Origin of the sequence: Sphingobacterium sp. UBA7625 (assembly GCF_002484085.1) — a bacterium.
Classification (GTDB): domain Bacteria; phylum Bacteroidota; class Bacteroidia; order Sphingobacteriales; family Sphingobacteriaceae; genus Sphingobacterium; species Sphingobacterium athyrii.
This window is the reverse complement of the sequence record NZ_DLJD01000028.1, coordinates 166,363-224,033: the sequence shown is the minus strand read 5'-3', so window position 1 is coordinate 224,033 and position 57,671 is coordinate 166,363. Positions and strand designations below refer to the sequence as shown.

General features: G+C 43.6%; 32 protein-coding genes (1 of these 32 running past the window's edge). 27 read left to right on the top strand and 5 right to left on the bottom strand.

The features are described from left to right. The 4 genes from B4G94_RS12630 to B4G94_RS12615 form a co-directional block, all read left to right on the top strand. Nucleotides 1–967, top strand: the 3' portion of a protein-coding gene (locus tag B4G94_RS12630; protein ID WP_286859248.1) for a sensor histidine kinase. 452 nt of this gene lie to the left of the window's left edge; the window shows 967 of its 1,419 coding nt (coding positions 453–1,419); the start codon falls outside the window, past its left edge; its stop codon occupies nucleotides 965–967. Further along, nucleotides 936–1,652 carry a response regulator transcription factor gene (locus tag B4G94_RS12625; protein WP_108635652.1) on the top strand — a complete coding sequence of 239 codons (717 nt, stop codon included), beginning with the start codon at nucleotides 936–938 and terminating at the stop codon, nucleotides 1,650–1,652. Before B4G94_RS12630 ends, B4G94_RS12625 begins: the two co-directional genes overlap by 32 nt. Next, nucleotides 1,639–2,253, top strand: a complete 615-nt coding sequence (locus B4G94_RS12620; RefSeq protein WP_286859246.1) for a Crp/Fnr family transcriptional regulator — start codon at nucleotides 1,639–1,641, stop codon at nucleotides 2,251–2,253. Before B4G94_RS12625 ends, B4G94_RS12620 begins: the two co-directional genes overlap by 14 nt. A gap of 304 nt (nucleotides 2,254–2,557) precedes the next feature. Next, nucleotides 2,558–3,367 (top strand): helix-turn-helix domain-containing protein, encoded by an 810-nt coding sequence (locus tag B4G94_RS12615; RefSeq protein WP_108635824.1) that lies wholly within the window; start codon nucleotides 2,558–2,560, stop codon nucleotides 3,365–3,367. On the opposite strand, the gene B4G94_RS12610 is transcribed toward B4G94_RS12615, so the two are convergent. From B4G94_RS12610 to B4G94_RS12600, 3 genes are all read right to left on the bottom strand, one after another. Continuing rightward, nucleotides 3,368–4,492 carry an MBL fold metallo-hydrolase gene (locus B4G94_RS12610; RefSeq protein WP_286859244.1) on the bottom strand — a complete coding sequence of 375 codons (1,125 nt, stop codon included), beginning with the start codon at nucleotides 4,490–4,492 and terminating at the stop codon, nucleotides 3,368–3,370. It lies immediately after the preceding gene. Nucleotides 4,493–4,815: 323 nt separating this feature from the next. Beyond that, nucleotides 4,816–6,402, bottom strand: coding sequence for a sulfatase (locus tag B4G94_RS12605; RefSeq protein ID WP_286859241.1), 1,587 nt, complete (start codon nucleotides 6,400–6,402; stop codon nucleotides 4,816–4,818). After that, nucleotides 6,399–8,231, bottom strand: a complete 1,833-nt coding sequence (locus tag B4G94_RS12600; protein WP_286859238.1) for an alpha-1,3-galactosidase-related protein — start codon at nucleotides 8,229–8,231, stop codon at nucleotides 6,399–6,401. The genes B4G94_RS12605 and B4G94_RS12600 overlap by 4 nt, the downstream gene beginning before the upstream one ends. A gap of 510 nt (nucleotides 8,232–8,741) precedes the next feature. Between B4G94_RS12600 and B4G94_RS12595 the strand changes: the two genes are divergently transcribed. From B4G94_RS12595 to B4G94_RS12540, 12 genes are all read left to right on the top strand, one after another. Beyond that, the gene (locus B4G94_RS12595) at nucleotides 8,742–10,997 is read left to right on the top strand and encodes a GH92 family glycosyl hydrolase (RefSeq protein ID WP_286859236.1); all 2,256 of its coding nucleotides are present in this window, start codon (nucleotides 8,742–8,744) and stop codon (nucleotides 10,995–10,997) included. A 366-nt stretch (nucleotides 10,998–11,363) separates the two neighbouring features. Beyond that, nucleotides 11,364–11,945, top strand: a complete 582-nt coding sequence (locus B4G94_RS12590) for a sigma-70 family RNA polymerase sigma factor (RefSeq protein ID WP_165308498.1) — start codon at nucleotides 11,364–11,366, stop codon at nucleotides 11,943–11,945. A gap of 96 nt (nucleotides 11,946–12,041) precedes the next feature. Continuing rightward, nucleotides 12,042–13,280 (top strand): FecR family protein, encoded by a 1,239-nt coding sequence (locus B4G94_RS12585; protein WP_286859232.1) that lies wholly within the window; start codon nucleotides 12,042–12,044, stop codon nucleotides 13,278–13,280. 131 nt (nucleotides 13,281–13,411) lie between these two features. Continuing rightward, nucleotides 13,412–16,924 (top strand): TonB-dependent receptor, encoded by a 3,513-nt coding sequence (locus B4G94_RS12580; protein ID WP_286859229.1) that lies wholly within the window; start codon nucleotides 13,412–13,414, stop codon nucleotides 16,922–16,924. A gap of 2 nt (nucleotides 16,925–16,926) precedes the next feature. Further along, a complete protein-coding gene (locus B4G94_RS12575; RefSeq protein WP_286859228.1) occupies nucleotides 16,927–18,717 on the top strand; it encodes a hypothetical protein in 1,791 nt (596 codons plus the stop codon). 8 nt (nucleotides 18,718–18,725) lie between these two features. Next, complete coding sequence (locus tag B4G94_RS12570) at nucleotides 18,726–19,967, top strand: hypothetical protein (RefSeq protein WP_286859226.1); 1,242 nt, start codon at nucleotides 18,726–18,728, stop codon at nucleotides 19,965–19,967. Between the two features lie 2 nt (nucleotides 19,968–19,969). Continuing rightward, nucleotides 19,970–21,127: a fasciclin domain-containing protein gene (locus tag B4G94_RS12565; protein WP_286859223.1), complete on the top strand. Its 1,158-nt coding sequence runs from the start codon at nucleotides 19,970–19,972 to the stop codon at nucleotides 21,125–21,127. Continuing rightward, nucleotides 21,124–22,404, top strand: a complete 1,281-nt coding sequence (locus B4G94_RS12560) for a fasciclin domain-containing protein (protein WP_286859222.1) — start codon at nucleotides 21,124–21,126, stop codon at nucleotides 22,402–22,404. Before B4G94_RS12565 ends, B4G94_RS12560 begins: the two co-directional genes overlap by 4 nt. Before the next feature lie 32 nt (nucleotides 22,405–22,436). Further along, on the top strand, nucleotides 22,437–23,423 hold the full coding sequence (locus B4G94_RS12555; RefSeq protein ID WP_286859220.1) for a fasciclin domain-containing protein: 987 nt from the start codon (nucleotides 22,437–22,439) through the stop codon (nucleotides 23,421–23,423). 47 nt (nucleotides 23,424–23,470) lie between these two features. Then, nucleotides 23,471–26,746: a TonB-dependent receptor gene (locus tag B4G94_RS12550; protein ID WP_286859218.1), complete on the top strand. Its 3,276-nt coding sequence runs from the start codon at nucleotides 23,471–23,473 to the stop codon at nucleotides 26,744–26,746. Nucleotides 26,747–27,267: 521 nt separating this feature from the next. Beyond that, nucleotides 27,268–30,396, top strand: a complete 3,129-nt coding sequence (locus B4G94_RS12545) for a SusC/RagA family TonB-linked outer membrane protein (RefSeq protein WP_286859216.1) — start codon at nucleotides 27,268–27,270, stop codon at nucleotides 30,394–30,396. Between the two features lie 9 nt (nucleotides 30,397–30,405). Further along, nucleotides 30,406–32,022 carry a RagB/SusD family nutrient uptake outer membrane protein gene (locus tag B4G94_RS12540; RefSeq protein WP_286859214.1) on the top strand — a complete coding sequence of 539 codons (1,617 nt, stop codon included), beginning with the start codon at nucleotides 30,406–30,408 and terminating at the stop codon, nucleotides 32,020–32,022. Nucleotides 32,023–32,131: 109 nt separating this feature from the next. Here B4G94_RS12540 and B4G94_RS12535 read toward each other — a convergent pair whose 3' ends face one another. After that, nucleotides 32,132–34,882, bottom strand: coding sequence for a substrate-binding domain-containing protein (locus tag B4G94_RS12535; RefSeq protein WP_286859213.1), 2,751 nt, complete (start codon nucleotides 34,880–34,882; stop codon nucleotides 32,132–32,134). A gap of 292 nt (nucleotides 34,883–35,174) precedes the next feature. Between B4G94_RS12535 and B4G94_RS12530 the strand changes: the two genes are divergently transcribed. From B4G94_RS12530 to B4G94_RS12505, 6 genes are all read left to right on the top strand, one after another. Next, nucleotides 35,175–36,497 (top strand): sugar porter family MFS transporter, encoded by a 1,323-nt coding sequence (locus B4G94_RS12530; protein WP_286859212.1) that lies wholly within the window; start codon nucleotides 35,175–35,177, stop codon nucleotides 36,495–36,497. Nucleotides 36,498–36,583: 86 nt separating this feature from the next. Then, nucleotides 36,584–37,540 carry a carbohydrate kinase family protein gene (locus B4G94_RS12525; protein ID WP_286859211.1) on the top strand — a complete coding sequence of 319 codons (957 nt, stop codon included), beginning with the start codon at nucleotides 36,584–36,586 and terminating at the stop codon, nucleotides 37,538–37,540. Between the two features lie 72 nt (nucleotides 37,541–37,612). Next, nucleotides 37,613–40,738 (top strand): SusC/RagA family TonB-linked outer membrane protein, encoded by a 3,126-nt coding sequence (locus B4G94_RS12520; protein ID WP_286859210.1) that lies wholly within the window; start codon nucleotides 37,613–37,615, stop codon nucleotides 40,736–40,738. Nucleotides 40,739–40,827: 89 nt separating this feature from the next. Then, nucleotides 40,828–42,513, top strand: coding sequence for a RagB/SusD family nutrient uptake outer membrane protein (locus B4G94_RS12515; protein ID WP_286859209.1), 1,686 nt, complete (start codon nucleotides 40,828–40,830; stop codon nucleotides 42,511–42,513). A 292-nt stretch (nucleotides 42,514–42,805) separates the two neighbouring features. After that, on the top strand, nucleotides 42,806–44,410 hold the full coding sequence (locus B4G94_RS12510; protein WP_286859208.1) for a glycoside hydrolase family 32 protein: 1,605 nt from the start codon (nucleotides 42,806–42,808) through the stop codon (nucleotides 44,408–44,410). Nucleotides 44,411–44,471: 61 nt separating this feature from the next. Further along, nucleotides 44,472–45,977, top strand: a complete 1,506-nt coding sequence (locus B4G94_RS12505; RefSeq protein WP_286859207.1) for a glycoside hydrolase family 32 protein — start codon at nucleotides 44,472–44,474, stop codon at nucleotides 45,975–45,977. A gap of 60 nt (nucleotides 45,978–46,037) precedes the next feature. Here the strand turns inward: B4G94_RS12505 and B4G94_RS12500 are convergent, their stop codons facing one another. Further along, entirely contained in the window at nucleotides 46,038–47,186 is a 1,149-nt protein-coding gene (locus tag B4G94_RS12500) for an alginate lyase family protein (protein ID WP_286859205.1), read from the bottom strand. A gap of 157 nt (nucleotides 47,187–47,343) precedes the next feature. Between B4G94_RS12500 and B4G94_RS12495 the strand changes: the two genes are divergently transcribed. From B4G94_RS12495 to B4G94_RS12475, 5 genes are all read left to right on the top strand, one after another. After that, nucleotides 47,344–47,943 (top strand): RNA polymerase sigma-70 factor, encoded by a 600-nt coding sequence (locus tag B4G94_RS12495; RefSeq protein ID WP_108635666.1) that lies wholly within the window; start codon nucleotides 47,344–47,346, stop codon nucleotides 47,941–47,943. Between the two features lie 67 nt (nucleotides 47,944–48,010). After that, the gene (locus B4G94_RS12490; RefSeq protein ID WP_286859204.1) at nucleotides 48,011–49,285 is read left to right on the top strand and encodes a FecR family protein; all 1,275 of its coding nucleotides are present in this window, start codon (nucleotides 48,011–48,013) and stop codon (nucleotides 49,283–49,285) included. A gap of 249 nt (nucleotides 49,286–49,534) precedes the next feature. Further along, nucleotides 49,535–53,071 (top strand): SusC/RagA family TonB-linked outer membrane protein, encoded by a 3,537-nt coding sequence (locus tag B4G94_RS12485; protein ID WP_286859203.1) that lies wholly within the window; start codon nucleotides 49,535–49,537, stop codon nucleotides 53,069–53,071. Between the two features lie 14 nt (nucleotides 53,072–53,085). Then, nucleotides 53,086–54,852 (top strand): RagB/SusD family nutrient uptake outer membrane protein, encoded by a 1,767-nt coding sequence (locus tag B4G94_RS12480; RefSeq protein WP_286859202.1) that lies wholly within the window; start codon nucleotides 53,086–53,088, stop codon nucleotides 54,850–54,852. Nucleotides 54,853–54,924: 72 nt separating this feature from the next. Further along, entirely contained in the window at nucleotides 54,925–57,567 is a 2,643-nt protein-coding gene (locus B4G94_RS12475; RefSeq protein WP_286859201.1) for an alpha-L-fucosidase, read from the top strand. Nucleotides 57,568–57,671 lie beyond the last annotated feature (104 nt).

Sequence of the window (57,671 nt, the reverse complement as noted above, 5' to 3'; positions counted from 1 at the left end):
TAAAAGTAAGAATGCTAATTATATGTCGGCCATCAGTGGCTCACTCAAACAGGGATCGCTCAACAATCGAGTATTCCAGTTGGCCGTCAGCGACAGAGCTCCGATTCCTTACCGTTTTACTTATAGTCTCTATGTGGATTATGAAAACCGGAACTGGCGGATCATACAACAAATGGCGCCCGTATTTTTACTTTCCTTGGCTTGTATAGCTCTTATTGTGCTGCTGAGCTACAGAACCTACAGAAATTGGGTCAATCAACGTAAACTTGTCGATCTGAAAACAAGTTTCCTGAATCATATGCGGCATGAATTCAATACACCATTGACAACAATCTTGGTCAGCGCGCATAGCCTGATCGATCGGGAGACTGATCCGGACAATAAAGAGGTAGCTCAGTTGGGGCGTGTGGTCGAAAGGCAGGCAAAGCGGCTTAAAGACTATTTTGAACAAGTGATGGGATCTGTTGCTTTGCAGGAGCAGCAGGCCAAAATTGTACAGGTTCCCCTTGACTTATTTACGATGGAGATCTTACACGAACTACGACTGCGTTACCAAGGAGAGATTGAAATTGACTATACGCCACTAGGGGAGGAGCTGTTATTGCAACTGGATGAAGGGTATTATTTTTCAATACTTGACAATCTGATCTCAAACGCCATCAAATTTAATGACCATTCCACCAAGACCATTCGATTGAGCTGGGAGAGGAAAGTTGAACAATATTGCCTGAAGATTGAAGACAATGGGCGGGGAATTGCTCCATCGGATAGGAATGCGCTATTTACGGCCTTCTATCGCGGACAGTCTTCGGGGGGTAAACCCGGACTTGGATTAGGATTATACTATGTAAAATCTTGTTTGGATCGCCTAGGTTGGAAAATCTGTTTGGAAAACAGGCCCGGGGGCGGTACTATTTTTTATATTTACATTGACAATGGGGATTTCAATAGCAAAAAAAAGGATTGATATCCTGCTAATCGAGGACGAACCTGATCTGGGCGAGGTTTTCTCACGCTATCTCCGCTACAAGGGATTTAGTGTGGTGTGGGCTTGCACAATGAAAACCGGACTGGAAGCCTTTGAGGAGCACGTGGCTAAATTGCTGATTATAGATGTGCAGCTACCGGACGGAAATGGTTTTGATCTCGCTCAGGATATTGTGCAACTGAAGAAGGGACAGCCGATTTTCTTTTTGACAGCCTTGCACGAACGAACTTCACGCCTCCAAGGACTGTCCCTGGGGGCGGTGGATTACATCGCTAAACCCTTTGATATGGATGAAATATTGCTTAAAATTCGCAATTTATTGGCCGTAGCTGCGGCTCCTGTACCGGATGATGTTTCTGAGACCGGACTGCGGATAGGTCAGCTGTGGCTCGATATGGAGCGTTATAGCTTGTCGGATAGCGAAGGAAAAGCACAAAAGCTGACCATCCGCGAAGCTGAACTGCTTCGCCATCTGATCTTACATAAAAATCTGTTGGTCAACAAAAAGGATCTTCTTTTGTTATTCTGGGGGAATACAGATTTTTTTAATGGCAAAAGCCTGGAGGTTTTTATTTCGCGTATTCGTAAATTGCTGCAGGTCGATAAGATGCTACATATCGAGAGTATCTATGGTGCCGGTTATATTTTACATGAAAATAAGTAGGTTTGACAATAATGATATGATGTACGCAAATATCCTCAACAATGTTTCCAAGTGTATAATACTTACAGAAGAAGAGATAACACAATTTACTGATTTGTTGACTACACGCAAAGTCCCCAAGAAAACCATGCTGCTGCAGGAGGGGGAGATCTGCCAGTTTGAAGGATATCTCCAGAAAGGCTGCGTTCGGATCTATTATCTTGATGAAAACGGTTTTGAGGTAACCTTGGCCTTTGCAGTCGAAGATTGGTGGATCAGTGATATCGCCTCCTTTCATTACCAAATACCGTCGAGTTTGTATATGGAAACATTGGAAGAATGTGAACTCCTTATGTTGACTCCGGAGACTAAAGAAAAACTGCTAGATACTATTCCAAAGTTTGAACGCGTCTTTCGTATGCTGGTACAGCGTAGGCTTGCTGTGCTACAAAATAGGCTGATCCACACCATGGCCAAACCGGCCACTGAACGCTATCTTGAATTTATCGACTTATATCCGACGATATCACAACGGGTGCCACAATATTATATCGCATCTTATCTCGGTGTTTCACCCGAGTTTGTCAGTATCATAAGGAAAAGACTTGCCACAGGTAAGTAAGATGTGCATGGTGTCTTTTTTGATGATTAAAAGTATGGGAAGCACCACTTCGGCCTGTATTGGAAAGAGGAGGTCCATACAACAATCCGAAATAATGGTGGGCTGAAAATCTTTGTCGGCAGCTTGGCGCAAGGTCGAGAGCACAATATTTTTTAAATGAGCTTTTGGGAACATATCATCTGAGCCGTATGGAAAATGAAAATTCAAAAAAGCAAACAATATTTGTTATCTTGGGAATAGGTTCCGCTTTTAGTACGAGGACGGCTTATTGCTATATGAATTGATAAAATTGAATATGATCAATATGGAGGAAAAAGATTTTGGAAAGGCTTTTTTATATTCCTGTTATGTGGATAAGGCTTTTGGTCATGAACAGTTTATCCCTGAACATGCGGTGCTGTTCCAGCTATCCGGTGAGACACATTTTGACCATGAAAAGGGAAAGCTGGTGACAAAGGAAGGGCAGATATTGGTCGCCCGGAGAAATCAACTGGCAAAGGCGTTCAAACACCCTTCGAAAAATTCCGCTTATCAGTCTATCTCCATCATGCTCCATGCAGACCGGCTCAAGAAATATGCCCTGGACCATCAGCTCTCTTCAGATAAGAAACAGCAGTCGGATACGAATATTCTTCTGGAGGGTGATGTCTTTATCAAAAGTTATTTTGAATCATTGGCGCCTTATGCGGAGGCTTCGGACCGTGTCAGCCCTCAGATGGAAACCATCAAGATCTACGAACTGATCACCTTGTTACTGGAAAGATATCCATTCCTAAAAGACCTGTTGTTTGATTTTTCCGAACCGTTTAAGATTGACCTGGAGGAATTTATGTTGAAAAATTATAAGTATAATGTTCCTTTGGAGAATTTTGCTAAATTATCCGGTCGTAGCCTAGCAAGCTTTAAACGCGATTTTGAAAAGATATTCCGCACCTCGCCCCGCAAATGGCTACAGGAAAAACGTCTTTCGGAGGCATACTATCTGATTGAGAATAAGCGGAAAAGACCTGTGGACATTTACCTCGATCTTGGTTTTGAAAACCTCTCCCATTTTTACGCTTCCTTTAAAGAGAAATTTGGAATAACACCAGCAACAATTAATTCAATCGCTTAATCAGTTTTTCCACCAGTAGCTGTGGCCACTGTCGGTATCATCCAGATCAACTACTTCACCGATGCGTGGGGTAAGCAGGGTTTGTTGCTGTATTGATGCTTCTTTGGAAATACGCTCTAAGGGTTCGTACCAGGCATGATTGGCTAGGACAAATTTGGAGGAGTGCACGGGTAATAACTTGGCTGCCTGTAGATCTTTTGCCGCCTGCACCACTTCTTCGGGCATCATGTGGATGTATTTCCAACTCATGTCATATTGTCCATTTTCGAGGATGGCCAAATCAAATGGGCCAAGTTTATCACCGATTTCTTTAAAATGGGTATCATAGCCACTGTCTCCGCCCAGATACAGTTTCAGGCTCGGCGTCTCCAAGGCATAGGAGGCCCAAAGTGTATTGGCCGACCAAATGCTACGACCTGAAAAGTGTCTTGCAGGGGTGACCGTTACATGAAATCCATTCCCTAGATCCACATGATCCCACCAATCTTTTTCGATAATCTGACCCTTGCTGTAGCCCCAATATTCCAGATGTTCACCTACGCCAAGTCCCACGATTATTTTGCCGACTCGGGGTTGCAGTGCTTTGAGCGTTTTGTAATCCATATGATCGTAATGATCATGGGAAATAAATAGATAATCGATGGCCGGAAGCGCATCCGCTGTGGTTACATCAGCGCCCGCAAAGGCTTTGCCACTGCCCGGTATAGGCGAGATGCTGCCGCTTAGTACCGGATCGACAAGGATAGTTTTTCCGTCTGCACGCAAAAGATAGGAGGAGTGCCCCAGCCAAACCAAACCATGGGATCTGGTAAAAAGACTGTCCCAATTGACTGGAACCGAAGGTATCTTATGTTTGGGGCTAGTCTCACCTGATTTTTTGAAGAAATAATCGGAAAGGGCTACCGTCCAGCTTTGTGTCAGCTGTGGTGTTGGGCTGCTGTTGCGAAATTTTCCATCCTTGAATTGCTTCGATTGTTCGATACGTTTAAGTCTTTCGCCTGAGGGTCTTTTACCAAATTGGGGATGCATCATATAGCCGGTGATTAATCCGATGAGAACAACAAGCGTTAGGGCTGACCATTTCAAAAATCGGAAGAAGCCTGCGGCTTTGTGCTTTGTTTTCATCTTTACTTGTTTTTAACAATACAAAAATAAGTAGCCCGGTAATCTTTTGTTTTTGTGTAAAGCTCAATTTTAATGTGCTGTACGGCTCATGGTCCTCCGTATGCGTTTACTGCATTGTTCAAGATAAAGTTACCGTAGATCTATTCAGCTGGTTACAGAAGTTGATTAACGACAGCTAATATTTTTTTCCCATCCAGTAGCTTTATCCGTGTTAATCATGTATCAGTTTTATTAGGTTTAAAATAAAAGCCTTTGCGATTTGATCGCAAGGCTTTCTATAAAAGTTGAGCCAACTTAAAAAACTATTTTGTTGACAATAAAAGCTATTGGTCTACAGATTTTAGCTGATCAGGATAGGGAACCTGTTGTCCAGTAGCCTTGTAAGTCGGCAGCTGTGCCTTCCATATCCGAAGTTGATCGGAAAGTAACTTGCTGAGTGCTTTTGTTTTCTCCTTCATTCGGGGAGCGAGGTTGTTGCGTTCACCGATATCCTCCTTCAGATTGTAGAGCTCTAATTTCCCCTGTTTCATATTATAAAGCAACTTGTAGTCGCCTTGGCGTAGCGCCGAAAAGAAATTGATACCCGGACCATCCGGAACAGTCCATTTATTGGGTATATTCCAGATAAGGGGACGGTTATTCCATCGGTCGTCATTCTTGCCTGCTAGCAGACTCGTCAGATCCTTGCCATCCGGCTCGCGCTGTACGAGTTGATAATCCTTTATTTTTGCCATATGGAGAATCGTTGGAAATAGGTCTTCTACCATAACGGGTGTAGGATTACTGCTCGGCTCATGCCTGCTGGCTTGTTTTATCAGCAGTGGAATACGTATGCCCCCTTCGTAAAGAGAACCTTTGCCCGCTTTGAGCGGCAGATTCTGTGTATGGACTTCTCCCGAACGCTGGGGGCTGAGACTGAGCCCGCCATTATCGCTCAAAAAGATAATAACCGTATTGTCGTAAATGCCTTTGTCTTTTAGAAACTGGACAATATCGCCCATACTTTTGTCATAGCCTTCCACCAAAGAGGCATAAGCTGCTTCAGTAGAGTCCAGACCCCGGTCGAGGTAGCGCTGTACAAAACGCGGATCGGGCTGAATTGGGACATGAACAGCATAATTGGAAAAATGGAGGAAAAAGGGTTCCTTGCGACGAATAGGTTCCTCAAGTGCTTTCAGTGCTTCCTGCGTCAGTGCCTCCGTCAGAAAAGTGGATGACCCATGGTATTCCATCAGGTCCGGTACAGCCTGATAACTGGTTTTGCTCGGAAGGTTGCCATAGTTCTGTTCGCCATAGTAATTTTGTGGATGTCCCGCCGAATGGCCGGCCACATTGACCATAAAACCCAAATTAAGCGGACTGGCGCCAGGTGTGCCGGCGGATCCCCAATGGGCCTTACCGATATGGACGGTGTAGTAACCGTTAGACTTAAGGATGCTGGGAAATGGTGTCGCATATATGGTATGAGGAATATTTGGTACCGGACTCAATCCATTGATGTTCCAGTCAGGTGGATTAAGGATCTCATCGTTGCTGTCGGTAGCTGTATTGGCTTTCGGATGTGTCCAATTGGTTACCCGGTGATGTGCTGCATTTAACCCTGTGAGAAAGCTCACCCGCGAGGGCGTGCATACCGGCGTAGCATAAGCATTGGTAAACTTGACGGCATCTTTGGCCAACGATTCGATGTGTGGTGTATGAAACTTCTCGTTAATAGCTGTTTTGGTGGAATAGAATTGTTCGGACATGTCCTGCCAGCCCAGGTCATCCACAAAAAATACCACAATATTGGGGCGTTCATTCGTATTGAGATCCTGTGACTGATTGGCCGACTGTGCCAGGCATCTTAGTCCCACACTGCTAAATAACAGCAATAAAATCAGGTTGCTGTTGTTTTTAAAGGATATCATAGCGAAAGATGAAATGGTTTGCCATCGATGGTGTTATTCGAAATTTCATCGTGAACGACGCGCTCGAAGAATAAAGGTTTTTTATTCCAGTGGAATGCCGGATACGCCCTGTTTGTTCTGATTCGATTGTTGCGAAAAACTAGACCATCCACGGATTTCGCATAGAGTATGGGTTTATCAAAGGTCTCAAAAAGATTATCTTCGATGACTATACCGCTATGAAAATACTTTTGTTGATTTTTGAGGTCAGGAATTTCAGGATAGACCGAGATAATCGCATTGGTAAACTGAAACATATTGGTCAGCGCATTGATAAATGTATTGTGCCGGATCACAATATCATGACAGCTGCCGGTCTCATACCAGCCGTTGGCATCGCCGCAGAGTAGGATTGCAGTGCCCGAGGTATGGTCAAAAAGATTCCCTTCGACCAGGGTTTTTCTCGGTGTACTGAACAAAGCACCGCGTGCACGATTGTGACGAATGGTATTGTCGCTGAAAACAACGCGAGGTGTCCAGGTGAGGTTTTCAATACCGATCGCTGTTTTCGCAGGATCTATTTCCGGATCGAGCGCCTGTTTGAACGTAATCTTAAATTCACGGACCGGATCATCCTCTTTGTTGCGCAATATCTGAATGGATTGAATCTGGTTTTTCTGGTTCCAAAGTTCCATCGTCCCTGATCGGATAAACTGCACCGTGTCTCCGGCATCACCCCAGTCAAATCCGTAGGATTGGTCATGCATATAACGGCCCACCAGTGTTTTATTGTCCAGTCTTGTCGTGATGTTGAGATAAGTGCCGTGGATGTTAATGGCATCGTCCATCATATTTTCGTATAGCCCATTTTTAGAGACAATAACACCTTTACAACCTGAAAAATGGGTCGCATCAGCTTGCGCTGTAAAATATCGGGGATCTTGATCACCGCGCAGTGCCACTTGAAATCCTTCGAGGCTGATGTTTTCGGTGAGCTGTGCCAATAAACCCATACCTTCGGCATAATGCACGCTAATATGTTCGAGTCGTATGTCTTTGCCTTTATGGACAAAAACACCTGGGCTGGGGCGATGTCCTGCACGCATGGCCACGACGGTGCCCGGAATAAGCTTTGGATTTTTCCATTGCTCGGCTTGGATAATACCCGGCGAAAGCTCGGTTACTCTTTTTGTTCCTACCCCAATATCACTGGTATTGTAAACGATGCGTTTGGTTTTTTCCTCAAAGGCGATTCCGGATGTTGGACGCATGGCCCAACCTTCGCCGGTATTGTAAAATACACTGTCTTTGATTGTGTAAGTCACCCAGGGAGCTGTCTTGTAAACGATCGTGCCATTGATCGTGTCATTCTTCAGGATCTGGACCTGACAGATCTGTGGGCGTTCAAAATCTATATGGATATTTTTAAGGGTCAGATTTTTATTTTCGATCAATGCAATCGGCAACATCCGGCCATGATAAATGAAATCTGAGCCCTGGCCATCGATCGTGAGGTTGCTGCATTGTTCGAATGCGATACCTATTGTTTTGGGATTGTCCTGATCGTGGTTGGAAATATAGTATGTTCGTGATAATGCGCCCTCGGGATAAAAGTCATAGCGTCCTTTTTTGAATTTTAAAACTAGAGACTGATTTCTATTGGCCTTTCTGAGAATTGTATGAAGGACTTTATTGATTGTAACAGCGCTATTGGTCCCGGTATTGGGAAGCACACCGTAATCGGAAAGATAAACGATTTTGGGGGCTTGTGAAGCAATGCTGTTCAGGTAAAAGCATGTTGCCAGTAAAGTAATCAGTGTCGATCGTACCCAGCACGTATGTAATTTCATATTGATTGATGGTTTATGCGCTATTGTAGCCAATTGGATGAATGCTTGCCGAATATAGGCATTATCCCTTAACATCCCAATTCTACTTCGGTCCGTAGCGATATTTTTACCCGAACGGAAGCAACACAGGTAACCATCATATGTCGTTGTTGATCGCGAAAAACAGGCTGTTTTGACGAGCTGTTAATAGTTGGATAAATGTTCGGTTTCTCTCTAAAATTTTATATTTTTGAGATCAGGCTAAATCTAAATTGTGAAGGGAACGGTATGTCTTTTATCATCATAGTGAACTTTCGCAAAAAAAGCGAGTTCATTGATTGGCCGCGTTCGATCTGCATAGACCGCCTGGAGGATCATGCTGATGGTAGTATTAAACAAGTAAAACAAACGGGCCTCCTGAAAGGACCTAAATAATGGATACGGAGGGAATAAATGTGGTCAAAAAAAATTATCTTTAAGGGCGAAACGGATGTTTGGCCCTTAAACCATTAATCACTTAATAATTCTAGAATGCTAAATAAGAATATCAATCTGAAACATAAAACCTTTCTACGGACAGTCTGTTGTTTTTCTTTTTTGTCTATCTTTTTGCTAAAAGGTTTTTCCCAGTCCCAAAAACAAAAAGATTTTGTGGATTATGTCAATCCATATATGGGTAATATCAGTCATTTACTGGTGCCAACTTACCCGACTGTCCATCTGCCTAACAGTATCTTGCGGGTCTATCCCGAAAGGGACGATTTTACCTCGGATCGTCTGTATGGCCTTCCACTTATTGTTACGAGCCATCGTGGATCGTCGGCTTTTAATCTGAGCCCAATGCTGCAGTTGCCCAAGGAGCTTAAACCTGTGCAGTTGTACAGTTATGATCAGGAGGAGATTAAGCCTTATCGTTATTCAGTTGTTTTAGATCAGGAAGATATTAAAGTAGATTATGCGCTGTCTCATCAGTCGGGCATGTACACGTTTGCTTTTCCGAGCACAGCGACAACATACCTGCAGTTCAATTCACGCGACGGGGAATTGAACTGGGATGGACAAGCTCTTTCAGGCAGTCAGGAAATTGGCAATGGCACACGTGTGTATATCTATGCCGTTCCTGATATTCAACCAACTGGAGTTAGTAAACTGCAGGGTCAGCAATTAGAAAAAGGTATGGACGCAAAGGGCAGAAATGCTTGTCTTGTCCTGCAATTTGACAAGGCAGGAGCGAATTTAAAAATCAAGTACGGCGTTTCCTTTATTGACGCAGTACAGGCTAAAGCAAATCTGAACCGTGAAATTGCTGATTTTGATCAAAAGAAACTAGCAGAAAATGGCCGTAAAATCTGGAATCAAGCACTCGGAAAGATTGCTGTGGAAGGCGACAGTGAATCGGACAAAAATGTCTTCTATACCTCTTTGTACCGCACTTATGAGCGGCCGGTCAACATTTCTGAAGGGGGGCGTTATTTTAGTGCATTTGACGGCAAAGTACATTCGGATGAAGGTAAACCTTTTTTTACAGATGACTGGATATGGGATTCTTATCGCGCCCATCACCCCCTACGCGTTCTTCTGGACCCAGCGTCAGAATCGAATATTCTCCATTCCTTTGTGCGGATGTCGGAGCAGATGGACAGGCCTTGGCTGCCGACTTTTCCAGAGATCACAGGAGATAGCCGCAGAATGAATTCCAACCATGGCGTAGCAACTTTACTGGATGCCTATCGGAAAGGGATTCGTGGTTTTGATATTCAGAAAGCATATCTGGCTGCAAAAGGAGCGATTACCGAAAAAACGTTGGCGCCATGGTCGGGCAAGCCTGCAGGAAAAATGGATGAATTTTTCAAAGAAAAGGGCTATATTCCGGCTTTGCACCCGGGCGAACAGGAAATTTACCCAGAAGTACATGGCTTTGAAAAACGTCAGCCTGTAGCGGTTACCCTCGGCACTTCTTATGACTTGTGGTGTCTCGCGCAACTGGCGAACGAATTGGGTATAAAAGCGGATTATGATCTGTTTATGAAGCAGTCTTTCAATTACCGAAATCTGTTTAATCAACAGACCAAATTTTTCCACCCCAAAGATGAAAAAGGTAATTTTATCATGCCTTTTGACTATGTCTTCGCCGGAGGACAAGGAGCCAGGGGGTATTATGGTGAAAATAATGCTTGGATCTACCGCTGGGATGTACAGCACAATATCCCGGATCTGATTAAATTAATGGGTGGCAATCAGCTGTTTGTCCAGTATCTGGATGAAATGTTCCAACAGCCGCTGGGACGGTCCAAATTTGATTTCTATGCACAACTACCGGATCATACGGGGAATGTCGGTCAGTTTTCGATGGCCAATGAGCCGGCCCTTCATATTCCATACCTCTATAATTATGCGGGACAACCCTGGATGACACAAAAGCGTATCCACAAACTAATTGGCGAGTGGTTTAGAAACGACCTGATGGGGGTACCGGGTGATGAGGATGGTGGTGGTATGTCTGCTTTTGTTGTTTTTTCACAGATAGGTTTTTATCCTGTTACACCCGGACTGGCGTCCTATAGCATTGGATCGCCATTTTTCAGGAAAACAACGTTAAGCCTGCCGAACGGAAAATCTTTTGTGATCATCGGAAAAAATGCGTCAGCAAAAAATAAGTATATCCAATCGGCTACGTTAAACGGAAAACCATTGAATAGTACACAGCTAAACCATGCGGATATCCTGAACGGTGGTACGCTCGAGTTTGTAATGGGCGACAAAGCGAACAGAAACTGGGCAAATTAATCCTGATCGAAAGAAATAGAGAAGGTATTACTATAATTTAAAAAACTGGTATAGACCGTTGGAAGTGCTTCCAACGGTTTTTTTATTTATCTATTATTGGTTTCGGAGACAGATCATAGGCTCTCTATTGTGACCATTGTTGACAAGTCGGTCCTACAATGATAAAGATTTGCGAAAGAATGCACTTAACAGAAACATAATACTAAACACACACTGCCCACATATTTCTTTAAGAATTTAGTACCGGAAGCATAATGTCCTGTAATTGGCCTGGAAATGCTTCCTTGCCATTGTGACCGATGAAAGGAATGTTCCTTTGCCGGTCATACAGAGAAAAAGAACTAGGATCGAAAATTTTGACCAGGGGTGAATTATACGAACTTATCAGACCGCGAATTATTGGAAAGCTGTTGTCAGGATGACGACTTGAAAGCTTATAATGAGCTTGTGGCCCGTTATTCCCCAAAATTGTATGCAACATGTCACTTGTATCTCAATGATGCCTTTCTTGCTGAAGAAATTGCACTAGATATCCTGTTCTGGCTCTGGAAAAAACGCCAGGAGTTTAGTATTCCTGATAATCTAAATAATTACCTCCATCGAGCGGCACACAATGCTGTGATTAGCCAATTGCGCAAACAGCGCCGCAATATTGTGGAAACAGTGGCGGATTATGCCGAAACTACCGCGGTGGAATACCGCATGGCCGATTATGCAGTGAGCTGTCAGGAGGAAGAAGAACAGTATCAGAAGCTTTTGTCTGGACTCAGTTCCCAGCGTAAAGAGGTTTTTGTACTCAGCCGTGAGCAGGGCTTCAGTTACAAGGAGATTGCACAGAAAACCAACCTATCTATCAACACCATCGAAAATTATATGGTCGCTGCACTAAAACATTTTCGTAAAGGAATCTTATCTCTTCTGCTACTGTTTTTAAATCTATTTTTTTAATTTTTATTTCTCAATATCAGTTAGTTGTGTTTTTTTTGATTGACCGTAGGTGGTACAGTCTCATTTCTGCGCCTTTATATGTGAAGAAGCAAAAAAATGGACGAACAAATAATCACAAATGAACTGTTAAAGCGATATCTACAGGGAAAATGCACTGTTGCAGAACAGCAGCTTATCGCAGATTTTCTGGACGATCCGAACAATTTGATCCTGCTACATCAGATCATGGCTGAACAGACAAACAGTCTTTGGGATTCTTCGGCAGATGTTCCACAGCATGATCGTGGGCAAATTACAGTTTGGCAGCGTCGTCTGCATGAAAGGATGGAAGAGGAGCAATTGATCCCATCGGATAAAACCAAGCCGAACTTACGTAAAAGAGGTATTATCCCAATCCGACAACGGATACAATGGTATGCTGCAGCTATCCTGTTATTTGTTGGACTGGGAGCGTTGCTCTGGTTGTGGATCCCTCAGGGAGCCAAACCGTCAGAGCAACTTGTTCATCAAAAGAACCGTATCACTCCCGGCAGTGACAGAGCTATCTTGAAACTGGCAGATGGATCGACGATCTCTTTATCAGATGCTGCCAAAGGAAGCATTGCAGATCAAGGTGGAGTGAAAGTACAAAAAACAGCCGAAGGTGAAATTGTTTATGCCGCTATAGATAAAAGAGCATCCACACAATCCTATAATAGCATCAACACGCCCAATGGCGGACAATATCGTGTCACACTGCCTGATGGAAGTAGGGCATGGCTCAATGCGGCATCTTCACTGACCTACCCGGTGGAATTTGGAAAAAAAGAACGTCGGGTAAAAATGACCGGCGAAGTCTACTTCGAAATAGCCAAAATCACTAACGAAAATAAGGAACGCGTACCATTTTTTGTCGAGACCGATAAACAGGTGATCCAGGTATTGGGAACCACCTTCAATGTCAACGCTTATGCCGATGAACCTTATGACTGTACAACGCTGTTGGAAGGGAGCATACGCCTCGTTGCCGCACATAGCGGGAAATCAGAATTGCTCAAACCCGGACAGCAGGCATTGGTCGGAAACAATATGCTGCTCTCGGAAGCAGATATACAACAAAACTTAGCCTGGATAAATGGGTATTTTATATTCCGTCGGGAAGACTTAGGCGGTATTCTGCGCAAGATCGCCCGATGGTACGATGTCACGGTGGAATGTCCTCCTGAATTAAGCACAATGAAATTTACGGGAAAGGTATCCCGAAGTCAATCGCTATCGGCGGTAACGGAAATGATCGCTTCCATTAATAAGGTGAAACTGGAGATCAAAGAAAGGAGGATTATCGTGAAGAAATAATTACCCATTACCATGACATTGGATAAAAAATAAGCGGCGATGCTACCAACATCACCGCCCGAAATAGCTAAAGTCATTAAAAAAGATGTGTCGTCAATTTTTAACATTTACTATAACTACAAGACAAAAGTATGAATTTTCATCAAGTCATGCGTGTTATGAAAATCACCATGGTATTATTAACCTGTGTACTAGCACATTTAAGTGCAGCTACATATGGTCAGCGCCTAACTATTAATAAGCAAAAGACCCTTTTGGCTGATCTGATGGAACAGATTAGCGTACAAACGGGGTATGATTTTTTTTATGACGCGGAGATCTTTGATCATGCACCGCGCATCACGATCAATGTGGTGAATGCACCCTTGGAACAGGTGCTGGAACGCTGTTTTGAAAAACTTCCTTTTGCCTATACGGTCAAAAATAGGATTGTAACCATTCGCCGTACAGGACCGGAAGATCCGGTGGACGAAAAAAAGCCTGTTCGTTTGTCCCAGACCACCACGGTCCGTGGCCGGGTACTGGACGGGAGTACAGGACAGCCACTGGTAGGGATTTCCATTAGTGTCAAGAATACCAAAAATTCAACCTCAACAGATGTAAATGGAAATTTTTCCATCGCGATCTCCGGTCAAAATGGGGTGCTTGTCTTTACCTCACTGGGCTACCAGCGGAAAGAACTTAGTGTCACTGCACAGCAAGCTGATATAACCATACGTTTGCAGTCCCTAACGACTGCATTGGAGGAAGTTGAAGTCACGGTACAGGCACGAAAACGCGCAAATACGGAGGCCTCTGTCCTCGAAGAACGCCGCAAAGCATCCATCGTACAGGATGCGATCTCGGCTCAATTGATCGAACGTACCGGTAGTATCACCACAACACAGGCCTTGCAACGTGTGACTGGGGTGACCATAACCGACGATAAATACGTGGCGGTACGTGGACTGGGCGACCGCTCGGTGATCGGACAGTTGAATGGCGTACGGTTGGCATCCTCGGATCCTGACCGCAGTGCTATCCCATTGGATCTTGTTCCGGCGTCTTTATTGGATAATATTACCGTCTATAAGACCGTCACACCGGATAAGCCTGCCGATGCGGCTTCGGGCATCGTCGAACTGAAGACCAAATCGGTGCCAGAAAAGATGACGTTTGAAGTGATCGCGCAGACAGGCTTCAATTCCAATATCGGAGTTGGCGGCAAGTATAACAGTTTCTGGAATAGCGATATGGGCGTATTAGGTACGGCAATCAATAAGAAAGATCTTTCCAAAGACTTTCTGAATCTATCCAAACAATACCCCAATGGCCTCAGTTCGATTCAGCAGCTGATTGCCTCGAGCAATTATAGTCCTGAAGTGCGCCAGGAGGTCAATCGCATCAATGGCATTATGCAGGGATTTGACCCCGTATTGACCTCACAGACCAAACGAGCACCACTCAATCAATTGTATTCCGCTACGTTCGGTAACAGTTACACCCTTTTTGATAAACATAAATTGGGCGTGATTCTCGGCGGAAACTATTACCGACGCACAAGCAATATCTACGACGGAGACCTGACACAATATAGCATTTACCAAGGTGTGGTCACAGGCAGCCCCTATATCTATAGCCAGCGCAAGATCCCTAATTTTACCACCACCAATAATATTGTGATGGGCAAGTATCAGACCTACAAGGAAAATACTGGCGTCGAGACGCTTAATTATGGACTATTGGGTGGTCTGACCTATCGCTTTAACCCTAGACATGAAGTGAGTTTTCAGTATCTGGGCAGTTGGGGCGGGGAGAATAAGGCAACGAACCTGCGTGGCGGATATTACTATGCGGGTTTACCGGGTGAAGTAAACAGTACCACCTACTCGCTAAAGCAAACCTTCCGCACGCTACATACCTTTAATCTACAAGGAGAACACAAATTTTTAACAAGTGCATATTCACCACGGTTGAGCTATAATATGGCGTCATCCAAATCCAACCAGAATGATCCGGATTACCGCTTTGTCAATATGGTGGATTACAAACCGCGCTATGGCGGTGCCATTGAGCGGCCAAGCATTGCCCATCTCCCGAATACGGGGAATGTAGACTATGTTTATACCGAACGCTATTATGCGTTAAGCTCGGGTTATGTCAATGGATTTGGTCCTTTCGGTATTCTTCAGGCTGATCCGAATGGACGGCGCTGGCGGAATCTGGACGAAACCAATTATAATTACAAAGCTGATCTGACGATTCCTTTTAAGTTATTGGGCCATAAACAGGAATTAAAAACAGGATTCAACTACCTGAACCGTGAGCGGAAATTTGGGGAAAACGTACTGTTTCTGCCGGGATCTAATTTTACAAGTTATGGTGCTTATGGTCCTGGTAAATTTTCCTCAATTCCACTGTATGATGTGGAAGGTAATCTGGATCGCCTGGTCAGCAATGAGGTGGTCGGTGTGCGCGTACCCACAGGCGGGGTAGGTGAAGGTGACTTTCCCGTGGGGGGCTTCTTGTACAACATCCAGAAATCACCTAACAATTACACCGGATTTTATGAAACCAATGCGTTCTATGGAATGCTGGACCTGAAACTGACGGATGAACTTCGGGTCGCCGGTGGATTGCGGTTTGAAAATACCAATATCCAGTCCGCGGTGGATACGGCGAATGTATATCTGGATCCATCCCTGACAGCAGCCAACGCAAACGGGACCGTAAACCTGAATCCACAGAATCCAAATTCGGCCTATAAGCAGGGCTACAAACCGTATTATTCAGTCAATGCAACGTATACCCTCAACGATAACATGAACTTTAGGGTTGCATTCAATACCACACTGGCGCGACCTGAACTACGGGAAATTACTAATGTTTACGAATTTGACGCTTTCCAGATGGGCTTGGTCGTCGGAAACAGAAACTTAAAAAACCAGTCGACCAAAAACCTGGATTTTCGCTGGGAATGGTTTCCCAATAGCGGTGAAGTCATTGCTGTTTCGGCCTTTGGGAAAGAAATCAATGATCAGTTGGTGAAGGTGTTCAGCCTACAGACACAGGGACTTGCCGCTACTTTTCCGGAATTTCCGATCATTCAATTTCAGAACGACCCTAACCGGGGCCGGGTCTATGGAATTGAACTGGAACTGGTGAAAAACTTAGGCTCATTCTGGCAACCCGCACAGGATTTCTTCTTGGGGTCGAACCTGTTGCTTGCACAGAGCAATATTAAGAAAACACCGGAACGGCTTGCTGCCAACTGGTCTATCGACCGGAATGCACCGACCAATAGCCCGCTCTTTGAACAGGCTCCCTATAGTATCAATGCCTGGCTGAATTATAACAATAAAAAATGGGGCACGGATATCACAGCGACATACAATACGGTAGGCGAGAGGCTGGTACAGATCAATCTTACCGGAGAGCCGGATCTCTATACGCGGCCATTTTCCATGATGGACCTGGTATTCAGTCAAAAGTTGAATAAGAGGTTGCTCGTTAAAGGTTACGCAAAGAATATCCTGAATCCGGCCATCAAAACGGTTTATGCCAATCCAAATACAGGTGGCAAATGGTATGGACGCGAATACCTCAACCGGAGCTACAAACGCGGTACAGAAATTATGGTTGGATTTACCTATAACATTTTATAAGTATGAAACAGCAAAAAAAAGGAAATAATGGACAGCGCTTGAATGCGATGGGATGGCTATCCCTGCTACAGGTCATACTGCTATTGGTCAGTATTTTTGTCCTCTCCTGTAAACGGGAAAACTTAGATTACACTTTTGACTATAGACCTAATCCAGATGCTGAAAAAGCCTCAAATATACGCTTGGTCAATTTATCCGAGAATGCACAGCTGATTGCTAATGGCGACAGTCTGACAAATTTCTTTGTGCCCCCACAGCGTTCGGGCTATATTCCACCCGAAGAGCTGACGCCACCGGGAACACGTTATTTTCCGAAAGATGGACGCTTGGGGCAGAGCTGGACCGTGCCGCAGGATCTCTTTCAGACCGATGGCACAGTACGTCTTAGGACAACCTTTGTGCCGATACCAAATAAGACCATTGCTTCTCATGATGTCGAATTTACAGTCCACGATTCTTACAACGCTCCGAAGGACTATTACCTGCTGATCAATCACGAAAGCAGGGTGCAGAAACCGGATAGGCTGGTGGAGGTACCACGCAGTGTGACAGCTCCGGCACGTCCGGATCATTTTAAAATTCGGATCATTAATTTCGCCAAGAAGCTGATGCCAACAAGCGCTATGGAAGATATTACGGGACCTATTACATTGGCTTATGCTGATGGAACCCCCGTTGGTAATAGCACAACAAAGATTGCCAGTGATACTTGGTCGGATTATGTGGAACTACCCTATGGTACCTATCAGTTTAAACTGTTGACGGATGACGGCCGGCAGATTCCGGCTGTGGGGCATACTTATTACAATACTATTGACCGCTTCAACTCAACCATGGAGATGGGCGGCGGTGCCATTAGCCGAATGTCTTCTGGCCAGACCTATGCACCGGTTCAGACCTTCCAACCCGGCGGTATCTATACTATTGTCGTCCATCCCAAAGAATTTACCTGGACCACGGGTACTGACGATATCCGCGAACTGCAAAATGGTTTCCAGATTATAGCCGATATCAGCGAACCCCTGAATCGGACCTATGCGCAGATACAGCTTGCCAATGCCATTACAGGACAAGACCTGGTGTTGCAGACTAAGGGCCAGGTTACAGCCGCCACAGGATATGGTAAGGCATCGAACTATCTACGGGTGGTCGGCGGTCAGCAGCATATTGTTATTGAAACAGCTTCAGGACAAGCTTTGGCCGCCATCGATACTGAACTACAGCCCGGACAAAATTACACGGCCTGGCTTTACATGGATCAGGACAAAAAAGCGAAGGCCTTAGTAGCAGCCAATAACTTGGCAGGGACGGTCTATACAGGGAAAGAAGGGGCAGGTAATAATGCAACAATAGACCGGGTCCGGTCCAGCTATATGTTTAATTTCCGTTTCCTGAATTTCTGTGCAGCTTTGCCATATGCCACATTCACCAACGGTGAGGGCCGTCCTTTTGGGACAGGGTCAATGGATAGTGGTGTAAATATGGCTCCTGGAGTTTTAAATATCCTGCAACCTTACACTTCACTGCTCTATAGTGCCTCCAATGATGTCGGTGGCCCTTATCAGCTTATGGCTTACAGTTCGCTACCAACACGTATCCCCGGCGATTGGCTGGAACAGGTCAAACCTCTGTCCAGTATGCAACTTGTAGCAAACCCAAAACTTTATACTGCTGTCGGGCGTAAAGTTCCACTGCATGAACCCGGGGTATACTCCATTGCGGTGATAGGTGATCTGAAAAGCACCTCCGAAACCGGCAATGCGAAATTTATGGTAGTAAAACATACGAAATAATCATTTTTATGAAACACAAGATTTTAAATTGTCCCATTTTTGCAGTTATCGCGTTATCGTTTGTTTTTTGCGTAGCTAGCTGTACAAAAACCGAATATCGTACTGTCGAAGATCCTGCCTATATCCGGGTATTTAATAATTTGACATATACGCTCACCTTGGATAATAAAGAAGAAGCGCAGCCCTTTTTTTGCATGTTTATTGATCCAGAGTTTGATGCATCGGGCAAACCTATTGGCGGATTGGCGATAGGTGATTTTTTGGATAAACGGAATATTTATGCAGCCCCTAATGCCGCACATGCCGGATTGAGTACTTCTAAATACAACCCCGAATACCCGGGTAAAGAACTGGTACCCACAGCACCTATATTGAATGGTTTTGATTTAACAAATTGGGCACAGGTCTCTGCGGGAAAACGTCGTTTTTTATTTATGGCACGCCCTATCAGCACTGTGCCTTTCGCGCAATTGCCCGATGAGCAGCAGCGCAAAGTATTTCTGGATACAATTATTGATCTGTCCTCCCGTGAAGTGTATACTTTACATATACTGCAGAAAGACTTTAAGACGAAGGAAAACGGACTCTATGTACGTCAGGAGACTTTCCATAAACAGAGCTTTTCGGATACCCTGACTTATGTCAATTTTTATAACCTGAGTGCCAAAGGTTTTCTACAGGCGGACCTTTCACAGAAATTGCCCGTACCGGGGACAACAAGGTCCTTGCGTTATGGTATACGTGATACGATGAATATTTTTATCACGCATATTCAGCCAAGTGTGAACGCTGCCGGAGCGACCGTGCAGCAACGTATTCCAAATTTTAGTTATCAATACGCTGGTCAGATATTGCGTAACATTGGTGCCCCTAAAGTGACGCCTTATTATGGTTTCCCGATCTTCTTGCAGGATAAAAATAAGATTTATTCCAATACCTGGCAATATATCCAGTTGTTTGCGCCTTCCATTGATCCGCGTACCGCAGGATCCTATCTCGAACCGCCATCGGTCCCGGGAGGGCTTACGGAACCTGCTGTTAAAGACGGTACTTTCGGCTATATCCTGATGGATCATGCACAATATTCGCCCAGTTATTATCTAAATACTTTTTTTCCCGGTCTAACAGTCAATGTTCATTCTGGAACAGCTAATCCACGAACTTTCGGTGTAGTCAATAGTATTGAAATCGTCAATGGAAATGCCTTTCTGACCACGGTACAACGTAAATATCCGCAACCTATTTATTAATTATGAGACCTGATATTTTAGCTATAAATCAGCAAACAGTGGGCAGACAGACCGGCGGCATGCGATCGGGCAGTATGAAAATACTATTTTGGCTTGCTTTACTTTTAAACACATTCTTTTTCCATGCATGCAAGAATAAAGATCTTGATCTGTATGTCGAAAGTGACAAATACAGCAATGCAGCGGATTTTATTGGTAACAACTATAATCTGACCTTATTTTATGCTGCATTGAAGCAGGCTGATTTGTTGGATCTGCTCAAAGAGCCTGGGCCTTATACACTGTTCGCGCCAACGAATAAAGCTTTCAATGATCTCGGTATTGTCCGTGCCAGTGATTTCGCGAGCATGAAGCAAGATAGCCTGCGGCAGCTATTGCTTTATCATATTTTGCCGCGCAGGTTGTATACCAGTGATGTACCACCAAATACCATCGACAACAAATATGTTAACATGATGGCAAAAGAACTGTTTATCGGTTATAAAAACCAAAAAGTCTGTGCGGAATGTACGCTAATTTCGGACTTCTATGTTAATGGCTCAAAATCTGTCTTAGCGACGCAGAATATTGTATTGGCGAATGGTGTATTGCATGTCGTTGACAAAGTGCTTAAGTATAATCCAACCATACAAGATGTATTAAATTCCAAACCAGAGTATAGCTTATTTATTGCATTGCTCAAACGTACGGGAGATTGGGAGCGCCTGGGAGCGCCTGCCAATACAACTGTTTTTGCTCCCGATAACGAAGCCTTCGAAAAGGCTGGAATAACAGCCAATGACATCGCTCAGTTGGATCCTGGCAAATATGGCAAACGATTGTCGCGTGTTTATCTGCTGTACAACCACTTCTTTCTTTCCGATATGGCAATCTATGGACAGTTACCGGGCTCAGGCTATTACGGAAGTCCTTATTATCGTGCGCGCATCGTGGGTGATGAATTATATTATTTTGGTATTTCCGCCAATACGCCAATGGAACCCTTTATTATTCACAGCCAAGCTCCTGAAGCCAATACGCCACTACGGATCAGTAACTTTCAACCTGGTTATCAAACGGATTATAAAGCGGACAATGGCGTTGTACATGGAATAAACAGCCTTTTGGTATTGCCCGAAGAAGCATTGATTAAGGAATCAACTAAGACAAATCAACGATGAAAAGTAGTTTAAATCAATATATTACGCTTGCAATATTCGCTGTCGTTCTCTTATTTTCCGGCTGTAAAAAGACGGAGTTTATGCCTGACGCAGTGGGAGAAGAGATCCTGGTGCCAACCTATCCTTCGCTGCTAGAAGGACTGCCGGAGAATACCAGTTTGTTTAAAGCAATGTGGCAAAAGGCCGACATGGATAAAGTACTGGCCACCGAACAGGCGCAGGCCAAATTAACCTTTTTGGTTTCGAACAATAGTGCAATGGAAACCGCTGGATATACGGCCGTAAAAATACAGCAGCTAACAAAAGACTCCTTGCAGACTGTATTGCGCTATCATGTACTCAACGGTGCAATCAGTTCTGATCAACTGGCTATGATAGGGCGGGATCTGACTTATTTTACACTATTGAAGCATCCTAAATTTTTGGATGGTGAACCCCGGGATGGTACATTGGTGCGGACGGTACCTTATTTCTATCGGCAGCAACTGAGTATGGACGGAGGAAACTTCATTATCGATGGAAAGAAATTAAAGATTGGGCAGGAACTTGCCGTTGCGCAGGGACATGTTTTTATTATTGAGCAGGTTCTTAAAGCTCCCCAGCAGCAGATGTACGATTTTTTGGTAAAGGACGGCCGTTTTTCCTTGTATTTAAAGTCCATGGAACTTAGCAATACAGAATATGCCAATGATTTTACGATGAATATGTATCCGGGTTTTGGTTTACCGGTTCGTTTTATGCTCGATTGGAACTATTATTTTGAGGGTACTTTTCACTACAGTAGTGAACGGCCTAGACATGTAATCCATTGCACACTGTTTGCGCCGACCGATGCAGCTTTCAACCGGATGGGCATTTATACGGAGGCTGATCTACGGGCATTGAATGGACGGATCGAAACCCCATGGTACTATGAAACAAACCAATTAACTCCGGTGGATAGCCTGCTCAAGTACCAGTATATAGGAGGTGCGAGACTGGAGACAGGTTACAATGAAGATTATTCCATGGTTACGGTCGATGTGCAAATGGACCGTTTTTTAAATAATGCAACTATTTTTTCGCAAATGTTGGACAACAACAGGTTGACTGAATTCAAGAATATCTACCATCGTTTTTACCACGAAGGCAATCGCATCCAGGTTGGTCATGTGAAAAGCAAAGAACAGCCTTCGGACATTATTGAGGAAAATATCAACACCATCCAGGGGCCAGTCCATGTTGTTGATCGGATCATTGTGCCGGATGATTTCAGCATGTGGCACAAGACAAAATAGTACAAAAAGCGTAAACGATTAGACAAAAAGACATGAAATCAATCAACTATCTATACGCCATCTTGGTGATATTATCCCTGGTGAACTGTTCTAAGGATGCCATAAATCCAAATGATGGTGTCGAAAAAAATACCTTAAATGATGTGGTTCGGGACAATTTTGGATTAACCTATCTTGCTACTGCACTTCATAAAAGTGGGCTGAATAACATATTGATGCAGGATGGTTCGTATACATTATTGGCCCCATCGGACGATGCTTACAAAGCTGCTGGTTATCAAAATCCAGCGGCTGTATATGCCGAACCAGCGGGCAAGCTCGCCGAGCAAGGAAATTATCATATCTTGAAAGCCCCGGTAGTGTTTACTGGAAAGGCCTTAAAAATGAACCAGGAGGAGGAAACTTTATTGGGTACCAAAGTGTATTGGAGCCGCGTGAAGCGCGGAAAAGATACACTGACGACTATCAATGGTGGGCGGCTGCTGCAGGCTGATACCAAAGCTTCTAATGGTGTGATGCAGGTGCTTGACCGTCTATTGGTTCCCAATGTTCACGGCAATCTCAAACAGGCGCTAGCCGCGAATGTGGATCTCAGTCTGTTTTATCAGGCTTTAAAGGTTTCCGAGCTGCTGGAATCATTGGCAGGTACAGCGAATTATACAGTATTTGCACTCAATAATACAGCGATAAAACAAATGGGCTATCCCGATCTGGAAGCGATCGAAAAGGCTGACCCCGTAGAGTTGAAAAAACTACTGAGCTACCATATCGCCAAAGAGCGAAAGTTTGCACAGGATTATTTTTTGCTGACACCTGATGGAACAACGAGTTATACCGAAACGATGCTGAATGAAAAGACCGTGACCATCAACTTGCTTGGTCAATACAATGTACCCAATAGTTTTACGGGGATAACTATTAAAGGCATCGGCAATTCCTGGGCACTAACACCGCTACGTATGGATGTACTTGCGGGAAATGGAGTCATCCATGTAATGGGACATACACTCCAACAATAAGGTGAAAGACTGGGTGTTATTCACGCAGATTTATAAAAAATGTTTACATGAGAACAATCAATAATACAATATATCGTTGGCTAGGGATGCTTATTGCCATATCCCTGCTGCAATTACAGCCAACAGGGATTTTGGCCCAGGAGACTTCGGGGGCTCTGACGGGGCGTGTACTGGACGGTACAAAAACACTGATAGCGGGAGCTTCCATCGAGGCTGTTCACACGCCTTCGGGTACAAAATATACACTTTCAGCAGATAAGGACGGACGTTTTACGATCAATAATATGCGGATCGGCGGACCTTATCGCGTTACGGTTACAGCTGTAGGGCTGCAACCCGATATACGGGAAGATATTTATATCCGTTTGGGGGGAGCCCAGGAGGTTGAGCTGCTGCTGACCGCAGCCAACCAACGGATAGAGGAGGTGGTCGTCAGCGCCCGGACAAGGGGGCAGCGAGCTGATACCTTCGGTGCCGGTAAAAATATCTCGGGTGACCAGATCCGCAATATGCCGACAGTATCGCGTTCAATTACCGACGTTACACGCTTGACACCTCAGGGAAGCCGCGACAATAGCTTTGGCGGAACCAATTTCCGTTACAATAATGTCACCGTGGATGGTGCAATCAACAACGATGCAATCGGTTTTTCGCCTTCTTTGGGTGGGCAGACCGGTACCTCGGGCATGGCGGGGAGCTCGACCCGAACCAATCCGATTTCTATCGATGCGATTCAGGATGTGCAGGTTTATCTTGCACCCTATGATGTCAAGATCGGGAACTTTACCGGCGGTTCGGTGAATGCTGTGACCCGATCGGGAACAAATAAAATCGAAGGCTCCGTCTATGGTTTTGGCCGCAATGCGTCGTTGACCGGAAAAGATAGGGTCGGTACATTGGGAAAAATGAACAGTGACTTCTACGACTATCAGTCTGGTTTCCGTATCGGTTTCCCGATTATTAAAAATAAACTGTTCTTCTTCAGCAATGAAGAAATCGCGCGCCGGCAGGATCCGACACAGCTAATTGTCAGCACAGCTGAAACGGCTCAGATACTGAGTGTGACGGATGCAGAAAAAATAGCAAATACCGTCAAAGAACGCTATGGTAACTTATTTGACGCCGGGACTGCTGGTTTGTATATCAATTGGAGCAAATCGGTGAAGTTCTTTAACCGTATAGATTGGAATATCAATGCCAAGCATCAGCTGGCGGTCCGGAACAATACCATCCGCAGTTCGGCGACGCATATGGACCGCGACCAACAGGACTTTCGCTTTTCGAGCATGGCCTTCAAACAGACCAATAACCAGAGCAGTACGGTAGCTGAATTGAAGAGCCGGTTTTCAAACAATCTATCCGCAAATGCGGTGATCGGTTATACCATTGTAAATGACAGCCGCGATCCACTTTCAGACCCCACGCTGCCGCAGGTGCAGATTCAGGGGCATACCCCCGGAACGACGATCTACATCGGTACGGACCGCGAAGCAAGTATTTTTGATATGCAGCAGCGTACCTGGGAGTTTACGGCCAATTTAACCTGGAACACAGGAAGACATAAACTGCTGTTCGGTACCCACAACGAGTTGTATAAAATTCGTTACGGCTTTGTCAATAGCTGGAACGGGCGTGTTGATTACAACAGTATCGAAGATTTTGTTAATAACAATCCATATCGTGTGCGCGGTAGCTACAATTATTACAACAATACCCGCGATTATATCCTAGCAAATCCAGCGGCAGATTTTGCTGTGAATATGTACAGTGTGTATGTACAGGACGAGATCAGAATACACGATCGACTGCGGATTACACCTGGGCTACGGGCAGATTTGGCAAGCCTTCCGGAAATGCCCGGACTGAGCGATAAAGTAAAGAGTATTCTCTCAGATCCTAATTTTGGTACGACCTATCTGTATACCCCATTAAGTCGTCTGCGCAATGATTTTATGAATAGGGTACAATTATCGCCACGAGTAGGCTTCCGTTGGGAAGTAACGGAAGATCGCAAACTTGTATTGCGAGGCGGTGCAGGATTGTTTACGGGACGTATTCCTTTTGCGTGGTTGGCTTACGCCTATTACAATACCGGAAATAGTTACGGTGCTTTCGACCAGCGGGCAGATCAAAAACCTTTTGCTCCGGGCAGTGATGCAATACGTCCGAGTGAAAATGGCCTGGCAGATTTTATTGCTCAGAATGGTGCTGTCGTCAATGATCCGAATAGCGGAAAAACGCAGGTCGATCTCGTTGACAATGGATTCACGCTACCACAGGTATTCCGTGCAAGTTTAGGAATGGATTATGAGGTGTCCGGTGACTGGAAGTTTACGCTCGAAGGGATCTATACCAAGAATATCAGTGATGTGTTATTCCAGCAGCTCAACACCTCCGATAATCCACATTGGTATGGTTATGATCGTACGCATCAACAGCCCGTATACAGTGGTACAGTAGATACCCGTTTTTCGAATATTTACTTGCTGAGCAATACCAATCAAGGGTATAAATACAGTGTGACAGGGACGGTGGCGAAGAAATACAAAACTTTAAATGCAACTGCGAGCTACACCTACGGCATGTCAAAAGATCTATCCAATGGGGTGCGGAACTCCATGGAGTCGAATTGGCAGCTTAACCAGTCCCTGATTCCCAATAATCCAAACCTGGCCCATAGCAATTTTGATATCCGGCATCGGATTGTAGCGAGTATCGGTTATGATAAACTATGGCATCGTGCCGGACGGACAAATGTCACACTGTTCTTTTCCGCGCAGTCCGGTTCGCCATTTACTTATGGTATTGTAAACAATAGCATACAGGGATTACCACAGCAGGTATCGCTGGTCTATATACCGACAGCGTCGGAAGCGATTCAATATTTTAAAGACATTGCCGGTGGGCAGACAGCTGCACAACAAGCTGCCGCTTTTAATGCTTTTATTGATGCAAATGAATATTTAAGCGGGCGAAGGGGCGATTTTACCGAACGTAACAAAGCACGTACGCCCTGGAATGTACAGGCCGATCTGCGGCTTGCACATGAACTACCGGTCAATGGAAAGGGACATATCCTGACACTTTCGGCTGATGTGATGAATCTGACCAACTTACTTTACAGGAAATGGGGGGTACAGTACTTTTCACCGAATACATTCAATTCCACCAGTTCGGTGGGACTGACGCCGACGCTGTTTCCACCGCAGCAGAATGAGGGAAATTGGCCTGTATTCGAGTTTCGCAATCCCGGGACACCTTATAGTATTGATTATTTTAATTCAAGAGCTCAGGTACAGCTCGGCCTGCGCTATTCATTTTAGATCCTGATACAGGATGAGGCATCTGGGGCTTTCTTGCTCCAGGTGTCCATCTTACTTAAATAGACAGAAAATTTGGCTACCGGAATAGACAAAAAACAGCATAAGCTGCTGATGGAGTGTATAGATCGACTACTTGAAAGTGAGGCTGATCCACAGGAATGGCTCAAACGCAAAGCGGAAACTGGAAGATGCATTTGGAGAATTACTCCGTGCGATACGACAGGTTGAACAGTCCATTGTTAATTATAAAAATCTGTATGCTAGTATTCGGCCCTTAGCATCCCAAGCCCATCGAAGGCGGACGAAGAAATCATCAAAATCTTTTCACAAAAATTCTGATAAAGACAAGTAACATAAATTTCATTTTATAGGGATTAAACAATCGATTGCGCTATTCACGCAATCGATTTCGTTTGTCCAATACTTTTTTTCCAAAGAATATCCCTCTAATTTAAGGGACTAAACCAGTCAATCTTAAACTGAAAAAACTGACTGACTAAATAATAACTAACTATTTAATTATGATTTCAAAATTTACAAGTAACCAAAAGGTAAGCCTGCTTGCTATTGCTCTTCTTGTGGCGTCTTCGCAACATACATTTGCGGTAGATCGACCAGCTGTATTGATGAATATGGGGTATGCCGTCGAACAAAACCCAATTGCAGGTAAAGTCACGGCGGAGGACGGACCATTGGCTGGGGCGACGGTTTCTGTGAAGGGTACCTCAGTATCGACATCCACGGATGCAAAGGGTGGATTTTCGATCAAGGCAAAGACCGGTGATATTTTGGTTGTAAGTAGTGTGGGCTATAAGTCCAAAGAAGTGACTGTTAGCGGGAATACAATTTCCATTCAGTTGGAAAGTGACAATTCGGCGTTGGAAGAAGTCGTCGTGGTCGGTTTCGCTAAACAAAAGAAAGTAAACTTAACTGGTGCCGTACAGGCGATTACGTCAAAAGATTTACAGGATCGCCCCGTGACGAACGTATCATCGGCTATTCAAGGTAAATTTTCCGGTGTAACCATTACACAGAACTCTGGTCAACCGGGTAAAGATAATGGTACCATACGGATTCGTGGTCTGGGTACAATCAACAATGCCAATCCCTTAGTGATTGTGGACGGTATCGAAAGTTCAATGAACAATATCAACCCAAATGACATTGAAAGTGTATCTGTATTGAAAGATGGACCGAGCGCTGCGATCTATGGTTCGAAGGCGGCAAATGGGGTCATTTTAATTACGACAAAAAAAGGTGGTAGTGGTAAACCACAATTAAATTATACAGGATACGCTGGTATCCAGGACCCAACGCGGCTTCCGGAATACATGAATTCTTATGATCATGCCGTGATTTTAAATGAGGCAATTAAAAATGAAACACCAAAAAATAAGGTTTATAAGCCTCGTTTTACAGCAGAAGATCTCGAACTTTATAAAAATGGTTCGGATCCGGATGGACATCCCAATACAGATTGGTTAGGTCTATTGTATAAAGGTTCTGGATTTCAGCAAGCACATAACTTACAGGTCACAGGCGGCACAGAAGATGTGCAATATATGGCGTCAGGTGGTTATCTAGGACAGAAAGGTGTTATTAAAGTTGCCAGTTCAGACCGTTATAACTTGCGGACCAATGTGGGGGCAAAAGTTTCAGAAAGATTACGCTTTGACCTGGGGCTAGCCTATAATTATCAACGTATTACTGAACCGGTAAATCCATATACGGGTGATATGGCGCAGATCTTTAGACAGGTCAACCGGATTCCAAATTTTATTCCCTATAAATATAGTAACGGTATTTATGGCCGTGGTAGTGATGGTAACCCCATCGCATGGATGGATATGGAATCGAAAGACAACATGATCTATAAGCATACGCAGGTGAATTTTTCGGGTGAATTTAAAATCTTAGAGGGTCTTAAAATTAAACAAGTCATCGGATTTCAGCCTATAGACAATATGTCTTCCAAATATGTTAAAGACATTCAATACTACAATCGAAATGGTGAATTAGGACCAAAACAAGGTGTCAACAATTTGACTGTTTATAATTTTCAGTCCGAAAGATTGACGTTTCAGACCTTATTGACCTACGATAAAAAAATTGGTAATCATCAGTTTAATGTCTTAGGCGGCTTTATGGATGAGACATTCAAAGCTGATTATTCAAGTGCCTATGCCCAAAATTTTTTAAATAATGATTTTTCGGAACTAAATTTAGGCAGTAAAGCAGGGATGAAGGTAGATGGTGGTGCGAAGAAGTTAATTTTGCGTTCTTTCTTTGGCCGGATCAATTATGCTTTTGCGGATAAATATCTTGTAGAAGCAAATGTCAGACACGATGGTACCTCACGTTTCTTAGGAACAAACCGTTGGAGCACTTTCCCTTCTTTCTCGGCAGGATGGCGTATTTCACAGGAAGATTTCTTTAAAGAATCATCATTAGCCGATGGAATAGCAGAACTTAAATTGCGTGGAGGCTGGGGTAAATTAGGAAATCAACAGCTTTCAGCAATTTCAGACAATGCATATCCAACAGCGGATGCATTTTATCCGGGAATATTTACAATTGCGCCAGGATTTAACTATCCGTTTAGCACAGAGCCTAGTTCAGGCGGTGCGACTGTACAGTCCGCAAACCCGTTGCTAAGTTGGGAAGAAACAGCGAGTACAAATATTGGTGTGGATCTAAACCTGAAGAATAATTTGGGTTTTGTATTTGAATATTTTGATCGTCGTACAAACGGAGTTTTGTTAAAACTTCCTGTATCAAATTTATATGGTTTACCTGCGCCATACCAAAATGCGGGGAAAGTACAGAATAATGGCGTGGAATTGCAGGTCAATTATCAGAATAGCATAGGTGATTTTAAATATAGCATTGCCGCCAATGGTTCATATATAAACAATCAGATTAAAAAATGGGCAAGTGACGAAGCACAAGTGAATGGAACATTTTATGTTTATGAGCAAGGTCGACCTATTCGTTCCTTTTATGGCTATGAGTCGGCTGGAATTTATAGATCGGATGAGGAATATAAAAACAGTGGAATTCAAGGGGTAAACGGTACTGTTGGCGCTGGTGATATTATTTACAAGGATCAAAATGGTGATAAGAAGATTGATGGCAATGACCGGGTGTATTTAGGATCGCCAGATCCTAAATTCATCTTTGGCTTGACTTCAAATATGAGCTATAAAAACTTTGATCTGAGTCTTTTTTTCCAAGGAGCAGCAAAGGTACAAGGATATCTGTGGGGCGAAGCCATTGGCGGCATCTCTGGGTCGGATAAACCTACCACCATCTATGCTGATCGCTTTAATGCCGAAACAAATCCAAGTGGATCTATGCCACGTGCACTGACCAGCTGGGCACAAAATAGTCCTTCGGGTACCCCTTCGGACTTTTGGATTCAAAATGCAAGTTATGTACGCCTAAAAAATATCACTTTTGGCTATACGCTGCCAAAAACATTTACGGATCGAATTGGAATAAAGGGAGCCAAACTTTATTATAGCGGTCAAAATCTGTTGACATTCACTGGATTTGCTAAAGGATTTGATCCAGAGGCACCAGCTGATTCACGCGGTAATTACTATCCGCAAGTAAAAACAAATGTCTTTGGTCTTAACGTAAACTTTTAATTGTAAATTATGAAACTTAAAAATATAACCATAGCACTAGGTGTTGCGACACTTTTATTTTCGTGTCAGAAACTGGATCAAGAACCTTTAGATGCCTATAATGCTGATAATTTTTGGAAAACAGAAGCGGAGGCGGACTTTGCTGTGACTGGATTGTATAGTGGAACAAGTGATGGGGACGGAAAAATGAACGAGGGTTCTGCCTGGGAAGATGGGACGCAAATCTTTTATATGGACTGTACTTCAGATAATTCCAATAGCGATTTTCCATGGGAGGGCTTTCAAGGTCTAGGAAACGGTACAGCAACACCAACAAATTCTGGAAATGCCGAAGCAAGGTATACCTATGAACATATTCGTCGTGCAAATTATATCTTGGAGAATATTGATAAAGCACCGATGGCTGTGGAAAAAAGAAAAAAGTTGATAGCCGAAGTTCGGGTGATCCGTGCTTACAGATACTTTGATATGGCCACCTTGTTCGGCGCTGTGCCGATTGTCACCAAAACAATGGCGAAGGAGGATGCTTACATTCCGGCAAATACTCAAAAAGAGGTACTCGAGTTTGTGGAAAAGGAATTAAAAGAGGCGGCGGTTGATTTGACTTATTCAAAAGGTGGCGCAAGAATGTCAAGGGGTGCTGCTTTGGGCCTATTGGCTCGTTGTTATGCCTTTCAAAAGAAGCATCAGGACGTAATCAATACAACTCAAGAAATTATTTCATCCGGAACCTACAAACTATTCGATAATTATGCGACATTATTTGAAGAAGCGAATGAAAATAACAGTGAAGTGATGATGAATATCGAGTATGTAGCCAATGTGCAAGGATATACCATGCTTGGCATTATGCTGCCCAATTCCATGGGGGGATGGGGATCAATTGTGCCTACCCAAAATCTGGTAGATGCTTATGAAACAGCTGAGGGAAAACCAATCGAAGAATCGACAAGTTATAATCCAGCAAATCCTTATGAAAATAGAGACCCACGTCTGAGCGCAACAATTGTTTATCCAGGAGCATTTTATAATGGAAAATACTTTGATCCATTGAGCCGCAGTTCAGACGATTACCCTACTGCGGCAGATAATGCCTCAAGTACAGGATATAACTATAAAAAATATATCCAAAACCCAAGTAGCTATGCCAATCTATGGAATGTGGGGACTAATATTATTGTGATGCGTTATGCGGAGATATTATTATTAAATGCAGAAGCAAAAATCGAACTGGGAAAGATTGATAACAGCGTATATGAAAATATAGATTTGGTACGCGAACGTGCTAATATGCCAAAAGTGGATAAAGCTGTATATGCCGGTCAAGGCAAATTACGTGAATTGGTACGTCGAGAACTTCGCGTCGAATTGGCGGGTGAAGGACGTCGTCGTTTTGATATTATCCGCTGGGGAATAGCGAAAGATGTGTTGAACGGTCCAGTGAATGGTGCTTTATCACAAGGAACGGTTGATCCAAAAACAGGGAAGGTAACCTACACGTCTCTGACTGACCGCTTTTTCTCCGAAAACAGAACATTCAAAGTTGATAAAAATGAATTATGGCCAATTCCGCAGGCTGTCATCGACAACAGCAAGGGAACGCTGAAACAAAATCCAGGTTATTAATCGCACATTTAACACGATTTGGGAATACCTTTTGAGTGTGGCGATGAGTTGATTGAAAACGGTTAAGCACTAGTTGCTTAACCGTTTTTTTATTTGATTTTTTGTTCTATTATTTTCGGTCAAGCTCTTTTTTAAAACTGCTTGGCGACTGTCCATATCTCTTTTTAAATGCTGAAGCAAAATAGGAAGCCGATGAAAAACCGACACTGCTGAAGATCTCATTGATATGGAGGCCATCTGCCATCATGCTTTTGGCTTTTTTGAGCCTCCTTTCGACAATATATTCACTGATGCTACAGTCGAGCAACTGTTTAACCTTTCGATAGAGCTGCACGCGTGATAGGTGAAGTTCGCTGGCAATATCGTCGACGCTCAGCCTTGAATCGGCCAGCTTTGATTCAACAATCGTCGAAAAACTATTGAGAAAGCGTCTGTCGCTCTCGTTAATGCTATCAGACTGTGAAGTATCAAATTGCTCCACAGTGCTGCTATATTTTTCTTTCAGCTGATGCCTCGATTGTAGGATATTGCCAATCCGTACCTTAAGGAGGGCTGCATTGAATGGTTTGGTGATATAGTCGTCTGCCTTCAAAAGGCTTCCCTCAAGCATAGTTTCTTCGTTAGCAAGTGCGCTCAACAAAATGACTGGAATATGAGCAGTCTGATAGAAGGTTTTAACATCTTTGAGGATATCTAGGCCACTGCCGTCAGGCAGCATAATATCGGTGAGTACCAAATCTGGGAAATGCGTTTTCATAAAGTTATTGGCTTGACGCGAATCTCTGGCCAATAATAAATTGTAGTCGCTTTCTAAGATAGATCTGAGGTAGTCCCTGATTTCATCGTTATCTTCAACAATTAGGATGCTTTTTGATTTATCAGAATGAAAGGAAAGATTCTTTTCGGGAGACTTTACCTCAGGCTCCAGATATTCTTGCTGCTTGAATATGGGCTTTATGCCAGATCCATCTTTCAGGAGCTCTTCCTGCTCGTAATGGGCATTGCCTATGGGCATCCGTAGTGTAAAAATCGAACCATGGCCTAATTTGCTGCTGGCCGTGATCTGGCCATGATGTAGCTCGACGATTTGTTTGGCGTAAGCAAGACCAATCCCAGAGCCATTCCTGCTACCTGTTCCTTGATAGAAAGGATCAAAAATATGCTCTATATCGATAGGTGCAATTCCTAAACCATTGTCCAATACGCGTAAGTAGAAGTAATCTTTGAAGCTATTTTCTTCCAATGAAATTTCAATTCTTCCGCTGGCTGCGGTATGTTTTATGGCATTGGAAAGGAGGTTGGATAGCACCTGTTCCATCAGGTATTCGTCAATCCATACTTCTTTTAATATACTTTTGTTAACGTAGCTGACGGATATTCTGTTTTTTTTGAGCAGCGGCTTAAAGCTGTTGATTACCTGTTGTATAAAAGGGTCAATCTGTACTGCTGAAACTTGAAGCTTGATCTTTGCTTTGCTGATGCGATGGATATCGATGAGATCGCTTACCAGGCGTTGCATTTTTTTCGCACTTCGTTTGACACGTGACAATTGATCTTTGATATCGTCGGCAAGATCCTTCCGTGTTTCGAGATCCTCTATTGGTGCTAGGATAAGAGTGAGCGGAGTTTTGAACTCGTGGGAGATGTTGGTGAAAAAATCGTTTTTAATTTCCGCTGCCTGCTGAATCTGGCTGTTCATCTCAACGATTTGCTTCTGCTGGGACAAGATTTCGCCATTTTTGATTTCGAGATGTTTGTTCTTCTCCCAATTGCTTTTGATGACAATGACGGAAACACCGCCAAACACGACTGCGAGCACCAGACTGACAACAAGGACATTGAGGACAGACTTTTGATTCTGATAAATACGGTTCTGCTCGGTAATAAATTCCTGTCTTTTGTCGATATCTATTTGTTGCTGTTGGATCTTATGGGACTGCAGTGCGAGTAGTTCTGCATTTGTTTTGTCAATAACGGAGGTAGCAAGGATGTTCTCACGTTTATAAGGCTGATTGTTGATTATCGCTAGCGCTATTCGGATTGCTTCAGTACCGCCAGTGGGGTACAACATGGAAGCATACATATGGCCTTGCATAATCTGTTCCAAGCCATTGCCCGGTCCGGGCAGTGCATCTACGCCGATGATTTTAATATCCTTTTTGAGCTGCGCTTCGTCCAGGGCTTTTTTTACGCCCATGGCCATTTGATCATTGAAAGTAAAAATGACATCGCTTTGCGCCATCTGACTGATGTGCTTTCGCGTTTCGGCATAGGCTGTATTTTTTTCCCATCCTCCGTGGATAATACCGCTTATTTGCATGCCAGATGCTGCCAAAATACTTTGTTTAAAACCCTTTTCGCGTTCGATGGAAGCTGATGTCCCCGATAGTCCGGTCACTAATCCGACCTTGCCTTTGCCTTGAAGGACAGTTTGACTATATTGACCTGCAAGTTTACCAATGGCCAGGTTGTCTGCCCCTACGTATGCATTATATTGACCTGAAGAGGTTTTGCGGTCGGTTACGATCACAGGGATATGCAGCTGGTATATGGAATCAACGATGGGAGTAAGCGGCTCCGCCTCATTGGGCGAAACAATCAACAGGTCGATATCTGCTTTGGCAAGTTCACGTATCTGGTCAATTTGCTGCGCATTGTTGCCATGGGCATCCCGGTATAAGAATTCAATGTCGGGATTAAAGGAGAGTTCGCGTTTCATTTCCTCGAGCATGGTCTGTCTCCAGGCATCATTCCCAATGCATTGCGAAAAAGCGATGACCCGCTTCTTTTTTTGGCTTACTGATTGACAACCCAAAAAAAGGAATAGGATCAATAGGCCATAAACGGTGTGTCTTCCCATGATTTTTTTTCCCTTTACAATCCGAATATACATCATTTCACTTTTTTTAGATAATCAGTATATGGTTAGTGTATTCATTACACTAAAATGGATTGAGATAAATATGTATCATTTTCTATAGGATATGTCTAAAAACTAACAGTTTTAAAAGATGAATTTTTTGTAAAATATTGATATATAAAGGTTTGTTGTGTTTTTAAAAATGTTACATAAATACATGTTTTTGCTGTGTCCAAATTTAAGTTAGTATGAATCCTGAGTTAAATTTGAGTTAATCAATTATAGGGAAAACATGAACAAAAACACCGTATTAGCCTGGTCATTTGTAGTGGCGTTGGGCGGATTCTTATTTGGCTTTGACACAGCAGTGATTTCTGGAGCTGAAAAGGCAGTACAGGAGCATTGGCATCTGAGCGAGTTTCAGCATGGGCTTACAATGGCTATTGCCTTAATAGGTACTGTCGTCGGTGCAGCATTGGGGGCGCTGCCTTCGGATAAGCTTGGCCGCAAGAATACATTATTTGTTGTGGCGGCACTTTATTTTATTTCCGCCATTGGGAGCGCATTGGCGAATGACTGGACTATATTTATTTTATTCCGTTTTTTGGGAGGAATCGGGGTCGGTGTGTCTTCGGTGACGGCGCCAATTTACATTTCCGAAATTTCCCCTGCGGCTTCAAGAGGCAAGTTGGTGGGCCTCTTTCAGTTTAATGTGGTATTGGGAATTCTGATTGCCTACTTATCCAACTATTTTATCGGACAATTGGGGGAAGAATCCTGGCGCTGGATGCTGGGTGTGCAATGCTTTCCATCGCTCCTGTTCTTTATATTGATCTTCTTTATTCCCGAAAGTCCGAGGTGGCTGTTATTGCATAAAAATAATTTGTCCGAAGCAACGAAGATCATGAAAAGAATAAATTCTGAAGATTACGAGCTTGAAATCGAGAAAATTCAGGAATCCAATAATAAGATGGCGGGCGAAGGTAAATTATTTATACGTGAAAACGCCAAGCCGATCTTGTTAGCCCTCTGTTTTGCGCTATTCAACCAGCTTTCGGGTATCAATGCGATTATTTATTATGCGCCGCGTGTCTTTGAGATGGCTGGCCTCGGCTCGCAGAGTTCGCTGCTATCCACAGTCGGTATCGGTGTGATCAATTTTATTTTCACTTTGGTGGCGATCAATTTTATTGATAAGGTAGGTCGCAAAAAATTAATGCTTGTGGGTTCTCTGGGATTGATCGTATCGCTAGCATTGGTTTCGCAGGCTTTCTACACCGGACAGACAACAGGATTCGCCATTACCATCTACCTGATGAGTTTTATCGCTTTTTTCGCCTTCTCGCAGGGAGCGGTGATCTGGGTGTTTATTTCCGAAATTTTTCCAAATGATGTACGGGCCAAAGGGCAGACATTTGGTAGCCTGACGCATTGGGTGATGGCGGCAATTATCACTTTTTGTTTTCCGGCACTGACGGATATTCTTGGCGGTGGTGGCACCTTTCTGATGTTTGCCCTGTTTATGGTATTGCAGCTTATTTATGTAGTGAAATTTATGCCCGAGACAAAAGGACGGTCTTTGGAAGATATGGGGCAGACCATCAATCTGCATTAAGTAGGTATTTGTAAAGGAAATTAAAATAATCAATTCGGTACACTGTTTTGGCACTCAGCCAAAGCGCTGTATAAAAAAGAGTAAATATGAGAAACGGAGATAAATCAATACAAGGTATTTGTTTTGGAGAGGTTCTTTGGGACAATCTACCTACAGGCAAAAAATTGGGTGGCGCTCCTTTGAATGTAGCGTATCACCTAAATAAATTGGGTGTTGTGACGCGTATGCTGACACGCATAGGCCGTGATGAAAATGGAAGCGAACTACTTTCTGCGTGTGAGCAACTGGGAATTCCGACAACACTTTTTCAGTTTGACGACAGTTTACCCACCTCAACGGTCGAGGTTACGATTGATGCGGAACGCAATGTACAATACGAAATCGTTTATCCTGTTGCTTGGGATAGAATAGCGGTGGATACTGTTGTACTGGAAGAGGTTGAGGTCATAGATTTTTTGGTATACGGCAGTTTAGCCTGTAGAGATGAGGTAAGTTTTCAAAGCTTGTTGTTGTTACTGGAAAAAGCACGTTTCCGCGTGATGGACGTCAATCTGCGCGCTCCATATTTCGGTCCCGAAAAAATACATAGCCTTTTAAAATACGCTGATTTTGTGAAAATGAATGCCGAAGAACTGCACATTATTTCGGATTGGAATGGTGCTACAGCTACTTCTACTGATCAGCAGCGTGTAGATCTAATCATGGAGCGTTTTGCAATTCAGGAAGTTATAGTAACGTATGGTGCAGACGGTGCAGTGTATCATTTTAAAAAAGACAATATAAGTTATCATTTTCCAGCATTGAAGGTTCAGGTAGAAGATACGATTGGAAGCGGGGATTCATTTTTGGCAGCTTTTCTGGCCAAGAGGTTTCAGATGCAGGATGGTGTTCAACTTGAGGAAGTACTGGAATTTGCAGCTACGCTCAGTGGTTTTGTGACGCAGAGCAGCGGTGCATGCCCTGCTTATAGTCCTGAAGATATCAACCGCTTCCATTGGCTGAATCCAATCTTTCGCGATAGCAATCTAAAGGTGAAACAATAGCTGTTTATGACAAAAATAAAACCAACAGCGAGACAAATAATCTAATTAATAATCTACTTATAATAACCAATTATGTTTACAAGACAGCAAGTTATGTTGCTCCCGTCTTTGGCGCTCTTTTCGGTAGCTGCTTTCGCGCAGCAGACAGAAATTCGGGGGCGGATTTCGGACAGCGGAACAGCAGCTCCTATCGCTGGAGCGTCATTAGTGGTCAAGGGAACCACTCAGGCAACCAAATCGAATGAAAAAGGGGAATTTGTGTTGCAGGTAGCGGGTAACAAAGGTACTTTGGAAATAACCTATGTAGGCTATGAACCTCAGACTATGTTATTGGGGGATCGGAAATTTTTGGATATCCGATTGATCAACACCGAAAAGGGACTTGATGAAGTGGTTGTTACAGGCTACCAGACCGAGCGCAAAAAGGACCTGACTGGGGCGGTGAGCGTCGTCAATGTGACAGAAATGATGAAAGCGCCTGAAAATAATCCAATGAAAGCACTTCAGGGACGCGTGGCAGGTATGACGGTAACCTCTGACGGTAGTCCCAGCGGAGCTGCCACGGTACGGATGCGCGGTATCAGTTCGATCAACAGTAGCCAAGATCCACTCTATGTCATTGATGGGGTACCTACGCAAGGTGGGATGCATGAGCTTAATGCTAACGACATCGAGAGTATTCAAGTCCTGAAAGATGCCTCATCAGCAAGTATCTATGGATCACGCGCAGCAAATGGCGTTATTGTGATTACAACCAAAAGAGGAAAAATCGGCGCAACAAAGCTTACAGTTGATGCCTATGCAACCAGTACACATTTTAACAACCGGATGAAGGTGCTTAACGCCCAGCAGTATGGACAGGCACTATGGCAGGCTACGATTAATAGCGGTGGTAATCCGAACAGCAATAATATTGGTTATCAGTTTGAGTGGAACAATGACGCTAATGGTCTGCCACAGCTAAACAAGGTCGTTATACCACAATATATCGACCGCGAGCATACCATGTATGCCGCAGATACGGATTGGTTCGATGAAGTTTCTAAACCAGGTCTGCTCCAATCCTATAATGCCACTTTGAGTTCGGCGACGGATAAGTCGAGTTCATACTTCTCGTTGGGTTATCTGCGTAATAACGGAACTCTTCGTTATACGGATTTCCAGCGCATATCAGCTCGGATGAATGCCGATTACAAACTTTTTGATGGTAAGCTGGTTGTTGGGGAGAATTTTACGGTCAACAATACAGGCGAGGTACAGGTACCCGGAGATGTACTTGATCTATCCCTGAAAGCATTGCCTATCATACCAGTACATACTGTTGACGGCATTGGTTGGGGCGGTCCAGCGCTGGGAATGAACGATCGCCATAATCCGGTACGCCTGCTGCATGACAACAGAAATAATAAATACAACTATTGGCGGTTATTTGGAAATGTCTATGCCGATTTGCAGCTTATTAAAGACTTGCATCTCCGGACAAGCTATGGGATAGATTACGGTAATTATTATAAACGTAACTTGCAACTTTCCTACCGTTCCGGGTTTATGAGCAGCGATAGAAGTGCTGTCAATATGGAACAGTCACATGGAATGAAATGGACTTGGTCGAATACGGCAACCTACCGAAAAGAGATCGCTAATCATACGATAGACCTATTGGCTGGTGTTGAAATGAATCGTCAGAATGATATTAATTTTAACGCATATACCGGTGGTGATGGGGCTTTTTCTATCGAAACGCCTGAGTATATGTGGCCTGGCGTAAGCACTGGAATTGCTGCTGTCGGTGGTACCTCGACAGGCTTTTCGCTCCTCTCTTATTTTGGAAAGGCAAACTATTCTTTTGATGACCGTTATTTGGCTTCCTTTACAGTGAGACATGATGGCTCTTCCCGTTTTGGCAAAAATAACCGCTTTGCAACCTTTCCGGCTGTAACAGCGGGCTGGCGGATTTCATCCGAACGTTTTATGGCGAATACCAAAGATTACATTTCTGATCTTAAATTACGTGTGGGCTGGGGGCAGACTGGTAATCAGGGGATTGGTAATCTAGCGACTTATGCACTTTTTGTGCCTGAGTATGGGGTTGGTGACCCAACTTGGAATATCGTCGACGGTACTGCTTATGATCTTTCGGGTTCGGGAACCGGAATCTTACCTTCGGGATACCGGAAAATTCAGACAGAAAACAACGACCTGAAGTGGGAAACTACGACACAGACCAATATCGGTTTGGACTTCACGCTGTTTGGCCAAAGTCTTTACGGGTCAGTTGATTGGTATGTCAAAGCAACAAAAGATATGCTGATTAATCCCGCCTATATTGGTGTTGTAGGTGAGGGTGGTTATCGCTGGGCCAATGGGGCTTCGATGGAAAACAAAGGCCTGGATTTTACTGTGGGATACCGCAATAAGACCGCTTTTGGGTTGGATTATGATGTGACCGCTGTCTTATCGTCGTATAAAAACAAGGTAACTCACTTGCCTGTAGCCGTTGAAAACTCCTACGGTGGACGCCAGGGGGATAATATTATTGGTAGACCGTTGGGTTCGTTTTATGGTTATGTAACCGATGGGATCTTTCAAAATCAGATGGATGTTGACAATCATGTCAACCAAACCGGGAAAGGGATAGGGCGATTGCGCTACGTAAATGTGTATGATGCAGATCAGCAAATTACAGACATGGACCGTACCTGGATTGGAAACCCACATCCTGATTTTTCCTATAGTTTGAATATCGCACTGAAATATAAGGGCTTCGATCTTTCAGCCTATTTTCAGGGGGTGCAGGGGATTGATGTTGAAAATTGGCTGAAAAAACAGACTGATTTTTGGAGTGTAGATGATGTAAACTCCAACAAAGGTGTGCGCCTGCTCAATGCTTGGACACCGCAGAATCCAACTTCGACAATTCCAGCATTGCAGACGACAAATAATAATGATGAAGGCCGACTGTCCAATTATTTTATTGAAAACGGATCCTATCTGAAACTTCGAAACCTGTCCATTGGATACACGTTACCCACAGCAACCGCTTCTCGTTTGCGGATGAGCCGGTTACGCGTCTACCTTACGGGACAGAATTTGTTTACTGTCAAATCGAAGAATTTTACAGGTGTAGATCCGGAGAATGTAGGCTGGGGCTATCCTATCCCTACGACATGGACCGCGGGAGTAAATATTGGCTTTTAGCAAAAAGAAACCGAGAATCTTTAGATAATGGACAAAGGAACCAAAAGAATAATCCATCAATATGGAACATGTTAATAAATAGAATTCCAATGAAAAAAATAACCAATAAACTAGCGATAATAATGATGGTGTCAACCGGCCTACTGTCCGGATGTACCAAGTTTCTGGAGCAGACCCCCAATGCTGTACTGAGCTCCGACCAGGTAAAGGAACCTGAAAGATTACTGACGGCTACATATGCTGCTTTGGGCAATGACCATTATGATGTACCTTTTAGTCTCTGGCCTTATGGTACAGTAAGGTCTGATGACGCGTACAAAGGTGGCTCGGGTCCGCAGGATATTCAAACGTTCCATTTTTTGGAGGTATCCAGCAATATTACGACCAATTTTGCGGAGCTGGATAAACTATGGTTTCAGCTGTATGTAGCCATTTCACGTGCCAATACGACGATCAAAACGATTCAGGAGATGGGGGATTTTGCTGGTAAGGAAGAAAAATTAGCCGAAGCAAGATTTCTGCGAGGACACTTCTATTTTATGCTTAAAAGCCTCTTTAAGTTTGTGCCCTATATCGATGAAAATGTGCCGATAGATAATTATGAAACGGTATCAAATCGAGCGTTGAGCAACGATGCACTCTGGCAAAAAATTGTCGACGACTTTCAGTACGCGGTAGATCATTTGCCGACCACGCAAACGGAAATTGGTCGTGCCAACCGAATTGCAGCTGCTGCTTATCTTGCGAAAACATATCTGTATAAAGCTTATCGCCAGGACAATGCCGAGCGACATGCCGTAACAGGAATTAACTCGGACGATCTGAATAAAGTGTTGGAAAATACAGACATTGTACTTGCTTCAAATCATGCACTTGAAGCGGACTTCGCTTTCAACTTTTTGCCCGGGAAATATGAGAACGGTACAGAAGCAATTTTTTCAGTTCAATTCTCAAAAGATGATGGAACCAAGTTTGGCCGTGTGAATTTCTCGGATGTGCTCTCTGTGCCAATGGGTGTAGGCTGCTGTGATTTTAATAAACCTAGTCAAAGCCTGGTAAATGCATTTCGCACGACAGGAAAGGGTGTGCCTCTTGATAACTACAATACTTTAAATACGTTCAACGCTTCGGAAAGATATGACCCAAGGTTATTTCATACCGTAGCGATTCCGGGACTGCCTTATAAATACAATACCAAACGCACCTATCAAGAGAGCTGGAATCGTAATCCCGCGGACTATTCGGTTTATGCTTCGCTGAAAGAGAACGTTGATCCTGATTGTGATTGTTTTGTACCGATGGCTCCATTTTTTGCGAATACCAAAAACCGTATTGTGCTGCGTGTGGCCGATGTCTTGCTGATGCGTGCCGAAGCACTTATAGAATCACATCGTCCGGCCGAAGCCTTACCGTTGATCAACCAAGTGCGTCTGCGTGCAAAAAATAGTGCCACAATGACGGGGTATGCCACCGATAAAATGTTGATCGAAACGTATAAAAATGGTGAAAATATCATATGGAACGAGGAAAATGCACGGAAGGCTTTACGTTGGGAGCGCCGTTTGGAATTAGCGATGGAAAATGGCCGGTTCTTCGACCTGGTACGCTGGGGAATTGCGGATCAAACCATGAATGCGTATTATGAATCGGAGAAATCGCGTCGTTCTTATTATGCTGTAGCTCATTTTACGGCAGATAAGAATGAGTATTTGCCCATTCCGGAAGCACAGATCAGGTTAAGCAAGTACCTCTATAAGCAAAACCCGGGATATTAAAACATTAGCCAATGCCTCTTGTGGGAATATTAAAACGAACGATAGGATAGTGTCTTGTGGTTCCGTCAATATTGGTCTGTTTTCAATTTTTACGCTAAAGAGCTTAGAAAAATAGTTCCGATATACTTTAAGCAAGAAAAGACGGAAGCGCCTAGGTAGTGACAATTCATCATAGTGAGATGGTTGTTGCGAAGATTAAGCCTAAGTGAAACAGGATGGATTGGGAGGAGTTAAAGATACTGTAGGGGAATAGGCAAAACAATAGTAAGTAATAGTTTTATTGAGATCGTAAATGAAAACAAAATTATATTTAATTCAGGTGCTATGCTTGATAGCGTTGCTGACAAATTGTAAAAGTGGTGATCAAAGCTTACCTCTCGATAAGCAGAGTGATCCAGAAGCAGTAGATCGGTCTATTTCCTGTACTTCGGTACAGGAAGCCGGCCTGTTTCAGACCTTTTATAAGCCACAGGAGGGATTTGTCGGAGATCCTATGCCGTATTACAATGCCGATGATAAAAATTATTATTTGTTTTATCTCTACGAAAATGCCAATCGTCATCCGATTTACGTGACCAAAACCAGCGATTACGCCACATTTGATGGTTTTACACAAGTATTGCCGGCCGGGGCTATCGGAAGTCAGGATGAATGGATAGGGACAGGCAGTTTTATTAAGAAGGATCAGACCTATTTTTGTTTTTATACGGGGCATAATGGCAACCTGAACCCAGCCGAAAAAGTGATGATCGCGACTTCGACAGATTTACTGAATTGGACAAAGCAGCCTGCCTGGACAATAGAGGCCGCTCCGGGGTATGACCAAAACAATTTTCGGGATCCCCATGTCTATTGGGACGAAACTCGTGGCAGTTACGTGATGTTGGTAACCACGCGTAAGGATGGCAAAGGTGCTATTGCACGGTATACATCTGCAGACCTGAACAATTGGTCTAGTATAACACCCATCGTAGCGACAGATGCACAAGCTGTAGGAAAGTATCAGATTGAAACGGATGCAGAAATACTGGAGTGTCCAGATCTATTTAAAATGGGAGACAAATGGTATTTGACATTCTCCCGGATCAATCGGGACGCGCATCGCAAGACTTTTTATCGCATTGCTGATTCACCCGATGGCCCTTGGAAAATATGTCGAGATGCAAACGGCCATCATGAAACTTTTGATGGCTTATACCTGTATGCTGGCAAGACAGCAAGTGATGGAACAGCACGCTACCTATCGGGTTGGTGCTCCACAGGGCAGACCATTAACAGTAATAATGAATTGCCCTGGTCTGGAACTTTGATTACGCACAGGCTACTGCAGGGGCCGACAGGGAGATTATATCCGGGTATTCCCGCTGCTGTGGACAATAAGTTTAATGAGGAGTTACTGTTTGAAAAGCTGAATGCTGTTGGAAATGTTTTGGAAAATAATAAAACATATCGTATAACGGCGCAGTCCAATGGGAGGAGCTATGCACAATTCAACCGAAACAAAACCGCTGTTAAAATATCAATGACGATAGATGCTTCGCAATCTGACCACTTTGGTTTCACTTTTGGTGCTTGTGACAATCCTTCTGAGTTGTACAGTATTGCCTTCGACTTAACTTCTGCAAATCGCTGGGGCATGCCTTCGCTCTTTATGAATCGGGAAGTCAGTTTGGGGGGAACAGCTGGAAAAACAGAACTTAACTTCACGCCGTTGATCATACCTGCCGATAAACGTTTTGACGTAAAAATTGTCATCGAAAAATCTATCTGTGTGGTCTATGTTAATAATAATGTCGCTTTTACCAATCGTATTTATAAAATGGAGCAGAATCCATGGACGATTTATGCTGATCAGGGTACCATTAAAGTCAATATGATGAAAGTCGAGAAATCATAAGAAATATCGCTATTTTATGGACAAACATAAATAACCTGAAATGATATAAACTAAATAAGCTATGAATAGAATAAAGAAATATGGAACTATGCTGCTTCTTGCGGGCATAGCGAGTACAACATTTGCGCAAGTTGATTCGAAAGAAATAAAAGATCCTAAGGAAAAATACCGTCCGATCTACCATTTTACGCCCGGACAAGGCTGGATGAACGATCCGAATGGCATGGTATATATCAACGGAAATTATCACCTCTTTTTTCAACATAATCCCGATAAACCAGTCTGGGGGCCTATGCATTGGGGGCATGCGACCAGCAAAGATCTGCTTCATTGGGATGAAAAAAAGATTGCCTTATATCCGGACAGTTTAGGAACTATTTTCTCTGGAAGTGCTGTGATCGATAAGGATAACACAGCAGGTTTTGGAAAAGGTGCCATGATCGCCATTTTTACCCATCACAATCATCAGGAAGAAGACCGGAAAACAGGACTACATGAAAACCAAAGTTTGGCGTATAGTCTGGATGAGGGAGTCACCTGGACAAAGTATAAAGGGAATCCAGTACTGCCTAATCCGGGCATATGGGATTTTAGAGATCCAAAAGTAATGTGGCATGCGCATAGTAAACGTTGGATCATGACTTTGGCAACCAAGGATTGCATCACTTTTTACTCATCTAAAAACTTAAAGGAATGGAATAAGGAAAGCGAATTTGGTAGGGAGGTGGGCGCACATGGCGGAGTCTGGGAATGTCCTGACCTTATCCCCATGAAATACAAAGGCGAGACGAAATGGGCTCTATTGGTAAGCATAAATCCGGGTGGACCCAATGGTGGTTCGGTAACGCAATATTTTGTCGGTGATTTTGATGGAAAGCAATTTAAAGCTGATGATACAGCAATTAAATGGTTAGACTGGGGACCGGATAACTATGCTGGCGTAACCTGGAGCAATCTAGGCGATAGACCTCTGATGATTGGTTGGATGAGCAATTGGCAATATGCTAATGAGGTGCCTACGACCGCATGGCGTTCCTCATCAACCATACCCCGTGTTTTATCCCTGGAAAAAGTTGGACAGTCTTTCTACGTCGCGAGTACTGCGCCTAAAGAAATTGAAACTGCATTTCGGCCGTTAAAAAAATACCATGACGGCGGGGCGAAAGAAGTCTCATTCGAGGAACACCTTCCACAAGCGTACCGTTTGGACCTCAAGAAATTGAAGCAACAGGCTTTTAAAGTGATCTTATCAAATGAATCCGGTGACGAATTGGTCATTGGTTATCGTGAAGACCAAAATGCATATTACATCGATCGTTCTAAGTCCGGCGAAGTGTCTTTCAATGCGGAATTCGCTAAAACGGCTTTGGCGCAACGCTTGTTGAATACCGGAACATTGTCTTTCAGCTTGTATGTCGATGTGAGCTCTGTGGAGCTTTTTGCAGATGGAGGACTGACGACAATGACCAGCTTATTTTTTCCGAATAAGCCAATAACCAAGATTCGTATCCTAGGGGATAAAAAGCTGGAGTTTCAAGAGCTGAGCATCGCTGAGTTTAAAAAATAAGCGCTGGTTTGTGCGATTAAAGCGATCCTTTGTCACGACAAGGATCGCTTTAATCCTGCGCTACTTGGTCGTATTGTCTGGACGCAAGTGTGCCGGCATTAGTGTTGGGAAGGTCCACGCAAAATGATTTTTTTTGTAGACCACGGGACGATAAATGGAGAGGTACGAATCAAATTCAGGCGTATGATAAATATCCTTCATGGCTTCGAACAGATTGGAAGGCCAGACTCCCACTGTCCTGTCCTGAATGTCAACATCAGGATTCTTAAACCAAGGCCATGTTGTCGGATGTTGATTGTAATAATATAAATAATCTATGGCCCGCTTGATTGATTTTCCATCCTTCGTTGCTGCAAAAAGGTTTTCTCCCGTGGCGTTGTGTATGCACCACATGGAGGCTGTCAATGGAGCCAAAGAAAAGTACGTATACCATAAGCCTTTCTCACCCCGTTTTACTTCTTCGATAAGGTGACCATCTGCTGCGATCTTTTCAAAAAGATCAGTCTTGATTAAGGCTATTGTAAAAGAAAGCTCTTTTTGGTCATCAAGAAAATTTGCTGAAAGTAGATTAGCAAATCTTGCCCAATCAGCAATATTATTGGGTCTTTCACGTAGGAAATGTGTCGCTTTTTGATAGACATTCATAGTCCAGACCTTAAAATGATCACGGTCGTTCTTCGTCCAAAGAGGATCGTTTTTAAGTAATTCAGCTGCGATCATTAATCCGGCACCAGCATAAGAAAGTACAACGGGTCCGTCAAAATCAGAATATTTTTTATTGATTGTGGCCCAGGAGTTGATGAAATATAGGGCTTTGGATGCATATTTCTCCTCACCGTTTAAGGTATAGGCTAAGGCAGTACAATAGGCCGCAAAAGCATCCGCATGGAGTTTTTTTGCCATGGCACGTTGGCCTTCTTTATCGCTGTAGAAGCCAGGTACACTAAAATCCTCGACAGCATGATGGTCGGCCAATAAAAGAGAGTCGGCCAGTATAATCAACTGCTTGTATGCAGTATATACTGGTTCGGATTTTTTGCTGATTTGGGATTTGACATCATGGATTTGGGTAATTGGGTGCATTAAGGATTGGGCATGACCATGTGTGGGTCTGATAAATAGGCCGGCTAGCAACAAGGTTAATCCTAATTTTAGAAATTGGGTGGTTCGGACCTGGAAGCCGAAAAATAAGTATATGAAATTTTGCATGGTTTTAAATGGATATATTAATTGATTGATTATGCAGCTATGGGGGGGGATTAGCTCCTGCAAATTAAGAAAAAATACCACAAGTTTGTAGGGATTCAGAAATTTGATTTGAAATATTGCAGCGAAGTAATTAACTTCATACCTAGAATAATCAATTATGGACATCGATCAAAATCTGCCTGAGAAGGAACTCTTGTGCCAACTCCATCATGGAGATATGCAGGCCTTTGATATTTTGTACCATCGCTATAGCCAAATTATTTACGCCAATATTCTTAAGTTTCTAAAAGATGAAACTAGCGCCGAAGATTTACTTCAGGATGTTTTTCTACGTATTTGGGAAAATAGATCAAAAATAGATCCTGAGCAATCTTTCGCAGCATTTCTGTTTACCTGTTCGCGTAATATTACTTTTAATTTCAAACGACGACTGAAATTGGAGATGGAATCTGAGATCCAGCTCGCCTACGGGGCATCGGAATCCGAGAATACCATTGATAAAGTGCTGGAATCAAAGGAGGCCATGGCCCTGGTTGAAGACTTGTTGAGCAGATTGCCCAAACAACGCCAAAAGATATTCAGGCTATCTAAGCTAGAAGGTAAAAGCTATCAGGAGATTGCGGAAGAAATGGGTATTTCTATTGCTACTGTTCGTGACCATATTGTCAAGGCAAATAAGTTTATCCGAAGCGGTGCACTGCAGGACAATGGTTTCTCGGCCTTGTTACTGATTCTGCTTCTCCATTCTGCACATTAAAAAAAAGTTTTTTCTAGAGCAGACCTTTATTCCATGCTGTGTGTATTTACTTTAAAAATACAGCTCAGTGGAGACCAATAAATCTAAAATAGACCAATTACTTCAAAAATATAAGGAAGGGAACTGTTCGCTTGAGGAGATCGAATGGCTACAGCATGCGCTTTCTACTGCTGATATCCATGGGCAGGACGCAATCGACCAAGCCATAGTCGCTAATTTACTGCAGCCTTCTTCTGTAGAGAAAATGAGCGAATCTAGGCAGAAAATAATGCTTGAAAACATCAAAGAGCAAATTCAGCGGAGGGCTGAAGATAGCGATGAGATATCCGATATGAGTGAAGAAAGTATCGTTCCGATGCAAAAGAAAACCATATTTTCTATTCGATGGCTATACTGGACTGCTGCGGCTTGTCTACTGCTGTTTGTTTTTTCAATGGTATTTTGGCGGCAGCAGACGAGTCCTGTTCAGATGGATGGCAACCTGGCTGGGATACAGGATACAATGAAGGATATCGTACAGCCTGGCGGAAACCGTGCGACACTTCGTTTGGCGGACGGTACACTTCTGGAGCTTGATAAGCAAGCATCCGGGATTGTTATGGGCGAAAGTATTACCTACGAAAATGGGAAATCTATTGCTTCCGCCACATTAGGTAAAGAGAGGATGACAGTAGATCCGAGCAAGGTTATGTTGGAGTTAACCACTCCGTTGGGCGGGATGTACCAGATTACTTTACCTGATGGTACAAAAGTGTGGCTTAATGCGGCCTCATCTTTAAAATATCCGATGAGCTTTGCCAAAAATGAACGAAAAGTTATCCTGCTGGGCGAGGCTTTTTTTGAGGTGACCAAAGATAGTTCACGACCTTTCAAAGTGCTGAGTAAAGGACAGGAAATTGAGGTGCTTGGGACCGCGTTTAATGTAAATGCTTATCCCGAAAATACGACGATCAAGACGACCTTAATCACAGGGAAGGTTAAATTATCAAAGGAAAATCATGCCACGCTGCCGATGTACTTGAAGCCGGGACAACAATCGACCAATACCAATAGCGGAAATATACAAGTTGCAAATGTGGATACAGCACCCTTCACTGCTTGGAAAGATGGCCTGTTTTATTTTGATGAAACACCACTGTCGGAAGCATTGCAGCAGATTGGTCGCTGGTATAATGTAGAAGTGAGATACAAAGCCGAAGTGCCGCAGACGCATTTCTATGGTCGTATAAAACGAAGCAAGCCACTCCGGGAAGTACTCGAAGTATTGGAAGAAGGTGGGCTGCATTTTGAGCTGAACAAAAAACAGGAAAAAAATATCTTATTGGTGACACCATTGCAATAATAACCCTAAATACTGATGAAAAAAGAAATGATCATGGATTCCACCTAAGCTGGAGAAGGGTATAGGCAAGACAAAAAGGGCAGTGCTGGGGGGCACTGCCTTGATTTGGATGCATATACTTACAAGTATTGCCCGAGGGCAAATTTTTGATAACCATTTATAAATAAATACAAACCGTACAAACATATGATTTTTTATCCATTTGTTAGGCTACACCCGTGGAGTTTAACTTTACGAAGTATACTGATTATGAAATTGATCGTACTCATTTCCTTGCTGACCACCATGCAACTGTTTGCTGAGGGAAATGCGCAGACCATAAACTTAACCGCTAAGCATGTGACCTTAAATCAGGTAATGCGCGATATCCAAAAACAAAGCGGGTTTAATTTTTTCTTAAATGGCAAGTCCTTGGCCCAGACTCGTTTGTCTGTCAATATACAACATGCCAAATTGGACGATGCCTTAAATGCCATCGTAGCGCCTCTGGACCTGGAATGGGTTAAAAAAGATGAGGTGATCGTGATAAAGCCTAAAAGAAATCCAATGATTTCCGAACCTAAAGAAACTCTGCAGCGGCGTATTAGTGGTAAGGTCGTCAATGGAAAGGGGCAGATACTTGTCGGAACGACAATTAGCGTAAAAGGTACCAATATCTCCACAGTAACAGATCAGGATGGGAGATTTACGATCCAGTTGCCAGCCGCAAACAGTATTTTGATATTTTCAAATGTAGGGTATCAGGGGCTAGAAAAAAGTACCACTGGCATTGAAGAAATGCATGTTGTGCTTCAGGAGGTTATCAGTGGTTTGGATGAGGTCGTTGTTGTCGGATACGGAAGTCAGAAGCGCGCAAATGTGATTGGTGCTGTATCAACTGTGAACGGAAGTTCGGTTGAAAATCGATCGACTGCTACACTGAGCTCTTCATTGGCTGGACTCGCGGCCGGCGTTAATGTGCAGAATACAACAGGAAAACCTGGAGCAGATGGTGCTAATATTCTGATCCGCGGAAAAGGGACCTTAAATAACACCTCACCGTTGGTGGTGATCGATGGTATCGTCGGTTCTATGGATGCTGTTAATCCAAACGATGTCGAGTCGATTTCAATTTTAAAAGATGCAGCTACCGCAGCAATTTATGGTTCTTTGGGGTCAAATGGTGTTATATTAATTACCACAAAAAAGGGAGCCAAGGGGAAAAACAATGTGTCCTATACGGGAATGGTTTCGATGCTGCAGCCTAATAATGTACCCGAATTTATCACCGATTATGCACAACATATGCGTCTGGTGAATGAGGGCTTCAAGAATTTGGGCCAGGCAGCTGTTTACACGGACGCAACAATCAATCTCTGGGAGGAAGCAAAGAGAAATCCGAAAGGCTTTACTGAATTTGGAATTCCCAATGAGGTCGCTTACCCCAATACAAACTGGGGCGATGTGCTTTTTGGACAGCGCAAACTTTTACAAAATCACAATCTCTCTTTAAATGGCGGCAACGACAACACGCAATACCTTTTTTCAGTCGGATATTTCAATAATCCCGGAACGATGCCCGAAACTGGCGCGGACAAGATCCGTATGCGTATAAACTTACAGTCCAAAGTCGCCAAGTTTTTGACTGTAGGCACCCAGACCTTTGGCGATATGCAGAATTTGAGTGTGGCCGATGTGGTTACTGCATATTCCTATCTGACCCAAACTGTGCCCGGAGTGTATCCTTATTACAATGGTGTCTATGGTTTCCCGGCTGCTGCCGAAGAATCGGCCACTGCAAATAATGCCTTGGCTTTTCTAAATGGGATGAGCGGGAAGAACCAGGTCAATCGATTCAATACCACAGTATTTGCAAAATTAAATTTAATGGAAGGGCTGGAGTTTGAATCAAAGGTAAATTATAACCATACGTACACCGAAACCAATTCCCATCAGGTTCCTTATGAAAAATGGAATTTTGCAACAAACAAATTGAGTACAGCGGCGCTATCGTCAGGACAAATAACAACGCAATATGGTGTGACTAAGAACTATAACGTGATCATCGATAATGTATTGCGTTATTCAGGATCATTTGGTAAACACGATGTGGGGGGGATTTTGGGGTACAATGAACAGTATTTCAACCAATATAATATTGGTGCGGCCAAACTGGGACTTGTGCATCCCGACTTGACGACATTTAATTCGGCGACAACAATGAGTTCCATCACTGGTGATGAGCTTGATTACGGTTTGCGGTCCTTTTTTGGCCGTGCCAATTATGCATACGATAATAAATACCTTGCCGAAGCGGTGGTACGGTACGATGGGTCATCGCGATTTGGCACCGCCAAACGTTGGGGCTTCTTCCCGGCCTTCTCCGCGGGATGGCGTATTTCGGAGGAATCTTTTATGAGCCCGCTCAAATCCTTTCTGAATGATTTGCGGCTAAGAGCCTCCTGGGGGAAAACCGGAAATAATGCATCTCCGGGTAATTACGATCATCTTCCGTCATATGGTACTGTAAATTACTCATTCAATAATCAGGCTGTCCGTGGTTTGGCACAGACTAAGTTGGGAAATGACCTGCTGCACTGGGAAACGACCACCACGACAAATGTTGGCTTTACAGCGACAGCATTGAAAAATAAATTGACAGTCGAGTTTGATGCCTACCGCGCTTACACGGATGGAATTTTATATGTCCCGACTATTCCTGCGACAACAGGGACCGCTACAGCAGCAACGATGAATATTGCCGAAGTCAGCAAACGGGGGATTGAATTGACCTTAGGATACCAAGATAAAATCAGCGATTTTAAATATGGAATATCAGCCAACTTCGCCTATAATACCAATCGGGTAGAAAAATATAAAGGGGCATTGTCGGAGGGCTATGTCACTGATGCCGCAGGTAATCGGGTTTATCAGTCAAATATCGGCATGGTTTCTAACGGGGTAAACCAGCGGATTCTGGAAGGGCACGAAATCAATGAATTCTACTTGTATAATGTGTACCGTGGATCAGGAAACCATTTTCTAACGGATGGTGCTGTTGATAAAAATGGCGGACCGCGCGACGGTATGATCCGCACCGAGCAGGATATGGCCTGGTTAAAGGCCATGGTCGCAGCAGGCTATTTGTTTCAGCCTGCAGATGGCATAGACCCTACCAAGATCTGGTATGGTGATTTGATTTATTCGGATATGAACGGGGACGGTATTTATGGAAATGTGTATGACCAAAAGTTTATGGGAAAAAGGGCAACACCATCATTTAACTATGGTCTTACTATCAACATGGCCTATAAAGGATTTGATGCGTCTATGATCTGGTCCGCTTCTTCAGGCATGTCGTATTATTGGAATGAACTTTATCTCAATTCATCCATCGTGGCGCAGGGTAAATCGGTACCGGCATTGGTCGCTAACGACCATTATTATTATAATCCTGCAAATCCCTCAGATCCCAACAATCGGATCGATGGTTATTATCCACGCTTAAAAGGCGTGACTGACGCACAGAATGGACGTACCAGCGATTATTACTTGTATAATGCTTCTTTTGTGAAGCTGAGAAATCTTCAGTTGGGCTACACCCTTCCTGAAAGCTTAGCGAGCCGTTTATCGATCGCTAAACTCCGGATTTATTTAGCTGGCGAAAACTTGCTGACATGGACGAAGTTCCCGGGACTGGATCCGGAAATTGGACCAGCAAGCAACGACCCATCGTTGATCAACTCTTCTGTTGTAAACTACCCAACGATGCGCCAATATTCACTGGGTTTGAATCTAACTTTTTAATCCGAATGAGAACAATGAAAAAGATGAAAAAATTTCTGGCGATTGTATTGCTAACAAGTATAGTGGGGTGTAAAAAAGATCTTTTGGATACCTCTCCGTATTCATCGGTCTCCACTGAAACGATGTGGACAACCGATAATTTAACAGATTTGGGCGTTGCGGGAATCTATAGTTCCTTTCGACTCTTAATGGGGCATAGCGGATTGATTTCGCCTTATGAGCTCTATCAGTTTGACCGTTTCTCCTACACTGGGCAGGCACGTTTTGATGAACCCTTATTGACAGGGACCATCACTGCCGGCGATCCCTTATTTATGAATGTCTGGAAGATCCAATACGAAGGTATTCAGCGGGCAAACGACGCTTTGAAAAATATTCCCATAAAGTCGCCTTCAACAGCAGAAAAGAAAGCGAAATATATAGCCGAAGCTAAATTTCTACGCGCTTACTTTTACTTTCGACTCAATCAACTTTACAAAGGAGTACCTATTTACCTTGAGCCTTTTACGGCGGTCGAGGCCATCAAAGGGCGTAGTTCGGAAGATGAGGTCTGGAATCAAATATTGGCTGATTTGAACGATTGTATTGCGGAAACTAATTTTCCGGATCGTTATCCCGCGGGCAATGGGAATTATGGACATGCAACAAAGGCGGCGGCTTATGCCCTACGGGGTAAAGTGTATCTCTATCGAAAAGATTGGGCAAAGGCTGCAGCTGATTTTCAAAAAGTAAAAGATGCTGGCCACACACTCTTTGCTGATTATAAAGCTTTGTTTAAGGAAGCCAATGAGCAATGTCCTGAGATGATTTTTTCCATTCAGCATCGGAGTGAGTCAGGCTATGGAAATAATATGCAATTGTTTTGCGGTTGGCCATCAGTCTATTCGCGGGGCTGGAATTATTACATGCCTTCACCACATTTGGTCGATCTCTATGAAAATAATGACGGTTCTAAATTTGAATGGGATAAAATCATTCCCGGATATAGCAGTTTAACTGAAAATGAAAGAGAAGTCTTTTTTCTACGCAACGACCTGACGGAGGCCGAGAAAGCGGCCGCGGCATTGAGAGGAGCAAAGATGAGCCTATATCTGCCGCAAGGTAATGAAGAGCGTATCAAAAAAGCCTATGAAAACCGTGATCCTCGTTTGCAGGCCAATGTCGTGACGCCTTATTCGACTTTTAGGGGCGCCTATAATTTTACCAATGTAGAAAGCCTTCAATTTATGCGCTGGCCATTTCGTGGACAGGCACAGGTAGATGGCGATATTCAGAGTGATACACAGATCAATTTCTTTTATTTCTACCGAAAATTTGTTGCGGAAGGAGTCAATGAGATTGTGGACCGTAATTATGGTCCCATTGATTTTCCGATTTTCCGCTATGCCGACGTATTGCTGATGTGGGCTGAAGCATTGAATGAAGACGGGAAATTGAATGAGGCTATTGCAAAAGTCAACGAAGTACGGCAACGTGCTGGCGTAGCGCTGTTAAATTCCAATGCCGCAACTACTGTCGCTGGGAAGGAAGGCTTACGCCTGCGTATCCGCAACGAACGTCGTGTGGAGTTTCCGAATGAAGGCATCAATTATTTTGACGAATTGCGCTGGGGAACCTGGAAAGAGACCGTGTTTAAAGCGGGCAATGGACGTAAGCAGGTTTGGGGAACAAATGTTGGGAATTACAGCTATAAGGGCGATTTCTTGACCGTATGGCCTATCCCTACCTCCGAAATACAGATGAACGTGAACTTGGTGCAAAATCCGGGTTGGATCGACTAGTTTTTGTAAAATAAAACCGGGGAGTGAGGCCATTTGGAGCTATCCCCGGTTCCATATAAAATAAACCTAAACATGATTGTTTTTAAATATAGCCTATACGTTATTTATTTTTTGACCTTTTTTTATCCTTTTCTTCTGCATGCAGATACAAGTGATATCGCAAAAAAAGGATTCGATTTAGCCGAACGACAATATGCATTACTGTATCAAGATCATAAGGACATGAGTAAGTATCCACGCTCGGCAGATCGCAACGGAAAAACAACTTTTACGGATATCCGGGATTGGACCGGCGGTTTTTGGCCGGGCTGTCTCTGGTATGTTTTTGACTATACCGGTGACGATAAATGGCGGGACGCAGCATTAAAATGGACGAATTCATTACACCAAAATCAATTCAATACCAATCACCACGATATTGGTTTTGTCATGAATAGCAGTTATGGCAATGCCTATCGGCTTACTGGCGATACAAGGTTCAAAGCGATTTTAATCCAGAGTGCTAAATCGCTGCTGACACGTTTTAATCCCAAGGTAGGTGCTATTAAATCATGGGATGTATTTCCTTCTTGGGACGGTAAACATAAATTTGAGTTTCCGGTTATTATTGACAATATGATGAACCTGGAGCTGCTTTTTTTGGCTTCCAAGTTATCCGGTGATCCCATTTACCGTAATGCTGCCATTCGGCATGCGGAGACAACACTAAAAAACCAATATCGTCCAGATTATAGCTCTTATCATGTTGTTGCCTATGACCCCAACACCGGTGCTGTATTAAGCAAGGAGACCGCACAAGGTTTTTCGGACAATTCCGCCTGGGCGCGAGGGCAAGCTTGGGGATTGTATGGCTTTGTGCTGATGTACCGTGAAACGAAAGACCCAAAGTATCTTGAAGCCGCACAAAAAATGGCGGATTTTTATATAAAGCATCCGCGTCTACCCCAAGATAAGGTGCCGCTATGGGATTTTGATGTCAACCAGCCCGGATTCTTTCCAAATTGGGATTATCGTAACGCTGATTTTAAGTCCGTACCGCGTGATGCTTCTGCCGCCGCAGTCACTGCTTCGGCATTGCTGGAACTGGTTGACTATATGGAAACTGGACAACAGCAGGAATATTTGGATGTGGCCGAGATGATCTTGCGATCATTGGGTTCGCCACAGTACTCCAGTGAGGTTGGAGCAAATGGCTTGTTTGTCTTGAAGCATAGTGTGGGCAGTATTCCGCATAAAGGGGAGATCGATGTCCCTTTGGTATATGCAGACTATTATTATTTAGAAGCGTTGATGCGTTGGAACAAGCGAAGACATCGGCTTGCGCAATTGATGAAGGAATGGCAGGAGATGAACAGGCAGAAGGCACCGGCACTCAAGGATTTTCAGCAACAAAAATTTGGACTCTTTATTCATTGGGGGCTGTACGCCATTCCGGCGGGTATATGGAATGGAAAGAAGATAGAAGATTTGGGTAGTCCAAGTGTAGCCGAATGGGTTCAATTGGTTGCAAAAATTCCACGGTCCACCTATGCCAAATTGGCGGATCAATTTGCGCCGCAATCTTTCGATGCCGATAAAATCGTTAAAATGGCCAAGGATGCCGGAATGAAGTATCTTGTTGTGACTAGCAAGCATCACGATGGATTTGCCCTATACCATTCGGAAGTAAGCTCATTTAACGTGTTACAGGCGACACCCTATAAACGGGATGTCATTCAGGAACTTTACGATGCTTGCATTCGTCATCAACTCGATTTTGGTGTCTATTACTCCCATAATATTGATTGGAAAGACGGTAGTGACGCACAGTATGCCACTACCAAAGCACAGCATGATATGCTAAACAAAAAAACTGATGCCTTTGGGGCAAATCTTTGGGACCCCAGTGCCAATTCCTTTGCTTCCTACCTGAATGAAAAAGCAATTCCGCAGGTACAGGAAATCTTACAACGTTTCAAAAAATTAAAATATATCTGGTTCGACATGCCCGGATTGATGACTGCCGAACAGAGCTTTCGCTTTTACAAAACAGTGTATGACCTCAATCCGAATATCATCGTCTCCGAACGGATTGGTAATGGGATGGGCGATTATGCCATTCCGGGCGATAATCGGATTCCCGATCCTTCGGAGCATTTTACCAGACCTTGGGAAGCTATCGGTACATTCAACCATTCCTGGGGCTATAAATCTTATGACCATGATTGGAAAGATGTGGACGAACTGCGTTATTGGCTTTTGGAAATCGTCAGCAAAGGTGGTAATTATATGCTCAATATTGGCCCAGATGCACAAGGAAATATAGCTACACCTGTAAAAAATAATCTGGCTATCTTAGGAAAATGGTTGCGTTTTAATGCTGAGGCGGTTTATGGAACATCACCCTGGATCACCACACATGAGGGACCAACACTGATTCGGATAACGGATACTGAACAACGGGAGAAAGAAGGATTTAGAGCATCTTTTACACCTTCGGATTTTTGGTTTACCAAAAAAAATGACTGTGTTTATGCTATGGCTCTCGTAGCGCCTAAGGATGGAATAGTCCATCTGAAGTCCCTGAACCAGAATAAAGCTAAAGTAAAGTCAGTGGAAATCTTAGGGTATGGTCAGGTTCGTTTTAAGCAGGATAAGCATGCATTGCGGCTGAAATTACCCAAGAAGACACAAAATAGTACCTTAGGCTATACCCTCAAGATAAAATTAGGCTAACCAGAAGATTGGCTAAATCGATTATGATGAAATTAAAGCGAGTATTAAACTCAAATAAAAAGTGCGTCTTGTTGCTGTTTGTCTGTTTAGATTTTTGGTGTATT

What these genes read in the sequence shown, in the direction of transcription:
- B4G94_RS12550 (WP_286859218.1), top strand. Translation starts at nt 23,471, where the DNA reads ATGAGAACAATCAATAATACAATATATCGTTGGCTAGGGATGCTTATT.
- B4G94_RS12615 (WP_108635824.1), top strand. Translation starts at nt 2,558, where the DNA reads ATGGAGGAAAAAGATTTTGGAAAGGCTTTTTTATATTCCTGTTATGTG.
- B4G94_RS12625 (WP_108635652.1), top strand. Translation starts at nt 936, where the DNA reads ATGGGGATTTCAATAGCAAAAAAAAGGATTGATATCCTGCTAATCGAG.
- B4G94_RS12520 (WP_286859210.1), top strand. Translation starts at nt 37,613, where the DNA reads ATGTTTACAAGACAGCAAGTTATGTTGCTCCCGTCTTTGGCGCTCTTT.
- B4G94_RS12515 (WP_286859209.1), top strand. Translation starts at nt 40,828, where the DNA reads ATGAAAAAAATAACCAATAAACTAGCGATAATAATGATGGTGTCAACC.
- B4G94_RS12620 (WP_286859246.1), top strand. Translation starts at nt 1,639, where the DNA reads ATGAAAATAAGTAGGTTTGACAATAATGATATGATGTACGCAAATATC.
- B4G94_RS12575 (WP_286859228.1), top strand. Translation starts at nt 16,927, where the DNA reads ATGAAACAGCAAAAAAAAGGAAATAATGGACAGCGCTTGAATGCGATG.
- B4G94_RS12545 (WP_286859216.1), top strand. Translation starts at nt 27,268, where the DNA reads ATGATTTCAAAATTTACAAGTAACCAAAAGGTAAGCCTGCTTGCTATT.
- B4G94_RS12500 (WP_286859205.1), bottom strand. Translation starts at nt 47,186, where the DNA reads ATGCAAAATTTCATATACTTATTTTTCGGCTTCCAGGTCCGAACCACC.
- B4G94_RS12595 (WP_286859236.1), top strand. Translation starts at nt 8,742, where the DNA reads ATGCTAAATAAGAATATCAATCTGAAACATAAAACCTTTCTACGGACA.
- B4G94_RS12565 (WP_286859223.1), top strand. Translation starts at nt 19,970, where the DNA reads ATGAGACCTGATATTTTAGCTATAAATCAGCAAACAGTGGGCAGACAG.
- B4G94_RS12505 (WP_286859207.1), top strand. Translation starts at nt 44,472, where the DNA reads ATGAATAGAATAAAGAAATATGGAACTATGCTGCTTCTTGCGGGCATA.
- B4G94_RS12525 (WP_286859211.1), top strand. Translation starts at nt 36,584, where the DNA reads ATGAGAAACGGAGATAAATCAATACAAGGTATTTGTTTTGGAGAGGTT.
- B4G94_RS12570 (WP_286859226.1), top strand. Translation starts at nt 18,726, where the DNA reads ATGAAACACAAGATTTTAAATTGTCCCATTTTTGCAGTTATCGCGTTA.
- B4G94_RS12560 (WP_286859222.1), top strand. Translation starts at nt 21,124, where the DNA reads ATGAAAAGTAGTTTAAATCAATATATTACGCTTGCAATATTCGCTGTC.
- B4G94_RS12535 (WP_286859213.1), bottom strand. Translation starts at nt 34,882, where the DNA reads ATGGGAAGACACACCGTTTATGGCCTATTGATCCTATTCCTTTTTTTG.
- B4G94_RS12510 (WP_286859208.1), top strand. Translation starts at nt 42,806, where the DNA reads ATGAAAACAAAATTATATTTAATTCAGGTGCTATGCTTGATAGCGTTG.
- B4G94_RS12585 (WP_286859232.1), top strand. Translation starts at nt 12,042, where the DNA reads ATGGACGAACAAATAATCACAAATGAACTGTTAAAGCGATATCTACAG.
- B4G94_RS12610 (WP_286859244.1), bottom strand. Translation starts at nt 4,492, where the DNA reads ATGAAAACAAAGCACAAAGCCGCAGGCTTCTTCCGATTTTTGAAATGG.
- B4G94_RS12580 (WP_286859229.1), top strand. Translation starts at nt 13,412, where the DNA reads ATGAATTTTCATCAAGTCATGCGTGTTATGAAAATCACCATGGTATTA.
- B4G94_RS12475 (WP_286859201.1), top strand. Translation starts at nt 54,925, where the DNA reads ATGATTGTTTTTAAATATAGCCTATACGTTATTTATTTTTTGACCTTT.
- B4G94_RS12485 (WP_286859203.1), top strand. Translation starts at nt 49,535, where the DNA reads ATGAAATTGATCGTACTCATTTCCTTGCTGACCACCATGCAACTGTTT.
- B4G94_RS12600 (WP_286859238.1), bottom strand. Translation starts at nt 8,231, where the DNA reads ATGAAATTACATACGTGCTGGGTACGATCGACACTGATTACTTTACTG.
- B4G94_RS12555 (WP_286859220.1), top strand. Translation starts at nt 22,437, where the DNA reads ATGAAATCAATCAACTATCTATACGCCATCTTGGTGATATTATCCCTG.
- B4G94_RS12495 (WP_108635666.1), top strand. Translation starts at nt 47,344, where the DNA reads ATGGACATCGATCAAAATCTGCCTGAGAAGGAACTCTTGTGCCAACTC.
- B4G94_RS12480 (WP_286859202.1), top strand. Translation starts at nt 53,086, where the DNA reads ATGAAAAAGATGAAAAAATTTCTGGCGATTGTATTGCTAACAAGTATA.
- B4G94_RS12540 (WP_286859214.1), top strand. Translation starts at nt 30,406, where the DNA reads ATGAAACTTAAAAATATAACCATAGCACTAGGTGTTGCGACACTTTTA.
- B4G94_RS12605 (WP_286859241.1), bottom strand. Translation starts at nt 6,402, where the DNA reads ATGATATCCTTTAAAAACAACAGCAACCTGATTTTATTGCTGTTATTT.
- B4G94_RS12530 (WP_286859212.1), top strand. Translation starts at nt 35,175, where the DNA reads ATGAACAAAAACACCGTATTAGCCTGGTCATTTGTAGTGGCGTTGGGC.